The sequence below is a fragment of the Phocaeicola sp. RTP21359st1_B8_RTP21360_211022 genome, from assembly GCF_040911965.1.
Taxonomy (GTDB): domain Bacteria; phylum Bacteroidota; class Bacteroidia; order Bacteroidales; family Bacteroidaceae; genus Phocaeicola; species Phocaeicola vulgatus.
In genome coordinates, this window is the sequence record NZ_JBDFXP010000008.1 from 1 (window position 1) to 57,671 (window position 57,671).

At 40.6% G+C, this 57,671-nt stretch carries 55 protein-coding genes (1 of these 55 running past the window's edge); 19 read left to right on the forward strand and 36 right to left on the reverse strand.

Features of this window, described 5'->3' with window-relative positions; all coding sequences use genetic code 11:
* Positions 1–144: 144 nt before the first annotated feature.
* Positions 145–441, forward strand: a complete 297-nt coding sequence (gene trxA, locus AB5062_RS05650) for a thioredoxin (RefSeq protein WP_005848508.1) — start codon at positions 145–147, stop codon at positions 439–441.
* Between the two features lie 3 nt (positions 442–444).
* Positions 445–903: a thioredoxin gene (gene trxA, locus AB5062_RS05655; protein ID WP_005848510.1), complete on the forward strand. Its 459-nt coding sequence runs from the start codon at positions 445–447 to the stop codon at positions 901–903.
* 103 nt (positions 904–1,006) lie between these two features.
* On the opposite strand, the gene AB5062_RS05660 is transcribed toward trxA (AB5062_RS05655), so the two are convergent.
* On the reverse strand, positions 1,007–1,558 hold the full coding sequence (locus AB5062_RS05660; protein WP_005846285.1) for an NADH peroxidase: 552 nt from the start codon (positions 1,556–1,558) through the stop codon (positions 1,007–1,009).
* A 77-nt stretch (positions 1,559–1,635) separates the two neighbouring features.
* Positions 1,636–2,046, reverse strand: coding sequence for a Fur family transcriptional regulator (locus tag AB5062_RS05665; protein WP_005846283.1), 411 nt, complete (start codon positions 2,044–2,046; stop codon positions 1,636–1,638).
* A 164-nt stretch (positions 2,047–2,210) separates the two neighbouring features.
* Here AB5062_RS05665 and AB5062_RS05670 point away from each other — a divergent pair, with 164 nt between their 5' ends.
* Entirely contained in the window at positions 2,211–4,136 is a 1,926-nt protein-coding gene (locus tag AB5062_RS05670) for an NAD(+) synthase (protein WP_011965572.1), read from the forward strand.
* Positions 4,137–4,225: 89 nt separating this feature from the next.
* Here the strand turns inward: AB5062_RS05670 and hisB are convergent, their stop codons facing one another.
* The 6 genes from hisB to AB5062_RS05700 all read right to left on the reverse strand — a co-directional run bounded on the left by hisB (position 4,226) and on the right by AB5062_RS05700 (position 9,602).
* On the reverse strand, positions 4,226–5,344 hold the full coding sequence (gene hisB / locus AB5062_RS05675) for a bifunctional histidinol-phosphatase/imidazoleglycerol-phosphate dehydratase HisB (protein ID WP_022508461.1): 1,119 nt from the start codon (positions 5,342–5,344) through the stop codon (positions 4,226–4,228).
* A 3-nt stretch (positions 5,345–5,347) separates the two neighbouring features.
* Positions 5,348–6,388 carry a histidinol-phosphate transaminase gene (hisC, locus tag AB5062_RS05680; protein ID WP_032952506.1) on the reverse strand — a complete coding sequence of 347 codons (1,041 nt, stop codon included), beginning with the start codon at positions 6,386–6,388 and terminating at the stop codon, positions 5,348–5,350.
* Positions 6,389–6,390: 2 nt separating this feature from the next.
* Positions 6,391–7,671 (reverse strand): histidinol dehydrogenase, encoded by a 1,281-nt coding sequence (gene hisD / locus AB5062_RS05685; RefSeq protein WP_005846275.1) that lies wholly within the window; start codon positions 7,669–7,671, stop codon positions 6,391–6,393.
* 49 nt (positions 7,672–7,720) lie between these two features.
* Positions 7,721–8,572, reverse strand: coding sequence for an ATP phosphoribosyltransferase (hisG, locus tag AB5062_RS05690; RefSeq protein ID WP_005846273.1), 852 nt, complete (start codon positions 8,570–8,572; stop codon positions 7,721–7,723).
* A 228-nt stretch (positions 8,573–8,800) separates the two neighbouring features.
* Positions 8,801–9,292 carry a PaaI family thioesterase gene (locus tag AB5062_RS05695; RefSeq protein WP_005846271.1) on the reverse strand — a complete coding sequence of 164 codons (492 nt, stop codon included), beginning with the start codon at positions 9,290–9,292 and terminating at the stop codon, positions 8,801–8,803.
* 10 nt (positions 9,293–9,302) lie between these two features.
* Complete coding sequence (locus AB5062_RS05700) at positions 9,303–9,602, reverse strand: Dabb family protein (protein WP_005848519.1); 300 nt, start codon at positions 9,600–9,602, stop codon at positions 9,303–9,305.
* 105 nt (positions 9,603–9,707) lie between these two features.
* On the opposite strand from AB5062_RS05700, the gene udk reads away from it, so the two are divergent.
* Together udk and AB5062_RS05710 are read left to right on the forward strand one after the other, a co-directional pair.
* Positions 9,708–10,319, forward strand: a complete 612-nt coding sequence (gene udk / locus AB5062_RS05705) for a uridine kinase (RefSeq protein ID WP_008671116.1) — start codon at positions 9,708–9,710, stop codon at positions 10,317–10,319.
* Positions 10,316–11,695: a transglycosylase SLT domain-containing protein gene (locus AB5062_RS05710; protein WP_005848522.1), complete on the forward strand. Its 1,380-nt coding sequence runs from the start codon at positions 10,316–10,318 to the stop codon at positions 11,693–11,695. Before udk ends, AB5062_RS05710 begins: the two co-directional genes overlap by 4 nt.
* 15 nt (positions 11,696–11,710) lie before the next feature.
* On the opposite strand, the gene AB5062_RS05715 is transcribed toward AB5062_RS05710, so the two are convergent.
* The 25 genes from AB5062_RS05715 to AB5062_RS05835 all read right to left on the reverse strand — a co-directional run bounded on the left by AB5062_RS05715 (position 11,711) and on the right by AB5062_RS05835 (position 39,069).
* Complete coding sequence (locus AB5062_RS05715) at positions 11,711–12,520, reverse strand: YjbH domain-containing protein (RefSeq protein WP_117870329.1); 810 nt, start codon at positions 12,518–12,520, stop codon at positions 11,711–11,713.
* On the reverse strand, positions 12,517–13,605 hold the full coding sequence (locus AB5062_RS05720) for a glycosyltransferase family 4 protein (RefSeq protein ID WP_005848526.1): 1,089 nt from the start codon (positions 13,603–13,605) through the stop codon (positions 12,517–12,519). Before AB5062_RS05720 ends, AB5062_RS05715 begins: the two co-directional genes overlap by 4 nt.
* A gap of 178 nt (positions 13,606–13,783) precedes the next feature.
* Entirely contained in the window at positions 13,784–14,854 is a 1,071-nt protein-coding gene (locus AB5062_RS05725) for a radical SAM protein (protein WP_005848530.1), read from the reverse strand.
* A 23-nt stretch (positions 14,855–14,877) separates the two neighbouring features.
* On the reverse strand, positions 14,878–15,375 hold the full coding sequence (locus tag AB5062_RS05730) for a DUF6169 family protein (protein ID WP_224205310.1): 498 nt from the start codon (positions 15,373–15,375) through the stop codon (positions 14,878–14,880).
* A 1-nt stretch (position 15,376) separates the two neighbouring features.
* Complete coding sequence (locus tag AB5062_RS05735) at positions 15,377–15,529, reverse strand: hypothetical protein (protein ID WP_005848534.1); 153 nt, start codon at positions 15,527–15,529, stop codon at positions 15,377–15,379.
* Between the two features lie 95 nt (positions 15,530–15,624).
* A complete protein-coding gene (locus AB5062_RS05740; protein WP_032952508.1) occupies positions 15,625–16,803 on the reverse strand; it encodes a glycosyltransferase in 1,179 nt (392 codons plus the stop codon).
* Between the two features lie 52 nt (positions 16,804–16,855).
* Positions 16,856–17,944, reverse strand: coding sequence for a glycosyltransferase (locus tag AB5062_RS05745; protein WP_032952509.1), 1,089 nt, complete (start codon positions 17,942–17,944; stop codon positions 16,856–16,858).
* Between the two features lie 6 nt (positions 17,945–17,950).
* The gene (locus AB5062_RS05750; protein WP_229096938.1) at positions 17,951–18,655 is read right to left on the reverse strand and encodes a hypothetical protein; all 705 of its coding nucleotides are present in this window, start codon (positions 18,653–18,655) and stop codon (positions 17,951–17,953) included.
* Positions 18,656–19,393: 738 nt separating this feature from the next.
* The gene (locus AB5062_RS05755; protein ID WP_005848543.1) at positions 19,394–20,956 is read right to left on the reverse strand and encodes an ATP-binding protein; all 1,563 of its coding nucleotides are present in this window, start codon (positions 20,954–20,956) and stop codon (positions 19,394–19,396) included.
* Positions 20,957–21,203: 247 nt separating this feature from the next.
* Positions 21,204–22,499 (reverse strand): PAS domain-containing sensor histidine kinase, encoded by a 1,296-nt coding sequence (locus AB5062_RS05760; protein ID WP_005846258.1) that lies wholly within the window; start codon positions 22,497–22,499, stop codon positions 21,204–21,206.
* Positions 22,500–22,521: 22 nt separating this feature from the next.
* A complete protein-coding gene (locus tag AB5062_RS05765) occupies positions 22,522–23,877 on the reverse strand; it encodes a sigma-54 dependent transcriptional regulator (RefSeq protein ID WP_005846256.1) in 1,356 nt (451 codons plus the stop codon).
* 85 nt (positions 23,878–23,962) lie between these two features.
* Positions 23,963–25,447, reverse strand: a complete 1,485-nt coding sequence (locus AB5062_RS05770) for a TolC family protein (protein ID WP_005846254.1) — start codon at positions 25,445–25,447, stop codon at positions 23,963–23,965.
* A gap of 153 nt (positions 25,448–25,600) precedes the next feature.
* Positions 25,601–26,845, reverse strand: coding sequence for an ABC transporter permease (locus AB5062_RS05775; protein ID WP_008671092.1), 1,245 nt, complete (start codon positions 26,843–26,845; stop codon positions 25,601–25,603).
* 13 nt (positions 26,846–26,858) lie between these two features.
* Positions 26,859–28,115 carry an ABC transporter permease gene (locus AB5062_RS05780; RefSeq protein ID WP_005846250.1) on the reverse strand — a complete coding sequence of 419 codons (1,257 nt, stop codon included), beginning with the start codon at positions 28,113–28,115 and terminating at the stop codon, positions 26,859–26,861.
* Positions 28,116–28,137: 22 nt separating this feature from the next.
* Entirely contained in the window at positions 28,138–29,409 is a 1,272-nt protein-coding gene (locus tag AB5062_RS05785) for an ABC transporter permease (protein ID WP_005846248.1), read from the reverse strand.
* A gap of 3 nt (positions 29,410–29,412) precedes the next feature.
* Positions 29,413–30,693, reverse strand: coding sequence for an ABC transporter permease (locus AB5062_RS05790; protein WP_005846246.1), 1,281 nt, complete (start codon positions 30,691–30,693; stop codon positions 29,413–29,415).
* Positions 30,694–30,732: 39 nt separating this feature from the next.
* On the reverse strand, positions 30,733–31,983 hold the full coding sequence (locus tag AB5062_RS05795; RefSeq protein WP_008671090.1) for an ABC transporter permease: 1,251 nt from the start codon (positions 31,981–31,983) through the stop codon (positions 30,733–30,735).
* A gap of 31 nt (positions 31,984–32,014) precedes the next feature.
* Positions 32,015–33,307 carry an ABC transporter permease gene (locus AB5062_RS05800; protein WP_032945204.1) on the reverse strand — a complete coding sequence of 431 codons (1,293 nt, stop codon included), beginning with the start codon at positions 33,305–33,307 and terminating at the stop codon, positions 32,015–32,017.
* 43 nt (positions 33,308–33,350) lie between these two features.
* On the reverse strand, positions 33,351–34,016 hold the full coding sequence (locus AB5062_RS05805) for an ABC transporter ATP-binding protein (protein WP_032934722.1): 666 nt from the start codon (positions 34,014–34,016) through the stop codon (positions 33,351–33,353).
* 368 nt (positions 34,017–34,384) lie between these two features.
* On the reverse strand, positions 34,385–35,632 hold the full coding sequence (locus AB5062_RS05810; protein ID WP_005848555.1) for an efflux RND transporter periplasmic adaptor subunit: 1,248 nt from the start codon (positions 35,630–35,632) through the stop codon (positions 34,385–34,387).
* Between the two features lie 161 nt (positions 35,633–35,793).
* On the reverse strand, positions 35,794–36,690 hold the full coding sequence (locus AB5062_RS05815) for a glucosaminidase domain-containing protein (RefSeq protein ID WP_005846232.1): 897 nt from the start codon (positions 36,688–36,690) through the stop codon (positions 35,794–35,796).
* 105 nt (positions 36,691–36,795) lie between these two features.
* Positions 36,796–37,437 carry a carbohydrate-binding family 9-like protein gene (locus AB5062_RS05820; RefSeq protein ID WP_005846231.1) on the reverse strand — a complete coding sequence of 214 codons (642 nt, stop codon included), beginning with the start codon at positions 37,435–37,437 and terminating at the stop codon, positions 36,796–36,798.
* A 155-nt stretch (positions 37,438–37,592) separates the two neighbouring features.
* Positions 37,593–38,141 (reverse strand): hypothetical protein, encoded by a 549-nt coding sequence (locus AB5062_RS05825; RefSeq protein WP_005846229.1) that lies wholly within the window; start codon positions 38,139–38,141, stop codon positions 37,593–37,595.
* A 21-nt stretch (positions 38,142–38,162) separates the two neighbouring features.
* The gene (locus AB5062_RS05830) at positions 38,163–38,525 is read right to left on the reverse strand and encodes a hypothetical protein (protein WP_005846227.1); all 363 of its coding nucleotides are present in this window, start codon (positions 38,523–38,525) and stop codon (positions 38,163–38,165) included.
* Between the two features lie 7 nt (positions 38,526–38,532).
* Positions 38,533–39,069, reverse strand: coding sequence for an RNA polymerase sigma factor (locus AB5062_RS05835; RefSeq protein ID WP_005848563.1), 537 nt, complete (start codon positions 39,067–39,069; stop codon positions 38,533–38,535).
* 307 nt (positions 39,070–39,376) lie between these two features.
* Here AB5062_RS05835 and AB5062_RS05840 point away from each other — a divergent pair, with 307 nt between their 5' ends.
* Together AB5062_RS05840 and AB5062_RS05845 are read left to right on the forward strand one after the other, a co-directional pair.
* Entirely contained in the window at positions 39,377–40,048 is a 672-nt protein-coding gene (locus AB5062_RS05840; RefSeq protein WP_217753315.1) for a DUF4476 domain-containing protein, read from the forward strand.
* A 33-nt stretch (positions 40,049–40,081) separates the two neighbouring features.
* Positions 40,082–40,693, forward strand: coding sequence for a DUF4476 domain-containing protein (locus AB5062_RS05845; RefSeq protein ID WP_016270092.1), 612 nt, complete (start codon positions 40,082–40,084; stop codon positions 40,691–40,693).
* Positions 40,694–40,762: 69 nt separating this feature from the next.
* Here AB5062_RS05845 and AB5062_RS05850 read toward each other — a convergent pair whose 3' ends face one another.
* Positions 40,763–41,086: a heavy metal-binding domain-containing protein gene (locus tag AB5062_RS05850; protein WP_005846220.1), complete on the reverse strand. Its 324-nt coding sequence runs from the start codon at positions 41,084–41,086 to the stop codon at positions 40,763–40,765.
* Between the two features lie 219 nt (positions 41,087–41,305).
* Here AB5062_RS05850 and AB5062_RS05855 point away from each other — a divergent pair, with 219 nt between their 5' ends.
* Together AB5062_RS05855 and AB5062_RS05860 are read left to right on the forward strand one after the other, a co-directional pair.
* A complete protein-coding gene (locus tag AB5062_RS05855) occupies positions 41,306–41,785 on the forward strand; it encodes a cytidine deaminase (RefSeq protein ID WP_008781946.1) in 480 nt (159 codons plus the stop codon).
* Positions 41,782–42,834 (forward strand): winged helix DNA-binding domain-containing protein, encoded by a 1,053-nt coding sequence (locus AB5062_RS05860; protein WP_172778499.1) that lies wholly within the window; start codon positions 41,782–41,784, stop codon positions 42,832–42,834. Before AB5062_RS05855 ends, AB5062_RS05860 begins: the two co-directional genes overlap by 4 nt.
* 66 nt (positions 42,835–42,900) lie before the next feature.
* Here AB5062_RS05860 and AB5062_RS05865 read toward each other — a convergent pair whose 3' ends face one another.
* Together AB5062_RS05865 and AB5062_RS05870 are read right to left on the reverse strand one after the other, a co-directional pair.
* Positions 42,901–44,412, reverse strand: coding sequence for an SGNH/GDSL hydrolase family protein (locus AB5062_RS05865; protein WP_005846214.1), 1,512 nt, complete (start codon positions 44,410–44,412; stop codon positions 42,901–42,903).
* A 188-nt stretch (positions 44,413–44,600) separates the two neighbouring features.
* The gene (locus AB5062_RS05870; protein ID WP_117852983.1) at positions 44,601–46,220 is read right to left on the reverse strand and encodes an ABC-F family ATP-binding cassette domain-containing protein; all 1,620 of its coding nucleotides are present in this window, start codon (positions 46,218–46,220) and stop codon (positions 44,601–44,603) included.
* A 177-nt stretch (positions 46,221–46,397) separates the two neighbouring features.
* Here AB5062_RS05870 and grpE point away from each other — a divergent pair, with 177 nt between their 5' ends.
* The 10 genes from grpE to AB5062_RS05920 form a co-directional block, all read left to right on the forward strand.
* Positions 46,398–47,018 carry a nucleotide exchange factor GrpE gene (gene grpE / locus AB5062_RS05875; RefSeq protein ID WP_005846211.1) on the forward strand — a complete coding sequence of 207 codons (621 nt, stop codon included), beginning with the start codon at positions 46,398–46,400 and terminating at the stop codon, positions 47,016–47,018.
* An 18-nt stretch (positions 47,019–47,036) separates the two neighbouring features.
* On the forward strand, positions 47,037–48,212 hold the full coding sequence (gene dnaJ, locus AB5062_RS05880; RefSeq protein WP_368326845.1) for a molecular chaperone DnaJ: 1,176 nt from the start codon (positions 47,037–47,039) through the stop codon (positions 48,210–48,212).
* 94 nt (positions 48,213–48,306) lie between these two features.
* Positions 48,307–49,593: a folylpolyglutamate synthase/dihydrofolate synthase family protein gene (locus AB5062_RS05885; RefSeq protein WP_138286493.1), complete on the forward strand. Its 1,287-nt coding sequence runs from the start codon at positions 48,307–48,309 to the stop codon at positions 49,591–49,593.
* Between the two features lie 94 nt (positions 49,594–49,687).
* Positions 49,688–50,782, forward strand: coding sequence for an aldose epimerase family protein (locus AB5062_RS05890; RefSeq protein ID WP_005848579.1), 1,095 nt, complete (start codon positions 49,688–49,690; stop codon positions 50,780–50,782).
* 46 nt (positions 50,783–50,828) lie between these two features.
* Complete coding sequence (locus AB5062_RS05895) at positions 50,829–52,169, forward strand: MFS transporter (RefSeq protein WP_005846203.1); 1,341 nt, start codon at positions 50,829–50,831, stop codon at positions 52,167–52,169.
* 40 nt (positions 52,170–52,209) lie between these two features.
* On the forward strand, positions 52,210–53,364 hold the full coding sequence (gene galK / locus AB5062_RS05900; RefSeq protein WP_005846201.1) for a galactokinase: 1,155 nt from the start codon (positions 52,210–52,212) through the stop codon (positions 53,362–53,364).
* A 196-nt stretch (positions 53,365–53,560) separates the two neighbouring features.
* Positions 53,561–54,715, forward strand: a complete 1,155-nt coding sequence (locus AB5062_RS05905; protein WP_032952512.1) for an aldose epimerase family protein — start codon at positions 53,561–53,563, stop codon at positions 54,713–54,715.
* Between the two features lie 26 nt (positions 54,716–54,741).
* Complete coding sequence (locus tag AB5062_RS05910; protein ID WP_368326844.1) at positions 54,742–56,484, forward strand: sodium:solute symporter; 1,743 nt, start codon at positions 54,742–54,744, stop codon at positions 56,482–56,484.
* Positions 56,485–56,559: 75 nt separating this feature from the next.
* Positions 56,560–57,237, forward strand: coding sequence for an NUDIX domain-containing protein (locus tag AB5062_RS05915; protein ID WP_005846195.1), 678 nt, complete (start codon positions 56,560–56,562; stop codon positions 57,235–57,237).
* A 70-nt stretch (positions 57,238–57,307) separates the two neighbouring features.
* Positions 57,308–57,671: the 5' portion of an L-ribulose-5-phosphate 4-epimerase gene (locus AB5062_RS05920; protein WP_005846193.1), read on the forward strand. It continues 323 nt past the right edge of the window; the window shows 364 of its 687 coding nt (coding positions 1–364); the start codon lies at positions 57,308–57,310; its stop codon lies beyond the right edge, outside the window.

Sequence of the window (57,671 nt, forward strand, 5' to 3'; positions counted from 1 at the left end):
CGCAGCTTAAAAAAATGAGTCGATTTTTATAGTCAATGAAAAAAAAGAAGGCGCATCGTGTATTACGACACACCTTCTTACTTTTAAACAAAAAGCACCCTATAAACGTTTTTATTATAATAAAAATAACGAAAGGAGAACATTATGGAAAGATTTGAAGATTTAATCACCTCAAACATCCCTGTATTAGTTGATTTTTTTGCTGAATGGTGCGGACCTTGCAAAGCCATGAAACCTATTTTAGAAGAATTAAAAGGAATAAAAGGGGAAAAAGTAAGAATTGTCAAGGTAGATGTAGACAAACATAAAGAAATTGCTGCATACTATCAGATTCAATCAGTTCCCACACTAATGATTTTTAAAGACGGTAAGCAATTGTGGCGACAAAGCGGTGTAATGCGTGCCAATGATTTAAGCACTATTCTAGCCCAATATGAGTAAAATATGAAGAAAACAATCACATGTATTCTATTAACTGCCGGATTAACGGGATATCTCAGTGCCCAAACTCCTGTCCAGGATAAGTCAGATAAAAATTCAGGAAAAGTCATACGTATGGACAAACAAATGTTCTTGGATAATATATTTGACTACACTTCCGGTTCCACTAACTGGAAATACAAAGGAGAGAAACCGGCAGTTATTGATTTTTACGCCACATGGTGTGGTCCCTGCCGTATGGTTGCCCCTCTGCTAAAAAGTCTGGCCAAAGAATACAAAGATCAAATTGCAGTTTACAAAGTAGATACAGACAAACAAAAAGAATTATCTGCCGTTATGGGAATACAGTCACTGCCCACCATCATCTTTATCCCCAAAACGGGACAGCCACAAATCATTATAGGAGCAGCCAATAAAGCTACTTTCAGGAAAGCCATTGAAGAAGTGTTACTGAAAGAATGAGAAACAAGCCCTACACATCTCTAATCTAAATATAACCAATAAAAGAGAGGGGGCAATAATAATTGCTCCCTCTCTCTCCATTTATACTATAGCAAATTGTATATTATTTCTTGAAATATCTGTTGTACAAACCTTCAAAACCTTTGCCGTGACGAGCTTCGTCCTTAGCCATTTCGTGAACTGTATCGTGAATAGCATCCAAGTTCAAAGCTTTTGCACGAGTAGCAATGCGTTTCTTGTCAGCACAAGCACCTGACTCAGCATTCATTCTCTTTTCCAAGTTAGTCTTTGTATCCCATACACAGTCACCCAGCAACTCAGCAAACTTAGCAGCATGTTCTGCTTCTTCCCAAGCATAACGTTTGAAAGCTTCAGCAACTTCAGGATAACCTTCGCGGTCTGCCTGACGGCTCATTGCCAAATACATACCAACTTCTGTACATTCACCCATGAAATGGTTGTTCAAATCCTTAATCATTTCTTCATCACAACCTTTTGCTACGCCGATAACGTGTTGGTCTGCAAATTCCAATCCACCTTCTGTTTCTACCATTTCGTTAAACTTAGAAGCAGGCGCTTTACACAACGGACATTTTTCAGGAGCTGCATCACCTTCATGAATATAACCACAAACTGTACAAATAAACTTTTTCATAATTTCTTTTTTTATTAGTTAGTCAATATTTTATTTATTAGTTAGTCATTTACTCTCTATCCTTTTTAACTTCTTTCTTAATCTTCTTTAGAACAAGCAGGGCATATACCTTTATAATATTGGTGAATTTCATCCACTTTGAATCCATTCATATCAATTTGCTCTACTTTTTTCACTTCATTACTATAGGGTAAATCGAATATTTTACCACATTTCTTGCAAAGGAAATGAGCATGTAGGGAAGTATCGCCGTCAAAACACGCATTCTTTTCATCAATTGTAAGCATTAAAGCTGCTCCATGCTCGACAAAGAGTTTCAGTGTATTATACACTGTAGTCTTGGACAAGGTTGGAATATCCTTACATAGCGCCAAATAAATCTCATCGATAGAAGGATGAGTTTTATGAGCCAACAAATAATCCATAATAGCTATGCGCTGTACGGACGGCTTAATGTTATAACTGATAAGATAATCGTAACTCTTCATATATTCCTTTTTTGTAACTATTACAATTTTATTTCATGTGCAAAGATAGATAGTTATTCGCAACAAACAAATAAATCACGCACTTTTTTTTATTTTTTTTATTTAGAGGTATAAATCGGGAAAGAATGATTAATTTTGCAGGTATATATAATAATAGGTATAATATGAAATACGGTTTTGTAAGAGTGGCGGCTGCCATTCCGATAGTGAAAGTGGCTGACTGCAAATTTAATGCACAACAGATTGAAACTCAAATTGCCATAGCAGACGGGAAAGGAGTACAAATTATCATTTTCCCCGAACTAAGTATTACAGGGTATACTTGCGCCGACTTGTTCGGTCAGTCTTTACTGTTGGAAGAAGCAGAAATGGCTTTAATGCAAATTATGAATAATACCCGACAAATGGATATCATCTCTATTATAGGGATGCCTGTGGTTATGAATTCCACGCTGCTGAACAGTGCTGTTGTTTTCCAAAAAGGGAAAATACTGGGTATTGTTCCTAAAACATATTTACCTAATTATAAAGAGTTCTATGAACAACGCTGGTTTACCTCTGCTCTGAACCACCCGGATGCCAATGTACGCCTCTGCGGACAAAATGTACCGGTCAGCGCCAACCTGCTTTTCGACACTCCGGAAACTTGCTTTGGCATTGAAATCTGCGAAGACATGTGGGCCCCCATTCCGCCCAGTTCCGCATTAGCACTGAAAGGAGCGGAAATCATTTTCAACATGTCTGCCGACAATGAAGGAATAAGCAAGCATAATTATGTCCGTTCATTAGTCAGTCAACAATCAGCACGCTGTCTGGCAGGATATGTATTCAGTTCATCCGGTTTCGGCGAATCAACCACAGACGTTGTTTTTGCAGGCAACGGACTGATATATGAAAACGGCACGTTACTTGCCGAGTCTGAACGTTTCTCATTCAAGGAACAATTGGTCATCAGTGAAATAGACGTGGAGCGTCTTCGTGGTGAACGGTTGACCAATACCACTTTTGCCGCCAATATCGGCAACTGCCCGGGGCGTCCCGCCATCCACATCAGTACAGAATTTGTCAACACACGCGATCTTAGTCTGACGCGCAGTATAGAAGCTCATCCTTTTGTTCCTCAAGGCAAAGAATTGGATGAACGCTGTGAAGAAATCTTCGCTATCCAAATAGCAGGACTAGCCAAACGTCTGGTACACACTCACTGCAAGACTGTAGTAGTCGGTATTTCCGGTGGTCTGGATTCCACCTTGGCACTTTTGGTCTGTGCCAAGACTTTCGATAAATTGGATCTGCCACGAAAAGGTATCATCGGCATCACCATGCCTGGTTTCGGTACTACCGACCGTACTTATAACAATGCTCTCCATCTGATGGCTTCACTAGGTGTTACCATTAAAGAAATCAGCATAAAGGAATCCTGCATCCAACACTTTAACGATATTAACCACGACATGACCGTACACGATGTAACCTACGAAAACAGCCAGGCACGCGAACGGACTCAAATTCTGATGGATGTTGCCAACCAATTGGGCGGTCTTGTCATTGGTACGGGAGACCTTTCAGAACTTGCCCTAGGCTGGGCCACCTACAATGGCGACCATATGTCTATGTACGGAGTCAATGGAAGCATTCCCAAAACACTGGTCAAATACCTGGTAAATTGGGTGGCTTTGAATGGCATGGATAATGAATCACGTATTACCCTGCTCGATATTGTAGACACTCCTATCAGTCCCGAACTGATTCCTGCTGATGAAAACGGCAATATAAAACAAAAGACAGAAGATTTGGTAGGACCATACGAACTGCATGATTTCTTCCTTTATCAATTCCTACGTTTCGGTTTTCGTCCCGCCAAGATATTCTTCCTGGCAAGTATCGCTTTTCGTGATACATACGATGAGGAAACAATCAAAAAATGGCTTACTATATTCTGCCGCCGTTTCTTTCAACAACAATTCAAACGCTCTTGCCTGCCCGATGGTCCCAAAGTGGGATCTGTATCACTCAGTCCCCGAGGTGACTGGCGTATGCCGAGCGATGCCAGTGCAGCTTCATGGCTGAAAGAATGCGAAGAGCTATAAACCACATAAAAAAGTAAGTCGGCTTCAAAGACAAAGTAACTTAACTTAGTTGGGCGAGTAAGTTAAGTTACTTTGTCTTTGAAGCCGACTTAAATACATCCCTTGCTTGAGGGTACTTCAAAATGGTAAATATCTCTTCGCACAGCCATCTTTATGGCACGAGCCAAAGCTTTGAAAATACCTTCTATTTTATGATGCTCATTCTGCCCCTCGGCTTTGATATTTAAATTCATACGAGCTGCATCACTCAATGATTTAAAAAAATGAAGAAACATCTCGGTAGGCATCTCCCCTATTTTCTCCCGATGAAACTCAGCATCCCATACCAACCATGCTCTACCGCCAAAATCCAAAGCTACCCGACAAAGACAATCATCCATGGGCAAGCAATATCCGTAACGCTCAATGCCACGCTTGCTGCCCAATGCCCGATAAATACATTCACCCAAAGCAATGGCGGTATCTTCAATAGTATGATGTTCGTCCACTTCCAAATCACCTTTTACTTTAATGGTCAGGTCAATACCACCATGCTTTCCAATCTGTTCCAACATGTGATCAAAAAAACCAATACCTGTAGAAATATCACATTTTCCGCTGCCATCTAAATTTAAACTGATATAAATATCCGTTTCCTTCGTAGTACGACGGACCTCCGCTATACGTTCTCCGGCAAAAAGGAATTCAGCGACCTTATCCCAATCCGTAGTCGCCAATACACAGTAGGATTCCAAATTCTTTTCCTTCAGAATATCCATATTTTCTTGCAACAAAATAGCCTTACAGCCCATATTTTTAGCCAGTTCCACATCTGTAGCACGATCACCAATAACAAAACTGTTTGCCAAATCATAATCACCGGTAAGATATTTTCCCATCATTCCTGTTCCAGGCTTACGGGTAGACACATGGTCTTCCGGAAAACTGCGGTCTATCAAGATATCATCAAAAATGATGCCTTCCCCCTCCAATGTCTTCAACACCAGGTTGTGCACCGGCCAAAAGGTATCCTCAGGAAAAGAAGAAGTACCGAGGCCGTCTTGATTGGTAACCATCACAAATTCAAAGTCGAGTTTGCTGCGGATAAATCCCAAATTACGAAATACCTTAGGATAAAACTCCAATTTATGGAAAGAATCCAATTGGTAGTCAACCGGTGGCTCTATAACCAACGTACCGTCACGATCTATAAACAACGCTTTCTTCATACTTCAACATTCATAATTCTTCAATGCTTCCAACAACATATCATTCTCCGGACGTGTACCAATGGTCACACGCAAACAATCACGACATAAAGAAATACTGGTACGGTTACGCACTATGATACCTTTACCTACCAAATAATTATATATTTTCTTGGCATCTGTCACTTTAGCTAGAAAGAAATTGGCATCCGTAGGATAGATTTTCTCACAACAAGGCAGTTCTACAAATTCATTGACCAAACGCGTCCGTTCTTCCAATAACGACTTTACCCAACGTTCTACCTCATAATGCCGGTGCAACATCATAACAGCCTCTTTCTGTGTCAGCAGATTCACATTATACGGATATTTAATCTTACTGAAAATAGAGATGATTTCTTTAGACGCAAAGGCCATGCCCAAACGAATGGCAGCACATCCCCATGCCTTAGAAAAAGTCTGAAAGACAATCAAATTAGGATATTTATCTAAATCGGCAAGGAAAGACGGCGCATCAGAAAAATCGGAATAGGCCTCGTCTATAATCACCAATCCCTGAAAAGTATCCAGTAATTTTTCCATTTCCCTACGATCCAGGTTATTACCGGTAGGATTATTGGGCGAGCAAAGAAAAACCAGTTTGGTGTGATCGTCTGTTGCCGCCAATAGTTTATCGGCACTGAACTGATAGTTTTCATCCAATAACACCTTGCGATATTCTACATCGTTGACATCGGCACACACCTGATACATACCATAAGTAGGGTCAATAGCCACTACATTATCCACCCCCGGAATACAGAACGCGCGATACACCAAGTCAATAGCCTCATCACTGCCGTTTCCCAAAAAGATCGTATCGGGGTCTACCTTTTTAATAGGAGCTATCATATTCTTCAATTCCCACTGCATAGGATCAGGATAACGGTTATTAGGTGTATTGTACGGGTTCTCATTGGCATCCAGAAAAACAGATGCCTCCGCTCCATTATATTCGTCACGTGCCGATGAATAGGGTTTCAAAGCCCAAATATTCGGGCGCGTCAATTCTTTCAAATCTTTCATCTTTATACTGTTTTTAATCTTACGGTTACTGCATTCTTATGCGCACCCAGTTGTTCATTAGCCGCCATCACCTCAATAGCAGGACCGATATTCTGAATACCCTCGCCATTAATCTCCTGAAAAGTGATTTTACGGATAAAACTATCCAGACTCACCCCACTATACGCTTTGGCATAACCATTGGTAGGTAAAGTATGATTGGTTCCGGATGCATAATCACCGGCACTCTCCGGAGTAAGTGAACCTAGAAATACAGATCCGGCATTGACAATACGCTCTGCCTGTTCCATATAATCCCTGGTCTCGATAATCAAATGCTCGGGAGCATATTCATTCGTCAGAGCAATTGCCTCATCCATATCCCTCACCAAAATCAATTTGCTGCTTGCCAACGACTTTTCGGCTATTTCCCATCTGGGAAGCAAAGCCAACTGGCGTTGTACCTCATACTCCACCTCCTTCATTAATTTCTCAGAAGTAGTTATCAGCATGGCCTGACTATCAACTCCATGTTCCGCCTGTGAAAGCAAATCGGCTGCCACAAATACAGGATTAGCCGTCTCGTCGGCCAGCACTTCGACTTCAGAAGGACCGGCAGGCATATCTATCGCAACATCCCGCAAAGAAACCTGCTGCTTGGCAGCCGTTACATATTGGTTACCCGGACCGAAAATTTTATAAACCTTAGGCACACTTTCCGTTCCGTATGCCATAGCAGCGATGGCCTGCACCCCTCCTGCTTTGAATATTTTATTTACCCCGGCCAATTTTGCCGCATACAAGATAGCAGGATGAACCTTTCCTTCTTTATCAGGAGGAGTACAAAGTACGATTTCCTTGCAACCTGCAATCTGTGCCGGAGTAGCCAACATCAATACGGTAGAAAATAAAGGCGCCGTGCCTCCGGGAATATACAAGCCCACCTTTTCAATAGCAACCGCCTTCTGCCAACAAGTTACCCCGGGTACGGTCTGCACCTTTTTCCCTTCAAACCGCTGAGAACTATGAAAAGTATGAATATTTTTCTGTGCCAGCATGATAGCTGCCTTCAATTCAATGGGTACCTCCTTTTCCGCTTCAGCAATTTCCGTTTCAGTAACCCCCAGTGAGTCCAGTTTCACCTTATCAAAACGTTCTTCATATTCCCTCACCGCTTTATCTCCTTCCGTCTTCACTTTATCCAGCACTTCTTTAACCGTATTGCGCAGCGTGTCTGTATTCAATGCCGGACGACGGAGAATTTCCATCCAGTCTTTCTTTTCAGGATATATTATTTTCTTCATACATGTATTCTTTTATAAGTTTACAAATCTCGCCTGACGTATGGACCGGCTATAATATCATTTTCTCAATGGGCAATACCAAAATACCTTCCGCGCCCAATGCTTTCAGTTTTCCGATGATCTCCCAAAAACGCTTCTCGTCAAGCACTGTATGTACCGAACTCCATCCTTCTTGTGCCAATGGCATCACAGTAGGACTCTTCATACCCGGCAGCACTTCGATAATTTCTTTCAAACGCTCTGTCGGAGCATTCATCAAGACATATTTCTTGTCTTCGGCAGCTTTCACCGCTTCAATACGGAACAAGAGTTCGTTCAGAATCTCTTTCTTCTCCTCAGACATATTCTTATTGCCTATCAGCAACGCCTCACTTTTCATAACCACTTCCACTTCCTTCAAGCTATTGCTTACCAAAGTAGATCCCGAACTGACAATATCAAAAATAGCATCAGCCAAACTGATTCCCGGAGCAATCTCTACCGAACCGGTAATGACATGAATATCAGAATGAATGCCATTCCGATCCATGAAATCTTTCAAAATGCCGGGATAAGAAGTCGCAATTTTACGTCCTTCAAACCAAGACAAACCCGGATAGTCCACATCTTTAGGTATAGCCAATGACAAACGGCACTTGCTGAACCCCAAACGTTTAATCACCTCAGCGTCCTCTTTTCTCTCTACAAACTCATTCTCGCCTACGATCCCTAAATCAGCCACTCCACCAGCCACCGACTGAGGAATATCATCATCGCGAAGAAAAAGAACTTCGATCGGAAAATTAGACGACTGTACTAAAAGAATTCTTTTAGAAGTGGAGATTTTAATATCTGCCTCTTGTAATAATGCCATTGTCTCTTCAAACAAACGGCCTTTTGACTGTACTGCAATTCTAAGCATGATTCTATCTGTTTTTAATTATTAACCGGCAATAAAAAGGGCTTACCGTTTTCGGCAAGCCCTATATCATTATACTACAATATCACCTTAGCCCACCGAATTATTCGTTAGGAAAATGATGATGATGTGTAGCAGTTCTAACCATAGTCTTTTCTTTTTACTTGCGACAAAAATAAAGTTTATATTTAATATCAGCAAATAATTATCGCAAAAACTTTATTTTTTCTTTCAAATTAAAGGTATTATCTCATCTTGCTCCACCTCGCAGTTCAAGAAATGCATTTCTTCCTTTGCCTTCTCTTGAGAAAAAGTGAAATAAGTGCACAGCGCCTTGGTGCAAAGTTCCTCCTTATTATTATAAATAGCCGCTTCTACAAATACGATATTGCGCTTCCTCTCCTTTATGGAAGCCTTCAATACGATATGCGAATCGTTGGTATTAACAGGTTTCATATAGCGGGTTTCCATTTTGGACGTAACACCGGTAGTCTGTAGTTTACGCAAAACCACCCATGCACAAATCTCATCCAGCAGCACCGCCTGAATACCGCCATGCAACGTATCAATCCATCCCTGAAACTGTGGCTGAGGTTTCCATATACTAATTACCTCATCCCCATCCTCATAAAATTCCATCTTCACTCCGGCTTCATTATTGGGAGCACAGCCAAAGCAATTATATCCTTCCATCCCTTTCCAGGGATTGATTATCTTTTTCATAGGCTATCTTTTAGAATTCATAATCCACACAAGCACGATCAGCCTTAACCTCCTTCAAAAGGCCGGCTGCAGCTACATGATCCGGATGAACGGCATAGGCATTGACATCTGCCAGCGTATCGAATTCACTATCCAGACAAATATCCCATTTTTCAGCAGAATTGGCATTCAGTCCCACAAATATATGACGGATAAAACCTATCTTGGCCGGCAAAGCTTCAATAGCCGCTTTAAAATCATTCATCACTTTCAATTTTTCTTCCTGTGAAAGAGTTTCTTTCAATTTAAATAAAACAATGTGCTTAACCATACTTGATATTTTAATTAATTATCCTACTTTTGTAATCGACACAGGGCTAAAGTATTTAACCTGATGCAAAAGTAACAGTTTTGTTTTAAAATACATTCTATTATTATGATAATTATTGGTATAGCCGGCGGAACCGGTTCAGGAAAGACCACTGTAGTTAGAAAAATCATAGAGAGCCTGCCCCCAGGTTCCGTTGCAGTCATTCCACAAGATTCATATTATAACGATCAGTCATCCATTCCCTTGGAAATACGTAAACAAACCAATTTCGACCATCCCGATGCTTTTGACTGGCCGCTCTTTGAACAACAGATTGCCGACCTGCGCAAAGGGCATCCCATTGAGCAGCCCACCTATTCTTATCTAGTATGTACACGCCTGCCCGAAACAGTTCGTGTAGAGCCAAAGGAAGTCATCATTGTGGAAGGTATCATGAGTCTCTATGATAAAGAGTTACGAGACTTGATGGACTTAAAGATTTTTGTGGATGCCGAACCCGACGAACGTTTGCTGCGTGTGATTACCCGCGACATGGTGGAACGCGGCCATCCCTTGGAAATGCTGATAGACAAATACCGGAACATTCTGAAACCGATGCATGACGAATTCATAGAGCCTACCAAGCAATATGCCGATATTATTATCCCCAATGGAGGCAACAACCAAAAGGCCATTGAAATCCTTAAACTATATATTGAAAAGATTTTAGGAAGATGAAAAATGTCTGGCTATTAGTTCTTGCCTGTATATGCATGACAGCGTGCCGTAACCGGCAACAATCTGCCGAAGTGACAAATTATGATTTGCCGCAAATAAAAGACAGCGGAGAATTAGTAGTCCTGACACTGAACAGTTCCACTTCTTATTTCGACTATCGGGGCGAGCCTATGGGATTCCAGTATGAGCTGGCCGATCAGTTTGCCCGTTCATTGGACGTAAAACTGAAAATAAAAGTAGCACAGAATGCACGTGACCTGGTTCATAAACTATTACAAGGAGAAGGAGACCTGATAGCCTATAATCTGCCTGTCACCAAAGAGTTCAAAGACAGTGTAGAGTTTTGCGGGGAAGATATCATCACCCATCAGGTATTGGTACAACGTAATACTCAAAAAAAGAAGAAAGCACTGAATAATGTAACAGAATTAATCGGGAAAGAGGTCTATGTAAAACCAGGAAAGTATCTGGAACGTCTCATCAATCTGGATAAAGAACTGGGTGGCGGTATATTGATACACGAAGTCGATAATGACAGCATCACCACCGAGGATTTAATCATGCAGGTTTCCAATGGTGAGATAGATTATGCCATCTGTGATAACGACCTTGCCAAATTAAACAAGACTTATTACCCCAATCTGAATATTGACCTGGCTGTCAGTTTTGACCAACGTGCCTCATGGGCCGTACGTAAGACCTCACCGCTACTAGGTGAAGCTGCTACTAAATGGCATCAGGAAAATATGACTTCTCCTGCCTATCAGGCCAGTAGCAAGCGTTATTTTGAAATAAGCAAACGGACACCTCACGGTTCCATCTTGTCCATCAAAGACGGAAAGATTTCACACTTCGACACTCTATTCAAGAAATATGCCAAAGATATAGATTGGGATTGGCGTATTTTAGCTTCCCTGGCCTATACGGAATCAAACTTTGATACAACAGCCGTATCATGGGCAGGCGCGAAAGGATTAATGCAGCTCATGCCCCGGACGGCGCGTGCTATGGGAGTTCCTCCCGGTAAAGAACAGAATCCGGAAGAGAGTATAAAGGCCGCCGTGAAATATATTGCTGCCACTTCCCGTTCTTTCAACGCAATAAAAGATGAAAACGAACGGATGAAATTTGTCTTGGCGGCTTATAACGCCGGAATAGGACACGTACTGGATGCCATGGCACTGGCTGAAAAATACGGCAAGAATAAATATGTATGGGACAACAGCGTAGATAACTATATTCTGCTTAAAAGTAATGAAGAATATTTCAATGATCCGGTTTGTAAAAATGGATACTTCCGAGGGGTGGAGACCTACAATTTCGTTAAGGAAGTAATGAGCAGAGGGGAAGTGTATAAAAAGAAAATCAAAGACTGACAGCCACTCCTTTTATTATTTCAGGTGGACTTTAAAAAACACTCCGCCGGAAAAGTAACGGCAGCGGTTGAACTCTATCACGACATTGATATAATCTTTCCAAAAGCTGTATTCAGCACCTATATTCATTGTACGGGCGTCATATTCAGCCATAAGGTTCAGTTTATTAACGGCTTTCATCAAAGGCTGATTGCCGAGTAATTGAAAGCGGAAATTAGCACCTATGGCAGGACCATTCAAATGATAATCTGTCCGTTTGTTATAGACGTATGCCAAATGGATACCTAACTCTCCTGTATTTCTAATAGACAGATGTTTTGTAACAGCCAGATAATACCGCTGCCAATGACCGTTTCCGGATGCACTACCAGTCATACCGATACCATAATCCTTTTCAAAAGTCCTGTCATTGGTACCGGGATCGTTCGCTCCTAACACAATCTGAGGAGTCCATTCCTTCCACCAGCCTTCTTTCCAAAGGCGCAACCTGCCCGAGAATTGACGATCCTGATTGCAATATTTGCCCCAGACTGATTCCGGATAATACGTACTGCCATAAGGAGCCTTATGCAAAGTACAGGTATATCCTACTTCCAACCAAGGAAAAATGGTTATATTAATAAAATAATTACCCGTATCATAACTCCAATGCCCCGGTGTCGCTTCCGTATCCAGAAAAGCGCAGCCAAACATAAAAGTCTTGTCACGCTGCATCTCCCCTGTCGGCATGTGAAGCAAACCTGTCGTTCCATACACAAACTGGGCTCTCAAAGCAGACGGACACAACAGAAGCACCATCAGCCCGACCAATGAAAGTGTTCTCATTTTTTCAGATTTTCATAAACATCAGCCACCCGGAGAGCTATTCCATCCCATCCATACTTTTCCATATCGTAATGTACCTGTTTAAAATCCCCATCTATTATTTCCTGTAATCTATCAGCCAACTGCTCTATATTACCGGTTTCAAAATAACAGCTGGCATCCAGCCCCATTTCTTTATTGGCGGGAATATCACTCACAATGACAGGCAACCGGTAACTCATGGCTTCCAACAGAGCGATAGGAAGCCCCTCATGCGACGAAGGCAACACATAACAACGGGCGTTTGTCAAAAGTGAATGTAGTTTTTTCCCTTTCACGAATCCGGTCAGTATCACCCCGTTTTCCCTCGCTTCCCTTTTCAATGCACGCGAATATTCATCCTCAAAATCCGTATCTCCGGCTAACACCAGCCGACATCCTTTTTTATCCACCCTCCGAAAAGCCTCCACCAAATGATGAAGATTCTTTTCGGGTACAAAACGGCACATACCCAATATGTAGTTTCTTTCAGTTATCCCCAATTCCCTAAAATACTCAGGACAGTTCGTATAATCGGGACAAGGCACACCATTATAAATCAGATGAACCTGCTCGGTTCTACCATATTTCCGTCTGATCAGATTGCGGATCACCTCACTGATGACTATTACCTCATCCGCAAACAGGCATCCCATCCGCTCTCCCCATTTCAAAACCATTTTGGCCATAATCCCCCATTTGTCACGATCATAGTCCGGCCCATGGTGGGTAAACACCACTTTCAGTCCCAACATTTTAGCATACGGTACAAGCAATGCCGGTCCGATGGCATGGATATGCAATACATCCGCCCCCAACTGTTTTGCCTTATTCACCGCCTTGAACGTATGAACAATCGCTTCAAACGATTTCTGTTTAGGAGATTCTATATCTATCAGTTTCACACCGTTCCATTCCGTCAACCCGTCATGCACATAATTCTTCCGGCGGATAACCGTCACATCCTCCCCCCTCCTTGCGATACGCGGAAAAAGCTCCTCACAATGCGTTTCCACACCACCCATCACATCGGGAATGCCACGGGTACCGGTCACAATAATCTTCATAAAGAATAAAGCAGTTTAAAATAAAAACAGTAGATTTGCGACATTAAATGTCAATCAGCCAATGAAAATATTCAATTTCATAAAAGAAGTACTGCAATATGCCGGAATCATCATTCTGTCATGCCTTTCGGCACTTTGGCTGATGATTACAGGAAAAAAGAAAAAGTAAGTTAGAATACTAGAACTTTTCCCTTAAATCTCCCTGGCAGGGATCTTGCCCTACATCGCACCATTTTTTATCCAGACAGACTGTTTTTCCCTGCATGGAACGAAGTTTATTCTGCAACGCCCACTTCAACGGATATTTTATATATTTATGCATCACCGGAGAGGCTGTGCCCACCATCCAGCAATTTTTCGGGCATTTACGCACCATGGCACGTACTTCCTCCGCCTTTTTGCTTGTCCAAATAGTCATAAAGTCCGGAGTTTCATGAATATTCCCCATCGACTTCTTCCAATATTTCTCTTCCAGACCGTTACAGGGAAACACATCACCAAACGGGTCTATAAAGAAATTAGCACTTCCCGCCTCACAAGGCAGCATGCGCCTTCCCCCTTCAATATAATTTATCAGTCCCATATTGAACCAAGCACGAAACCAACTCTTCGGGTGATTCTCCTTCAACTGCCATTCTATCAGTTGCTCAAAGTCACCGCACACCTCGTTCTTGTTGGTGATGACATTGTCGTCCTTATGAAAGTAGTACGAGTTATGAAAGGCGGCTGTAGCAAATTCCATTCCCAGTGACTTGCTGAGCTGATACAATGAAAGCATATCCTTTGAATTATTATTCGACACGGTACAGCCGAAACCGATATCCTTCAAGCCCATCTCTTTCAATGCCAACAATGTACGGAGTCCTTTATCAAACCCTCCGGCATGTCCGCGTAGTTCGTCGTTTTTACAACTCAAACCCTCAATACTGATTCGAATTCCGATGATAGGGAACTGTTTCGCCAAGGCAATCACCCTGTCCTCAAACCATCCGCTTGTAGAAATCACAATCCGGTCTGTATGCTTGTAACATTCCTCCACTATTTCCGGCAAATCTTCACGAATGAAAGGCTCACCTCCCGTCAGATTGATGAATTTCAACTTAGGCAATGACTTCAGGTCACTTGCTTTTATTTCTTCACTCTTGTTAGTGGGGTTAAACCATATATTACACATCTTGCACTTCATAGGGCAACGATATGTAAGGATTATGCTTGCATCGGTGGGATGCAAGGAACATTTGTTAACCATAAGTTGTTTGATTTAATTATTCACTATTCCAATTTTTCTTTCATATTTTCAATGAAAGAGTTAAAAGCAACCTTTATATCTTCCAATTGAGGATTGGAATTTTTAACGAGAACAGATGCATAGTAATCAGTAGATTCTACTTCCACTTTAGTGGACAAAAAAGTAAAACTTTCCCGTTGTTCATATTCATAATACCACATGGAAAACAAACGGTTACGAATAGCCTGTTTACCATCCGACATATCACAAATATATAATATAACAGGATTGTTTTCTAAAAAGAATGTTTCAAGAATTACCCAAATAGTTTCCCTGACCAACGGATCTTTTACAGAATGCTTACCTTGTGATTCCAAAATAAAAAACTGAAACGCATTCTCATCCATAAAAGTATAGTCCTCAACAAACCCTACCTCATAGACAGAACCATATTGGGTTTCAAATCCTAAACTACCATTATTATTTATATAAACTTTATAGGGAGATAAAGCATTGACACGTTCTATTGGCAAATCTATCACATCATGCAAATTTTGCCATTTTAAATCCCATTTTTTCCAATTCTTCTAAGGAATACCCCTTTTTGAGATATTCTATCAACGTGCGTTTGCGGTCTGTCGCCTTCTTCATAGCAGCCAACGCCTCTTCCTTGGTTTTAAAATTCTTAATAGCCATCCGATATTTCTTGATGATACAAAAATACTAGTAATAAATGAATTATCCAATATTTCCCTGTCTTTTCTTTCCATTATATACTATAAAGCAACAAATCAACCCTGATACAAATTCATAATCTGTTGATAATACATTTCTGCACCATACAGTTCCTGTCCCTTTCCTGCTATCATTTCATAATTGAGAGGATGTTGCATCATACTTTCAATCTTCATTCTCAGATCCTCTTTATTACGACTCTCAAATGTCATGCCGGTAACACCCTCTTCTATCAGTTCAGGGATTCCTCCGATGCGTGCTCCCAGTACAGGTGTACCCAAACATTGCGCCTCTATCACAGACAAAGGATTATTCTCATACCACTCCGAAGGTATCACTGAAAAACGTGCTCTTCCCACTAACTCCTTTATATCATTCCATTGTTTAAAGCCAACAAATTCCACGTTATTCCCAGCTACGATCTTTAACTCCTCCAGCAAGGGCCCCCCTCCAATCACCACCAATTTATATGGTAGAGCATTTGCCGCCTCTATCAAGGTCCTTACTCCTTTTTCAGGACTCAATCTCCCTATGAAACAGTAATAATTTCCCCTTTTGGTATAATCCTTACCATAACATTTCTCAGTATCAATAAAATTACATACTGTTTTTATTTTTTTACTATCGAATCCCCCTTGTCGCATCTTCTCTGCCATAAACCGACTAGGGCAAATAAAGATATCCGTGCAAACTTCCAATCGTTCACGATTCCACTTCATAGACTCCCAATACGATAAATAACTTGCCAAGCGTGAATGCTTCATACATTTATATTCCAAGACTTTACGCTTATCCGAAAAACATTCTTCGCATATAGTATCTCCATTACGCAAACAGTCATAACGCGGACAAAGCAGCTTGTAATCATGCAATGTCCATATTACTTTTATTCCTTTTTGATGCGCAATTTCTGCAATAACCGGAGATAGTTGAGAATGAATATTATTCAGATGAACAATATCAGGACAAAAGTCATCCAATAATGCCGTAAATTTACGTTTTACTTCATTCGTACCAAAGGGGCGTAACAACGCCTCAAGCATACCTAATCCCGGCTTGAACTTTACTTCACCAGGAAAGTACTTGCTCCATGGTGTTTCTATATTATCAGGATACTGCATGGCGAAGATTGCCACTTCATGACCTTTCCGCTTCAACAATTCCTCAAGGTTTATGGTACAGACACAGTCGCCGCCACGGCGGTAATAGAATTTATTCGAGAGTAAGATTTTCATTATCACAGAAGAATCAATATTTTATCATTATGTATAAATTATTTTAACATTTTCAATCTTCATATAACCCCCAATAACTATTTATTAATGTACCTTCACCATATATATTAAGATAGCTTGTTGGATCTACACTCAAATTTTTACCAAATATTAAAGATTTCATCTTTCTTTCCAAATCATCTATATCATTAACTTTAAATAACACAACATTTAAAGTTGCATTATCTTCAAAGAAAGGAATTGTAGAGGCTAATACTTTTTTATTAAAGTAATATGCTAAAGACAATACCCCTGACATTGTTGCAGAACGATAAGGATAAACAATAAATTTTGCCTTTTTAAAAAGATATGCGACTTCTTCATCTTCTATAAAACGATTTATTCGAATAATGTTTTCATTATGAGTTTCAATATCAAAGCCTCTACCTGCAATCACTAATTTTAGTGACTTACATGTTAAATTGCAATACGCATCAACCAGCAAATCAACCCCTTTATATTTATCTACTGTTCCAAAAAACAAAATATATTCTTTTAAGCCACTTACTTCTAATGGCATTTTTTTACCATTTATTATCAATGATGTAATTAGAGAAGGAAATGAAGTGTATTTCACTTTCTTACATGGATATATTTCTTTCAGTTCCTTCAATTGGAAATAAGAGGAAGTCGTAAGATTAGGAATTATATTCCTACATAATTTATATCCCCATATAATATATTTTTGCATCAAATAACCCAATAAAGTTTTTCTTACCACCTCATGTGGATGCAAATCATGCACTGTGTAGTAAAATGTTCTTTTATTATTCAAACAAATATACAAAGCTAATGTAAAATCACCTGTCAAAAAATGAACAGCATCCGGATTAATACTTTTTTCCAATTGCGATAAATGTTTTATTATCTCTAGAGGCCATAGTTTATAAAACAATTTCATCATTTTACTCTTTGGGTATTCCAAGAAAACAGGGTTCGCTTCTTGTAAAATTATATTCCTATAAGAATAAATACCTGAATTAACACAAAGACAGTGTACTTCAAATCTATCATCCTTAGCTAAAGCATTTATAGCAGTAGCAGCAAAAGGAATCATTCCCGAGGCAAATTCAGAAGCAACAAATAATATTTTCTTCTTCATTACAATCTATAATGTTTTCACTCTTGAATAATATAATATTAAGAACAAGAGAAATAATAGTAAGATTTCACAAGAGCCAATAGTAGATGCAATCCCCCCCATAAGTATGATGAATAAAGCTATAATACGGCTATAATAGAACCTTTTATCATCCATTACCATTCCATATAAATAATGAATAAATAATAGCCACAAGATATAGAAGATAAAATAGTAATATCCAAAATTTATATATAAATCATTACATAAAGTCGTATAAATTCCCCCACCTTCAAAATCATAGTTTGCTAATTCTTTTAATTTATAATCAAATGACAAAGGCTTATCCGGCCACAAAAAACGAGGTATGAATTTTACAAGACCAGTATAATATTCCTCTCCCCAAAAGAAGTTCTCCGTACCAACCGCATTCATGATAGGAATAGAATTAGCTTGATAAAGAATTACTGGATAAGAAAAGAATACTGCAATTTGGGATGCTATAAGAGTTAAGTCTCCACCTCTAATGCCTTGTAATGTACCGGCTGCTAATGGCATAGCTAAATAATATGAGACATATTCATACCACTTAAAACCTCTTTTCTTCAAATGAAAAAACAGTAAAAATAATGTAACCCCAACAAGAACCCCTCCTTTATTTCCTGTTGTCAAAAATAAGAAAACGCTCAAACAAAAAGAATAAAAAGCAACGACTTTATAATAAAAGATCAAGAGCTTTTCAGAAAAGATAACGGCCTTTTAGGGAAAGAACAGGAGCTTTTTTTAGTAGGGAGTAACAAAGAAGTTTTTCTATAAAAGTCTGTCACATCTGTCACAGCAAGCTTAAACTTATTAATAAACAGGAACTTACAGGTGTGACGGATAGTGTGACAGATAGGTGACGGACTTTTTATCTGTCACAACATACAGATAAAAAGGTACTCTGCCAATCATCCTTAGAAGTAAGGTTAAAGAGTAGTCAACAGACAGTGTCAAACTACATCCCGAAGTCTCAGGCTTACAGTGGAATAGAAAGTTCCACCGGTTGGAACAGCTTGTTTCATCAATATGGAATAATTTATTCCACAGTGAGGAACTATTTATTCCAACCGGACAAAACCATTTGTTCCGCCCTTATGGAACAAGTTATTCCACTGCGGAAAGCCATTTGTTCCTAATGGTGGAACACACTATTCCACAGTGAATTATGCAGCAAAGTCCAATGACTGTATAGCTTTGAAAACCGGACATACTACTGAGATTCCATACACATTGACATGATTCAGACATCGTGTGACAGATAAAAGTCCGTCACACATCTGTCACACTATCCGTCACACTAGTAAGCATCTGTTTATCAACAAGTTGAAAACAACTGTGACGGATGTGACGGACTTTTATGAAAAAAACTTTTTTTGTCGCTCCCAACTTTGTTGTGGATCTTGGCTGATAACGATGACTAAAATAAAATTACCTCACCTCTTTCCACTCGGAAATGGTTCGCGTCTGTGAAGAAAATACCACTCCTATACAAACTATTTTTCGCTTATCCGCCAGATAAGGTTGGGCATATCCTTTTTCTTCTATCTGACGCAAGGCTTCATCGGCGCTGCCGTCCAGTTTGAATTCAAAAATATAAATATATTGCGGAGTCTCGAGTATGCAGTCCACCCGTCCCCGGCTTTGTGTCTGTTCAATGCGGAGGCAATATACCCCTATAAGACGGAGAATGAGATAGAATGTGTACTGGAAATGCTTCTCGGTCAGTTCCGGAGTCTTGGTACTGTCATGCGAATCGTATGGGATACCGGACAAGAAAGCTGTGAGGGAATCGCGGAAAGCAGCTGTCTTGCCCGCATTCAGCAGACGGACAGAACTGATCAGCCAGCTGGAAACGGAAACTCCCTGTACTTTGAAATAATCACTGGCCAACAAGCTAAGGAAACCTCTGCGTACTTCATCATTGGGGAAATCCAGCAGATAGGAATGGGTATATTTATCGTAATCCTTGATAGTAAGATATCCACTCTGGTAAATCATGGGAAGAGGGCGTTCCACATCAGCTTTGTAATCGGCAAACAAGGATGCGTCATAATATTGCCCCACCAATTCATTGATCTGCTCGTTGCTATGCTGCAACAGCCGGACCAGATAGGTAGGCGTGCCCGAGGCGAACCAGTAGTCACGGATTTGTAAAGAATCAAAAGCGTTCAGAATACTGAAAGGGTTATAAATATCAAGCATATTTTCACTGAAGTGATAACCGTCATATTGTGCTTTCAGACGTTCTTTCATTTCCTCATACGTGCATTCGTCTTTTTCGGCCAACTCGGAAATAGGTTCATGGAAATAACGCTCCATTTCCTCCTGGGTGATTCCGCACAGTGATTCATAACGCGGGTCCATACTGATATCTTTAGGCTGGTTGAAACCGCTGAAGACACTGACTTGCGAAAATTTGGTGACTCCCGTCAGCATCACGAACTGCAAATATTTATCAGCTCCCTTGAAGGTAGAATAAAAAGCTTTCAGCGTATTCCGGTTCTCTTCTTCCAAGGGGGTATCAAGCACATCGAGAATGGGTTTGTCATATTCGTCAACGAGCACCACGGCACGCCGTCCTGTCTTTTCGCTGGCGCGACGCAGTAATTCGATAAAACGGGTTCCCGGTGTTGTGTAATTGGGATTCTTGCCATACATATCTTCCCAATTTCCCAAATAGCCTTCAATAGCAGCTTCCAGCACTCCTTCTTTGGCAAAGTTATCACCGTTGAAATCTATATGAAATACCGGATATTGAAACCAGTCTTTTTCCAGTCCGGCAATGGCAAGTCCTTCAAACAACTCTTTTCGCCCTTCATAATAGGCTTCAAGGGTACTGATCATCAAACTTTTGCCGAAACGGCGCGGACGGCTGAGAAAATAGATACTTCCTCTGCTCACTAACTGATGGATGAGGGCAGTCTTGTCTATATAAACATATCCGTTTTCGCGGATGCGGCTGAAAGTTTGTATGCCGATAGGGTATTTCATATTTTGATGTATTTAGTGCATGATATTGCAAAGATAACCAAAACCAACCGATTTCACCCAATCTTGGTTGAATATTTTCATTTTTCCCCGCTAATTGAGAATAAATTTCTCATTCCAGCTATTTATGTTCCTGTAAAAAAACAGCAGAATGCAATATACTCGAAAGGTAACCGGTGAAATACATACAGATTCATCGTCATCCGGTTGAATTTGCTAATACCGGTTAGAAACAGGAACGTCATACTTTTCAGAAACGGATACGGAAACGGGTCAGTTTATCCGGATAGGTACGAAGAGAGAAAGTACACCCATGTTTTATCAAAACTTCACGAATAAAAATAAGACCGATACCCTGTCCGTTAGGCTTGGTGGAGAAGAAAGGACTGAACAGCTTGGTTTCCACCTCTTTACTGATACCGGCACCGGTATCAGCAATTTCCAACATCGTAGGTGATACGGAAGTACGGATAAAGATATCTCCTGTTTCCCCGATACTTTCAGCCGCATTCTTGATAATGTTGACCAATACTTGCTCAAACAAGGAAGTATCCATCATCACTTCGGGATTCTCTTTACATAAATTAAGATGCAGCGTAATCTTGCGGTTACGGCAAACCGTTTCCATAAATGTCTTGCAAGCGGCCACGCGGTCATTCAAGTCCACTGATTGTAATTGAGGCTCGGGAATCTTCACCACATTGGCGAAATTCGTGATAAAACGGCTCATGCTGTAGCAACGCTCTATGCAGACTTTCATCACTTCGCGCAAGTCTTCCGTATCCTCCATACATTCCAAGGCACCATCCACCGTATCAAGAGTAGAGGTAATGCCCGCAGTCGTATTATTCACCTCATGTGCTATCATACGGATCACTTTTTCGTATGCCTTTTTCTCTGCTTTCACCACCTCGGAAGTCAGACTTTCCACCAGAATAAACGGATGAGAAAAGCCTCTGTCAACAAAAGAAAGCCGGGAACAGCGGTAAATCATGGAGTCGCTCAGACGAATTGTTTCCGTAGTATCTTTGGGAATACGTTCTATTTCTTCGGCCAAAGGGGAAGCCAACTCGCACAGCAATCGGCCTCTGACTTCCTCTGACGAAGAATAATCCAAAAAACGAAGAGCTGCCGCATTCAGCATGGAAATATGTCCGTCCAGAGTCAGTATGACAACTCCCATAGGAGAAGCACTGACCAGCAAGTCAAGAAAATGATTCTGCTCACGCAACCGGAGACGCTCGTCTTTCAACTGCTCCATCATGCGGTTGAAAACCAACACAATGCGGTCGGCTTCCTTTTGTCCGACAGGAGTCAGCCTACTGCTGAAATCCTGCTCACGAAGAAGTTCCATACCGTTGCCGATGATATCAAGCGGTTTCACGACTTTGCGATAGAAATAAACCAGAAACACAAGACTGAATGTAATGACTCCCTCTCCTATATAAAACAGCGCACCGCGTTCCTTCAATGTAAGAACGAGCAGGATAGTCCATACTGCTGTCAACAGTAATGCTAAAAAGAAGAACAAGAATTTCAGTTTCATATTTTATCCGGTTCCGTTTTTGCTAATCATTCACTTGTATATTGTATTTCTCCAAACGGCGATAAAGAGCGGCCCGGCTGATTCCTAAGGCTATGGCAACCTGTGACATATTATTGTTATACTTTTCAAGCGTTTGCAGAATAGTCTGCTTTTCTATCTCCTCCAAGGTCATGCCTTGCAGATTCGTTGTCATCTTCTGTTCTATAGGATGCTGGTATTGTGATTTAAAATCATCCGCAGTCAATATTTCCTTTCCACTGACCAGCAAGGTACGTTCCACCAAATTCTTTAATTCACGGATATTACCCGGATAAGGCAAACGGCTCAAATAATCCATCGCTTCAGAAGTAAATTCCACTTTGGGAAGACCGTTCGATTCACATTGTTTGTCGGCGAAATGACGGACCAATAACGGAATATCCTCACGGCGTTCGCGTAATGCCGGAAGATGCACCGTAATTAAATTAATACGATAGAACAAATCCTCGCGGAAGGTGTGTTCCTGCACCATCTGCCGTAAATCGGCATTCGTCGCACTGACCACACGGATATCGACTTTACGGGGACGGCTGTCGCCCAAAACTTCAAAAGTCTGCTCTTGTAACACGCGAAGCAGTTTCACCTGACAGCTTAAATCCAAATCGCCAATCTCATCCAAGAAAATCGTACCCTTATCAGCCAGTTCAAAACGTCCTACCCTGTCGGCTGTGGCATCCGTAAACGCACCTTTCTTATGACCGAACATTTCACTCTCGAACAAAGTATGAGAAATACCTCCCAAATTCACTTTCACAAAAGGTTTCTTGCTACGGGAACTGTTCAAATGCACCGCTTCGGCTATCAACTCCTTACCTGTACCACTTTCACCGGTAATCAAGACCGATGCGTTGGTACGCGCTATCCGCTTGATCGTGGCCAGCACATCCATCAGTGCCTTACTCTTTCCAATGATATGGCTACGGTTGAAGCCGTCATTATCTTCCACCGGAACCGCTGCTTTCTTATCTTGTGAAGTCAGCTCCAAAGCAGTTTCTATCCTTTGCATCAACGCTACGTTGTTCCAAGGTTTGGTAATAAAGTCGAATGCACCTGCCTGCATCCCTTGCACGGCAAGCTGGATACTTCCCCATGCCGTCATCAATATAACGGGAACATCGGGCCGGAACACTTTGACCTGTTTCAAAAGCGTCAATCCTTCTTCACCACTGGTGGACAGGGTGAAGTTCATATCCATCAAGATTAACTGGGGTGCAACCGAACGGACTATTTCAATAGCCTCTTTGGGACCCGGTACGGCCTGCACATCATATTTCGCCCTTTTCAGCATAAAGCTCAGAGAAGAACGAATGGCACTGTCATCGTCTATAATTAATATCATACTGCTGCAAATGTAGAAATTATTATTTTAATAAGTACAAAGACAACCCCATTTTATATTCAAACAGAATTGAATAGTAAAAATCCTATTGTTTGATAATCTTTTCGAAATCGGCATCAATATTAGTATTGGTATTGAAATCCCACAATGTCAAGCTGCGCAACTGGTAATAATAGTACCAATAATAGAACAACTCATTGATATGCTTCTGACGAGCCTCATCTTTCTTTGTCTGGGAGTCATTCAAATCCAATGTCGAGATTTTACCAACCATGAAGGTTTCCACATTGGTACTGTAACGTTTCTGGGCAATCTTGTCCGCATCGTCTGCTATCTGCAACTGGGCCTGCTGATTATTGAACTGTTCTACAAGGATAAACAGATTCTGATTGAAATTCATGGTTTCCTGACGTAACTTGCTTTCGGTCACATCGCGGTTACTTTGAGCTATCTTTACCTGACCACGACGTTTTCCCCAGTCAAGAATAGGAATCTTAAAACCGACTTCCACAATCTGGTTGTCTTTCAAACGGCGGTATGCACTATTAAATTCATTGTCTGTTCCTGTAAAACCTACCTGTGCATAGAGCTTGATTTCACGTAAATTACCTTTCGCCTTAGCCACTTCAAAATCTGCTTCCAACTGGCGGCGACGAATATTATGTGCAAATGAATTATTGGCAAGTGCTTTGTCCAAAACATCCGGATAGTTCAGCAAAACAGTCGGAATCGTTTCGGGAACAACCGGCTCCAGTTCCTCATCCTCTCCTAATGCCAGAAATGAACGGAGTTTGAACATATTACTTTTCAAGTTGCTTTCATTTTCAGTCAACGTAGAACGGGCATTCAATACATTCAGTTCCAATTGCAACAAATCATTTTCACTGATCTGCCCCATGCTACGCTTTGCCTTAGCCACTTCATACAGTTTATCTGCATTCTTCAGATTCTGTCGGGCAATGCCTACATTTTCCTTGGCCAGCAACAAATTGAAAAAATAATTGATAGTAGTCATGGTTACCTCTTCGGTTGCAGTAAGAAATGCGGCTTTAGCTTCAGCGTATCTCACCGGTTCGATGCGGCGGTTCCATTTAATTGTATTCACTCCGAAAATAGGTTGTTCCAAAGTCAATGCCACAGGAACAGACATATATCGTTTTGATTTATCTCCATCCAGTTGTTTCAAGAAATCAAGAGAGGTATTCAATGAGAGTTTACCACCGGTCAACCAAATATTCTGATCGATAGAAACTTCACCATTCATTTCCATATAATTATTACGTACAAATGTATAAGCACCGTTATCCTGCTGATAAGAATTATACTTCTTATTATAGCTGGGAATAGTGGCTTCAAAATTCATTTCCGGAAGCAAATCCGCACGGAAAGTACGATATTCCCAATAAGCGGTTTTCAGCTCGTTTAAAGCTACGGCCGCATCTACACTTTGCACACGGGCAATAGTAATGGCTTCCTCCAAAGTGATGGCACGTCGCTTTTCTTGTGGCTGCGCTCCGGCAACCAACGATATGCCAAAGGCTAAAAATAGAGATATTACTTGTTTTTTCATTGCGTTATTATTCTTTTTATCAAAGGTAAGGCAAATGGTATGCCAAAAAACTATTTCACTGTTTTATAACACCTTACAACAAAAATGGAGTGTCCGAAATCGGACACTCCATTCATATACGAACACTGCTGATCATGTGACAATGAAATAACATTATTCATTATGCAACGCGTCTGCAGGCTCAATCCTCATCGCTTTCCGGGCGGGGAAATAAATGCCGAGCAAAATTATTATCCCCAACAACAGCATGGCCGACACAAAACAAAGCAAAAAACGTCCCCAAGCAGGTTCCATTAATGTATGCACAGTAAGATCCGCCATCTGCATATTCGCACAAACAAAAACAGCGGGAATGGCAGCCGAAACCAAGAGAAGGATGCCCTCAAGTACATAATAACCAAATACATTCATCCTACTGCAACCTAGTGCCATACGCAAAGCTATCTCACTTCGGTTTTTACGAGTCCGAAACCAGAAAGTACCCAGCATCCCTAAAAATATATTGAAAACAAAGAAAAGGATAACGGCATAGGTAGTATTCAGATAATTCACCGTTCCTTGCTCTATATCGAAAGCTTCCTTCATATCGCCATACGAATTTATATCGTATAAGTAATAAGGGCCGATAGATAATTTCCCTTGCATATCCTGCATAAAACGTTCGGTAAATCCCGGTATGGAATTAGAAGCCACACGCACCGCAATGTGATGCCAATAAGTCAGCGGCGAACTGGGAAGATAAATAAAAGGTTCGTAACGCTCGTACTCATCGGTCTTATGAGCAGGAAGTACCGCCATTACCTTATAATTAGTTTCCGGCTGCACACTATTCAGGAAATAAGGATTGAAACAAGTTTCCCCTACTCCATTGCGTCCGCTAAACAAGGAATCGCTTAACGTTTCACTCATCAACACCGGCATGGGGTATTCATTCTTGTCCCAACGCTCCGCCTCAAATGAACCTGATAATGGCTGCAAGCGAAATACCTTGAAATAAGTAGGGCTGACATAACGGATGAAACAGCCTACCACATGAGTCGAATCCGAATGCGGAGCATATCCCTCATACATATTATTTCCCGTATAAGGTATTGTCCCATAATAAAAACAAGCTTCCTCCACCCCTTGATATTGTTGGATCAAATGATAGATTTGCTCCAAATATTCAGCAGAATGACTCATTAATACAGAATCATTTTGCAAAGCCGGCTTAATATTCAGTTGAATATCAAAAACATTCTCCGTGTCATATCCTTTAGACTGACGGGCAGCAACCTCATAATTATAAACCAGATCGATGCTGTACCATAGCAAGACAAGAACAACAACCAATTCAACCCACACCCATACATTAGCGTGCCTTTGGTTCCACATTTGTCTGAATAAACTCTTTATCATTTTTCCTTTCCTCCTATTCTCCTTTAATGGTAGTTGCAATATTACGATGTGTGACCATCCATACCGGAATCAATACCGACAATAAATTAAAAACAACACATACGCCGAAAACCAACACAAATAAAGCAGGATGCAACAACAAACCTCCATCCAGACTGATACCTGATAATTCTACCTCGCCGCTACCAAACAACCATACACGTCCCAGCCAAACCAAAACACACGAAAACAGATATCCTAAAATTCCACCCAAAAAGACCGTAAGCAGATTCTCTAAAAACAACCTCACCATAATGGAAATACGTGATGCGCCATACGCCTTGCGAACTGCAATTTCTGTCACACGCTCCTGCATTCGGGCATTGGTCATACCTGAGATATTAATAGCAGGAACAATCAGCAAGACCATCAATAACATACTGTAAACCAACGGTGCACTAATATCTTTTCCACGAAAAAAGGTGTATTCCGTATGAGTATAGAGTTCGTTCATCTCGAAAGCATATTCTGCCGTTGAACTATTCAAACGATCCTGCCGATGCTGTACTTCAGTCCGTACCTCTGCAGGACGAGTATCCGGCAGCAGTTTGAGCAATCCCAGACGGATTCCTCCCAAGCCCCCTGTCCAAGTAGCATAATAGTCTTCATTTTCCAATGAGAAAGGAACAAAAGCATCAGCGTATGCTGTCTGGAAAATAGCATTGACATCTTTCACCACGCCTACCACTTTAGTAGGAAAAAAATTACTTTGATATTCTTTTCCTACCACATCCGTCGTGCCGAAAAGCTGCAAGGCCATACGCTCGGTTATCACACTGACCCACCGACGGGCATCATACTCCTCTTGTGTGAAAGAACGTCCCGCTATAAATTCATAATCAAAGAACTTAAACCAGTTATCAGCCACAGGCCGCACATAATAGTTGAATATCTCATTCGAAGCGGACAAGTTACAAGGGGTCTTGGAAACGCCACGATACCAAGTAACCTCTTTTACACCAGGAAGCTCTGAAAACAATGCTTCAAAAGCCTTGCGTCCCATACCGCTGTTCTGGTTGGTATGATCCAGCTTACGATAGGTCATTCCCGAACCTGTATACATCATATCGCTCCGATCACTTTCCGGAGCCATATCCATTGTACGGAAGTCATAAATCATCACTACTACCATAACAAAAGCGATAGTGACAGCTGTTCCTATAATACTGATTGTAGCATAAAAAGGATTCTGCCGTATCAGATTAAATGCTTGTAATAATAGCTGTTTCATTCGTTTTATCTCTTCATTTTATTTATTCTTCATGTAATGCCTCAGCCGGTTCGATACTCATGGCACGACGGGCAGGGTATCCTATTCCAATGACAATCATTCCAGCAATCAGAATAAAAGTGCCCAGAACCGTAATCGCAAAACGACCTGCCGTAAAAGGCATACGTGTAACTTCCACCAGTTCGGCATATCCCAAATTCCACGCCACAACCAATGCAGGAATAGCAGATATCAGCAATAACAAGACTCCTTCCCCCATCAGACGACCGCAGATTCCCCAACGGGTAGATCCTAAAGCCATACGCAACGCTATTTCGGCACGCCGATGCTGTGTCCGGAACCAGAAAGTTCCGATAATGCCTAGAAAGATATTCAGCAATAAGAAAAATATGATACAAAATTGCGTATTCAACTCATTCACCGAATCCGTTTCATAAGCTGTGCGTACATCACTCAAAGGAGTTATATCCAAAAGATATAGATTGCCCACCTGATATTGACGGTCGGCATCCACTATCAAACGGTCTATGAATCCATCATTCTGTCCCTCACGAACACGCAGGCAAACTTCTATATAAACCGTCTCACCTAAGGATTCCAACGCCTCATCTGTCAGGTACACAGCAGCATAACGGGAGCCGTAATCATCCGGAGCTGTAAAATGGTCATAACGGACCGGCTCGGTAAGAGCAGCTATAGAAAGATGCTCCGCCTCCGGCTCATTCCGCCAAACAGGCACCCTACGCCCTAAAAGTTCCTTACCATGCCAAGGTGCATCCTGATAAACATCGGCAATATTCACAGATAAGACCATGCCGGACGGTGTCAGTGCCTCAGCAAGGCTTTCACTACCCGAACCGTCTATATTGCGGTAACGGAATACATTAAAATACTCCGGAGTTATCCATCGTTTCAAACTACGTACCGGGACTGTATCCAGATAAAATGAAAAACTGTTTGCACCGTCATTATAAGGTATACAGTTTTGCGAGAGGCTGACTGCTTCCACATCCGGACGATGCGCAAGCCTGTTTACAATTTCATGCAAATCGGCAACATCTTCTTTCATAGTACGGCCAGGCTGATAAGCAGCCGCCTTCGAAGTCATCCGCTCAAAACGAAGAACATACGTATTTTCTATATCAAAGCCCATCGGCAAATTATAGATGCTCAACGTGACATATACCACATCCACAATATACCATAATATGACAAACACCACAAAAAGTTCCATCCACAGAAACGCATTGCTGCGGCGCTCGTTCCATATCTGTTTCAATAAATTCCTGTTCATGATCTAACGTTGGTTTAAAGCGTCCGTAATATTCATGCGCGATGCCCTCCAGGCAGGGATGCACGCTGACAGCAAATTCAAGAGCAGGCAGAAAATGAATGCGGCCAAGAATATCCAGGGACTGAACAACATATCTGCCGAAAGACTGGTTTCTCCTATTTGGGCACGGTTCTCGCTATTGGAAAATAAGAAATCATTCAATAAAAAAGTACATGCATAACTGAAAAGCATTCCTACTGCTCCGGCTATGAGCGTCAATAATAAATTTTCATAAAACACTTGCCTCAACAAGACATTGGCAGTAGCACCAAATGCCTTCCTCACCCCTATTTCCGACATGCGCTTCCGCATACGGGACAAAGTCATGCTACTCAAATTTATAGCCGGTACCAGCAATAAAATAACAATCACCAACAGGTAGTGCAAATAAGCTTCCTTCGCCTGTAACTCTCTTCCCCAGTGACGAAAGATAAAAGAGAAACGATCATCGGGTTGTCCACGATAAAAAATTTCGGAATCCTGCAATCCGTCATTGAATTTCTGACGCAGGCGTTCCGCCTCTTCTCTGATGGCAGGAAAATCTTTCTCCGAATGTGCCAGAATGACCACACGAAAAGTTCCCATCGCATTGTCATACCAGCACTTCCTGGCTATTTCTGTTGAATTGAAAGGTATCCAAATCTGCGCATAAGAAGAAACAGCCAGTTTGGATACATCTTTCACAACACCCACTACCGTATAATCGGCCAAGTTGAGTTGGACCGTACGTCCTACCGCTTCTACCGTACCAAACAAATTCCGGGCCACAGAAGCACTAAGTACAACCTTAGGAAGTCCGCTTTCACTATCGGCAGCCGTAAACGGCTTTCCGGCAATAAAATCAAAAGAGAACACTTTCCAAAAGGTATCGTCAGTTTCAAGGTTATCCACTGTCATCATTTTTCCAGCAGGTACAGAAATACGCATCCTGCCTCCTGTAGACACTATAGTTACCGCCTCAGGAACAGTAAGTGCCTTAAAACACTCTTTAGCCACTGTGAGTGACATACAGCCGTTTGATGAATTATCACTGGTATCTCCTTTCTGATGAATAGACATCGCTTTCATATAAAGAGAACGTGAACGGTTCACCTCGGGCACACAATCCGTAATGCGTACTTCCAACACCAGGACAATGACCATGATCATACAAATAGCCAATGCCGTTCCTATGATAGAAACCAAGCTGATGAGCCTATTCTCACGAAGTTGGTAAAAAGCCTGTTTAATATATAGTTTTATCATGTTTGTGCTATGCTCTAAAACCTTTTAACAAAAAAGAGATTACTCATTATGCAATGCTTCCGCCGGCTGAACTTTCATAGCCTTACGTGCGGGAATCCAAATGCCTACTACAATCATCAATGCAATCAAAATAAAGGAAATAAGAACTGTTATTATGAAACGTCCACCTTCAATAGTAGTGCCATTCATCCAAGCATTCAATTCACTATTTGCCAGATTCCAATCAATAAAAATCGCAGGAATTGTGGCCACCGCCAATAATATCAATCCCTCTGCCAACTGACGGACAAAGATACTATGATCTGTTCCACCCAATGATTTCATCAATGCAATCTCACCACGTCGTTGCTGAGTACGGAACCAGAAAGTACCTAGCAATCCCAAGAATATATTCAACAACAAGAAACCCATTCCGAAAAGGTAACTGTTCCAGGCATTCGTATGTGACTGCTGAAAGTTACGACGGATATCGGTAAAAGAACGCACATCCGCGATAAACACATTGCCCACGCGATACAGTTTCTCACTATCCGCTTTCAAACGGGCTATAAAATCGCGATCTTGATCCTCTTTTACGCGTACACAAAGCTCCGTGCCCAAATCATACCATTCTTCCGGCATAGGAGCCACCATGCAGTAACTGTTCCATGCCTCAAAATAATCCCCATAACGCACAACCTGCAAAGAAGCCGCTAAATTATATGTATTTGTTGTATCCCCGAACAAATAAAATTGTTTGTCTACCAATGAAGTCAAATCACATCCATAGCGCCGTTTATAAAGATTATCTGAAGCTAAGAAATTCTTCGGATGTTTCAGCATCTCAGCCAGTTGTTCAGGGGTCTCCCCACGGGTGCCACGATAACGGAACACACGGACAAAATCGGGAGACACCAATCTGCGTATAGTCCATCCCGGCGAACGTAACGTATCATACACCACTGACGCACTGCTGTTACTGCCATTATACGGGTAAGAATTTTGTCCTAATCCGGCTGCCTCTATATCCGGTCTATGCTGAAGACGACTTAGAAGTTCCTTGATATCCTGCCGCTTTTCCTCGTCTGTCTGATTGGGAATAAAGTCTGGACTTTTGTCCGTAAGACGTCCCATTTGCACCAAATAGCAATGAGAAATATCAAATCCCCGTGGTTCATTATAAATTGAGGTCTGCACATACATATAGTCCACAATATACCATAAAACGACACTTACCAACAATAATTCGGTGACAAGCCAAAGATTAGACCGCCATTCATTTTTTATCTGAGTAAATAGTTTCTTATTCATCTTGATTCTTTACTTTTAATTCGTTATCACCTTAGTGAATCCTTCCTCCCAGTGCATTGACAATGCTAGTCCTTGAAGCCCTCCAAGCAGGAATGCCGCTACTCAGCAAATTCAAAACAAAGCAAAACAACAACGCATAAAGGAAAGTGGAAGGGTGCAATAAAATACTGGAATCAACTGTAGGGGCATTCAATGTCGCACTATAAGGCTGTGCAAACAGGATATCGGTACCTAAATAAGCCATAACAATACTGATAAACAAACCTACGGCACCAGCCAACAAAGTCACGACCAGGTTTTCCATAATTATTTGTCCAACCATTTCCATGCGGGTGCTCCCAAAAGCACGGCGTACTCCTATTTCCGCCACACGTTGGCGCAACCGGCTTTGCGTCATACTGCTCAGATTTATAGCAGGTACTAACAACAGAATGATAAAAATGATAGCACGTTCACGACGAGCCGACTTCAAATCCGGCTCCAAGTTAGCTGCAAATGAAATAGACTGAGTTTCCTGATCGTATGGCCGGTTACGGTCTATCAACGTATACCCCTGATCGGCAAGAATAGAATTATACTCACTCATACGCCGCTTGGCTTCAGCACGGATTTCTCCAAAATCATCATGGCTTCGAGCCAAAATAGTGACACTCATCATCCCCATGTGCTGGTCACTCCACGTATCACTAGGCAAATCCGTCGAAGTAAAGGGAATCCATACTTGGCCATAAGAAGCATCGGCAAGAGTAGATACATCTTTCACTACCCCTACCACACGATAGGGAGCATGATTCAACAAAAACTCTTTGCCCGCAGATTCTGTGGAACCAAACAAAGCCCGCGATATGCTCTCAGTAATCACAGCCACAGGAGTGCCCGCATTGAAAGTAGCTTCATCGTATGGTTTTCCATTCACAAAACGAAAATCGAACACTTTAAAAAAAGTATCATCCGTTTCCCGCACATCCGCTCCAATAGCCGGCATAGCGGGTAATGAAACAGGAGTCGATACCGGCATACTGCAATAAATAGTGACAGCTTCAGGGGTTTTCAATGATTTATATACCTCACGCGCCGTCCGCACGCTCATCGGTCCGTTACTTGTTCCGTCCCCCCAATCCTTATGACTTATGCTCATATAATGCACATGCAGAAAACGATTCCGGTTTGACTCGGGAGAAAAAGGAGCGACCTTCACTTGTTGTAGCATCACTACCAACATAATAAGGAAAATGCTAAGAGCAGTTCCTGCAATGCTGATGACACTGATAAGCGGATGCTGGCGAAGTTGCGCCAAAGCTTGCTTAAAATACTGTTTAATCATCTCTGTTATTTCTTAATAAATTCCTTTTCATAGTAATCAGTAGTTATTGCACCTGACGCCCATCAAAGAAACGAATGGTTCTGGAAGTCTGTTTGGCTTGTTCTTCATTATGGGTTACCATCACAATGGTCCGTCCATCCTCTTTATTTAATTTATGCAACAATTCCATGACCTCTGCACCCATCTTTGAGTCCAGATTACCGGTAGGCTCATCCGCAAGAATAATTTCAGGATTACCCACAATAGCACGGGCTATCGCTACACGCTGGCACTGTCCTCCGGAAAGCTGTGTGGGCATGTGCCGCATACGATGACTTAAACCGACACGATCCAACACTTCTTTTGCCAGACGGGTACGCTCCTTGGCAGCCATCTTTCTATAGAGCAAAGGCAACTCCACATTGTCAATCACATTCAGCGAATTAATCAGGTGGAACGACTGGAATACAAAGCCCAAGGTCTTGTTACGGAAAGCAGCCAGTTCCTTGTCCTTCATGCTTTCTACAGACGTGCCGTTTATTTCAATCTTTCCACTGCTGGGAGCGTCCAGCAGCCCCATAATATTCAGCAAGGTAGACTTGCCGCAACCGGAAGGACCCATAATGCTGACAAACTCCCCTTTAGCCACATCCAAATTTACATTTTCCAGCGCTAATGTTTCAATCTCATTCGTACGGTAGATTTTATTGATACCGGTTAATTTAATCATTGCCATATTTTTTTCTTATTTAAATTGTTAATCTTATACACTTTCTATTTTCATGAATCAAAAGACATTCCAAAGCTATAATCATTTAATATTCAACGAATTTTAATTCTACATACTGTCCGATAACAGACGGTGTGACCGTTTTTACCGGACTAATACGACTGATGCTGTATGCCGGAAAAAAAATGTCAACAAGCACTATGAATAATATAAAAAGGTAAACGATCAAAAAACGACATAGCCTAAGAACAAATTAAATTATGTTCGGGAAATGAGTGAAAAGGATGAAAAAACACTTCATTTCCCGTAACAATCAATGTATTAATTAAGAGAGAGTTTTATCTTGTTGTTTATGTCATAGCTGCTTCTTATTTCAACTTCAGCTTATTCTTGTTTTTGTAACTGCTCATATCGCTGACAACCACCTTGTCACCCGGTTTCAACCCCGATATGACTTCCACATATTCAAAATTACTATCACCCAATTGAACCTTACGCTTTACTATTTCATCCTTACTATCCTGAACAAATAATTCATACTCACCGCGACCGACATAGTAAGAAGCATTCGCCAATCTTAAAACCCCTTCTTTCACGGCATTCATTACATATACATCCGTCTTCAAGCCGGAACGCAATCGCTTGTTATTATCTTCATTCAATTGTACAATAAACGAAATCACCCCATTCTTACTCAACGGTGTCACACTACTTACCGTTCCTTCCAGTTTCTCATTGCCAATCTTGACTATGGCACGTCCACCTGCTGCCACACGGTCACCGTATGTATCAGCTATTTCACCTTCCACTTTAAAATGGCTCAAATCAGAAATGATAGCTACCTGGCTGCCTTCCGCTACCTGCGCACCTACCTGATTATTTATATAGGTAAGAATCGCTTTACGCGGTGAACGAATTTGAGCGTCATCCAATGTACGTTTCATTTCAGCAAGACTCTTTGAGAAAATATTGAATTCCAACTCCTTCACTTTCAAATCAGCCTCTTTTACTTTCGATTCATTCGCGTATTGCTGACGGAGCTGTTCCAATTCCAATTTTCCGGTATTAAAGTTCAGTTCAGCCTGACGAACCTTGTCCGTTGTTCCAGAGCCCAAACTATCCAAATAACGTTCGTTACGAAGTTCCACCTCCATACGGTTCAATTTCATGGCGGAAATTTTCACTTGCATCGATAAATCACTCAGATACGTATTATTATTCACTTTCAACTGCTCTAACTGATAACGTTTCATCTGTTCTTCATCCAGTAATTTCTTGTATTCGGTTTCCGTACTCTGCAAATCAAGTTTCAAAATCGGCGTACCTACATCCACACTGTCTCCTCCCTTACGGTAAACTTCCACGATACGAGTATTAATAGGTGAGTTGATAATCTCTTCAAAAGCCGGAACAACCTTACCGGAAGCACTGACACTTACTTCAATAGTTCCATTGTCTACTTCTGAAAACACCAAATCTTTCCTATTGACGCTGCTTCGCATAAACGAAATCAATACAGCTATACATACCACTGCCGCCACACCTATTGCACCATATTTAATGAACTTCTTTTTGCGCTCCTTATCACGCACTTCTTTAGGAATTTCTCTGTCCATAACTTATTGTAATTTTATTATTATCATTTTTGTGCTAAAGAATAAACAACATCCGTGCCAAGGAAACAACTTATTGATAATCAATAACAAATAAAGCGTACAGGGTGTCCGATATCGGACACCCTGTACGCTTTTAAACATCAGTTACCGTACAATAATGATTAACGCAAACGCAATATATCACCTACTTTAGGAGAAGGGTCTTCCGGTTTCATCTTATTCATCTTATATAAATTTTTCAGACGAATACCATATTTTTGGGAAATGGAATACATAGATTCTCCCCCACGGACAACATGAACTATGTGTTCCTTATCCGCACGACGATGCTTTTTATCCAAATAAATAATATCACCTGGCTTCAATACATATCCCTTATAAAGATCATTGTATTTCCTCAACTTGCGTTGACTGATATCAAATTCTTTAGAAAGTTTTTTAAATGTATCCCCCGGACGTACCACAATATAGAGTAAATCATTAGCCAAATAAGGCTGATGCGGGTTTGGGAATTCCTTCATCCACTTTATACCATCCTTGGTATCATACTTATGTAATTCATATAATTCAATGATATCAATTAAACGATATGCATAGCGAGGGTCAGTAGCATATCCCGCTTTCTTCAGCCCATGCGCCCATCCTTTATAATCGGTGATTTTTAATTTAAAAAGAGATGCATAACGTGAACGTCCTTTTAAAAATTTAGAATGATCTTCATATGAATCACGAGGGTGCTTATAGGCACGAAAACATTCATTACGGGCATCATCATCATGCCGTACAGTACGACCAGTCCAGTCACCACCACATTTTATACCGAAATGATTATTGGATTTACGAGCCAGTGTACTTTTTCCCGCTCCTGATTCCAATAATCCTTGAGCCAGAGTGATGCTGGCAGGAATACGATACCGTTTCATCTCATCGATAGCGAGATCTTTATACTTATGAATATATTCCTCATACTGCCGGTTACGGGTTTGCGCTTGCACTGTAAAATTACATAGACAACAAAACAACCCGATTAATATAAATTTCAACGTATGTTTCATCATATAAAACTGTTTCAAAATCGCGACTATACTTTTTCCGCTATATATAGTTGCAAACTTACCATTTTTATCCGGCTGTATGCAATCTTTTTAAATTAATTACGAATTTCATTCGAATTCCAAAAGTCCAAAGAAATCCGGACGATGAAAATCCGGCTTCTCTATTTTAATAGGATTCCATGATAAGAAATGAGGCTTTTGCAATTCATCTCCACATTTATAAAAATTAGCCCGTATGCTCATTCCATCCAGCCCGGTAATGGCATGCTTAAAAAATACCTTATACGGAATCAGCAAAGCCACCTCCCAAGTACATTCTCCTATCTTTTCTTCAAAAGTTTCTCTGCCCAAGCTAGCCCAACGCTTCACCTGATCCGTTATTTCAGAAGGAGCCATTTCACGATTATTACGCTCCGAACCTGCTGCTAAAAGAATCGTAGCGATACAGTTACATTCCAAATTATAATAAATGCCATCTCCCGCAGGAATAGAGAAAAATTCCACACAGGAATCTGTCCAAACACTACCGTTATCTTCACCGTATTTGGCACGAACACTGTCTTCTACTACTTTATAATGGACTAATATAGCATCATTTGTATAGGCTATACGAAAAGAGACTTGAGGTTGATAAGGATATTCTTTCCAGTTCACTATATCAATAGGATGATACGTAATGTTCTCATTATCAAACAAGGTCGGTATTTGTTGTGCATCTTGAACTTTACCACTTAATTTCTTTACTTTCATCGTATTGTTTTTATTAGTTAAATAGCTACTATTAGCTTCACAAAAATATATACTTCCACTGAGAAAACAAAATAGTGGCTACCATAAACAGCAGCCACTAAAAGAATAAAGCTATAAAGACAATGAAAGCACAATTTTTACATTTTCATCCATATTTATTTCTTCACATCGCCCTGTGGCATATGTCTTCTCCCATCATGCTGTTTTTTCATTCCTTGTCTTTTTCTCATCTCTTTACGGAATTTATCGCCATTGTGTTTCTCCATATTATACATTTTCTGAATTTGTTTAGGAGAAAGAAATTTCCGGAACTCATTATAATACTTCTCACGAACATCCAGTATCTTTCTACTCTGCGCGAAACGTGCCTTGATAGCCTGCTCCACTTCAGCATCTGTAGGAAGCGGTTTGGGGGTCTGTTTATCTGCAGCCGTTCTATTTGCAATATTTCGACAGGCTCCCATATGACGAGTAGCCCGCATTTCTTCCATGTATTGTTTATACACCGGAATAAATTTAGCAGTCGTTGCGTCATCCAATGCCAATCCTTTTATAATTTGATTGCACTGTATTTCCAGCATCTGCTCTTTATTAAACTGCCTTCTTTCAGATTTAGCTCCTTTCTTTTCTTGTGCAAAAAGTGTTACCTGACTTCCCATAACAATGGCTGCCAGCATCATTAAAAAAAATTTTGTTCTCATCATTTTTTTGTTTTTAGTGATTAATCAATTTATAAATATATCATTTTCAGATAATTCCACCCATCCTGCTAATTCCTCATCAGACATAGATTCTATATAACGATCCAAAGTATCTGAATAAGAAGAGTCTAAATCCGTAGAAACAATAAGTGAAGGAGAAGGCAACTCCTCTGCCACAGGTTGGGATATCGGAAAGAAAAGAACTCCCAACATGACAGCCGCAATAGCTAAAGCAGCCCCAATAATCAATTTTATTCTATGCTGCCTATTAAACCTCTCAGCCTGGGTACGCTCCAATACTTGCTTCTGCATTTTTCCGAAAAAGCCATCAGGGGTACGATAAGGCATCCGCTTCCCAATATTCTTAAAATCAAACTCCTTTTCCATCCTGTCTTTAATTATTTATCATGTACTCTTTTATCTTCTCTTTTGCATAATGATAATTCACTTTCAACGTATCCACTTTCGTGTCCGTAATCCTGCTAATTTCCTCATATTCCAGTTCATCATAATAACGAAGATTGAAAACTACCCGCTGCTTTTCAGGAAGCATCAAAATAGCCTGCTGAAATTTCACCGCCATTTCGTTCTCATAATCCACATAATCTGACGCCATCAACTTATTCATTAACTCTTCCTGAACTTCTTCCGCCGAAACAGCTTGTTCCTTACGCATATTCAGAAAACGGAAACACTCATTGGTCGCTATCCGGTAAATCCATGTTCCCAATGAACTTTCCTCCCTAAACTGAGGAAGATGGCGAAAGACGCGAATAAAGACTTCCTGCAGAATATCCTCTGCATCCTCATGTGATACAACCAATCTCCGGATATGCCAATATATGGGCTGTTGAAAAAAATCTATCAACAATTTAAATCCCCGTTCCGGGTTGGAAGCCCATACTTCCCTAATTTTATCTTCGTTTATCATCTATTCGTCAAAAGTTTATAGGTTAGAACCACCCGAGAACAAGAAGTTAAAAGTGAAAATGAAGTTTTTACATTAATTATAGATGAAGTTAAAATAATCAATCACATTTCCTACAAGAGAAAAATACAACCAATCTTCCGGAATATGAATTTAAAGAATTCAAACTCAATCTTCCTATCAATAAATTTCAGTTCTTAGAAGAATTACCATATAAACAATAGGGAAATCCCTAAAAATAAATAGGGGAAAAGATAGAAGAATATACCTTTTCCCAACTTATCTTTGTTACAAACAAAAAAACAAAAAAATGAGAAGATTGAAACAAACATTATTAGCGTTAACCATTTGTACTTTAGTCATCAGTTGCAGTTTGACTACTAGTAGCACTATTATGAAAGTACAGAGAGGGATGTCCCAAGAAAAAGTCAGCCATTTACTTGGGAAACCCGATTTCCGTAGATTCGACAACGGCTCGGAACAATGGGAATATACCAAGACCAATGTGTCCACAGCTGCAAACACGGTAATTATTATCGATTTTGTAGACGGAATGGTAACAAACATGGATTCTTTTGAGTCCAACATTACTCCGCCTCCAGTTGCAGTGTGTCCGCCAAATGAAATCATTACGGTAGTTCCACCCAACCACCCTGATCATTCTGGCCCGCACAGACCAAAACACAAAGCCATGAATCCACATGATTTTGAAAACCTCTATAAAAAAGTAAAAAACAAAGCATTTAAGGACGACCAAATGGAATTATTATCTGTAGGAGTTGTAAACAACTACTTCACCTGTAAACAAACTGCCCGACTCATGTCCATATTTACATGGGACGATGAAAAAATGAAAGTATTAAGAATGGTTTCCAACCGCATTGTAGACCGTGAAAATGGAAAAGAAATCATCAAGACACTGGATTCTTTATTTAAACAAGATGATGCACGTAAAATATTGGGAATCACTAACCAATGGTAATTCAACCTAAACAACACACAAAAACATAAATATATGAGAAAATTCAAACAACTATTATTGCTTGTTATCAGTATAACACTTGTCAGTTGTCATACCACAGGAAGTATCAAGCAGAAAGCATGGAAAGTACAGCAGGGAATGACAACAGAAGAAATAGGCCAACTTCTTGGAAAACCCGATTTCCGACGTTTCGATGGTTCTTTGGAACAATGGGAATATCAGAGCGGAGGAATTGCAACGTCTTGCAAATTTCTAATTATCGAATTTCGAAACGGAAAGGTAACAAGCATGGATTCCTACAATGAAATAGCTAAAGAGACTTCAGTAGGAGACCTAAATTCCAGCAAAATATCCCTCCATACCGTTGGTTCAATAGACGATAACGAATTTGAAAAGATATACAATGAAACAAAAAATTCCGTATTCAAAGATTCAACTCTGGAAAAAGCCATTATAAATAAAAAATTAAGTTGCGCACAATGCCTTAAACTTATGTCACTTTATACTTTTGATAATGACAAGTTAAAAATGTTACAAGTACTGAAAGACCATATAGCTGACACAACAAATTACGATAATATTGTCAACTCACTAGATTTCATTTCAAGTAAAAACAAGGCCAAAGAGATATTAGGAATACCCTAATACAGTAAAAGCAAACGTACCTGTTGCAATAAACCTAAAAAATATTGCAACAGGCACATCTGCTTTACCTCAATCTTCTATTCTGACAGCTGTGCCGCTTGCGGTTACCATCAGCATACTACCACTGTCCCCCACAGTTTCATAATCCAAATCCACCCCAACTACAGCATTAGCTCCCAATAAAGCAGCCTGATCCTGCATTTCTCGTAACGCAGTATCTTTAGCCTGTCGAAGTACTTCTTCATAAGAACCGGAACGACCGCCTACAATGTCACGAATACTAGCAAAAAAATCACGAAACAGATTAGCACCGATAATAGTTTCACCTGTTACAATGCCATAATATTTGGTTATACGTTTTCCTTCGATAGTAGGTGTTGTTGTTGCTAACATAATCTTTCTCTTTTTTAATTATATATTCATTAGACGCACAAATAAAAGAAAAAGTTGCAACTTTCTCCTTTTTTTATCGGTAACTATATTATTCTTCTCACATTCAACTCCGACAAGCAATAAGAAAACAAATAAATTTAAAACCAGATTTTAGAAAAGAAACATTGGGAGATTAAAAACAAAACATTACATTTGCAAGAAAACAAAGAGGAACGTATCATGAAACAAATCAAACTGGAAATAAACATAGAGGCTTGCCATTATGACGAACTAACAGAGAAGGACCGCAAACTGATAGACGCCGCGTGTGAAGCAACGAAAAGAAGCTATGCTCCTTACTCACATTTTGCTGTTGGAGCCGCCGCACTGTTGGAAAATGATATCGTCATTACCGGAACCAATCAAGAAAATGCAGCCTACCCATCTGGTCTTTGTGCAGAACGTACCACTTTGTTTTATGCCAATTCTCAATATCCGGATCAAGCAGTAAAAACACTCGCCATTGCTGCCCGCACAGAAAATGGTTTTCTTGACACACCTATTCCTCCTTGCGGAGCCTGTCGGCAAGTATTATTAGAAACTGAAAAACGATATGGAAAACCTATGCGGATACTGCTTTATAGTAAGACTGATATTTATATATTAGAAAACGTAAGCGGACTTTTACCTTTATCGTTTGATGGAAATTATCTGAAATGATACCTACCATCCGTCTGCACAGCCAACAGTTAATAAATCCGGTTTTCAATAATCCGAAAGATCTTGTATCATGGATGGGAGGCATTCAAGCGCAAGATTACACCATGTCCAAATGGGCTATTGGTATCCGGCTAAAGGCAGGAAATCTGCAAACAGTCAATGAGGCACTGGCAAAAGGAGATATATTGCGCATTCATGTCATGCGTCCTACTTGGCATTATGTAGCTGCAGAAGATATACGCTGGATGCTGAAGCTTTCATCCCGACGCATCATTACTGCCAATGACTCTTTTGCCAAGTCCAGAGGACAAGACATTTCAGTTGACATTTACAACAAAGCAAACCGATTATTGGAAAAGGCACTAGCAGGACACAATCATCTGACCAAGCAAGAAATTGACAACGTATTTAAAGAAGGAGGGCTGGAAACCAATGAAAGATTATCCAACCGTTTCCTGATTCACGCTGAAGCTGAAGGACTTATTTGCAGCGGAGCAGATAAAAATAATAAAATCACCTTCGCACTTTTGGATGAGCGTGTTCCTCCAATACAAGAATTACATAAAGAAGAGGCACTAGCTATCTTGGCACGCAAATATTTTAGAAGCCACTCTCCTGCCAGTCTGAAAGACTTTGTATGGTGGTCCGGACTTTCGGTAACGGAAGCTAGACAAGGTATAGCCGCCATTGAACAAGAATTGCTTTCTGACCATTTCCTAGCACAAAAATTATATGTTCATCAGTCTTATAAAGAAGAAAAAACAACCGACATATTGCATATTCTTCCTCCATACGATGAATACCTAATCAGCTACAAAGACCGTACTGATGTATTGAACAAAGAATACCAACACAAAGCATTCAATTCTTTCGGGATATTCCGTCCGGTTATTCTGTACAACGGGCAAATAGTTGGAAATTGGAATAAAGTCATACAAAAACAAACAACACATATAGAAATGAACTGGTTCAAGAAAAATACAAAAATCAAAAAAGAATTACTTTCCCTAGCGGAGAGAAAATACCTTACTTTTTTCTCCGAACTGTAAGAAAATTGTAAATGGATTATTTCTGCGTCATCACATTTTAAAAATAATCCATTACATTTACATTATTCAGTATTGCAATATAAAACTCTCAGCCACTTTCAAGAAACGTTCATGACCTTTTTCATTCAAATGTGCAGTATCTGTATTATTCTTGCTGTTCTGAAAATATATTTTCCTAAAATGATCATTACTTGCATAAATTCCTCCTTTTCGGGCGCTGTCAAAAATAGGAATACTATAATTTCCACAAACCTCAATCATAGCATCCACCACTTTCTCAGCATCACTTCCTGCAAAATTTTTACAGTTCCATCGGGTAAAGAAAAAAATCTTAGCTGTGGGATACTTTTCAATAAGCCCTTCACATAGCATTGCCAGCCTCTCTTTAAATACATCAATACCGCCAATTGAATCCAATTTAAAACCATCATTGTGCCCACCCACAACAATAACATAATCCAAATCATCCGGCATTTCCTTATATCTTACATACATCGCTTCCCCCCAACGCGGGCTACTATAAGCAATGCTGCTGCCGTTCTTGCCATAATTTAAATATTCCATACCATGTTTCTCGGCAAATTTATAATGCCAGGTATTCTTAACAGGTTCCTTATGATTCTTCACATAACTATCTCCAATAATTCCCAAACGTTTTCCTTTCAATTCATCAGTCCTGACGGTAACTCCTTTAATAATTTGTTCCAACTGCTTATATACCTGTTGTCCCAAATACTCTGCCGAATGAGCCGTGAAATGAAGTCTGTCATTTAACAATTCCGCGCCTGACATATCTATCAGGTGCATGTTCGGATCTTCAGCAGCCAATTGCTTCATCGCATTCTCCACTTCTCTGCTGAAATATTTATTACTTCGGGCAACAGTACCAAAAATAAAAGGCAAACGAGAATAATCCTTTCCGGTTTTTTCTGTCAGATGCATACGCACATAAGCCACCATTGTCTTCAAGTTACGGTAATAATCTTTACTTTTAGCATAATCACTTTCCCCCTGATGCCAAAGAAATGCATCTATCTGATAGCCATCCTTCAGGCGGGAAAGAGTCTTGTCTATACACATGTCTATCTCTTGAATGAAAGAAAGCAACAAGGAGTTTCCTCCATCAGAAGTTGGCTTAGCCTGTGCCAGCCATTCAGGCGCCGCAGACCAAAAACGTCCCTTGGAAGCATTATAATCAGGTGCTATGGAAGTTCCGCCAACAGCCCATTTCACCACATAAAATTTCTCCTGCAACAACTGCTCCAACCAATAATATGTCACTGCATCAAAAGCCCACATATTATTTTTTCCGCTACGTTTGGCACGAGGCCAGAAAGGAATAAATTCTCCCTTTCCGTCATTCTGAGCTATCTGACAATAACGGTAGGCACCTTCGGCATACGTCAGTGTGTCCGTAGCCAATGCTTTAATATATGCCGGCAAATCTTCATTAGGAGTTCGTCCATCGGTATTAGACTGTCCGGCAGTTATAATCACATGTACAGGATTGGAAGCCATCGTATTCAAGCCAACAGCTGCAAAAATCAAAATCAAAATTAAGTTTTTCATAAGTATCATTTCATGTTTTTAATGGACACAAAAATAATCCTAATTCTAATATAACGACATGGATTATCGTCCATTATCATAGATTTTTGAACTCATTATGGTTCATACAGAATGAGAATTGCGGCTAAACCATAAAAAAAGAGCCACAGGAACAATGGCTCTCAATGACTCTTTCTTTTTCAGCTCATATTTATAATTTAATTATCTCCATACATACGCGCACGCATTTCTTTAATATGATCAGAAGTGATGTATTCATCGTATTCCATCATCTTGTCAATGATACCATTCGGGGTCAATTCAATAATACGGTTCGCCACCGTTTCAATAAATTCGTGGTCGTGGGAAGAGAACAGCACATTTCCCTTATAAGTCTTCAGATTATTATTGAAAGCCTGAATTGATTCCAAGTCCAAATGGTTGGTTGGAGTATCCAAAATCAGACAGTTCGCATTACGCAACTGCATACGGGCAATCATACAACGCATCCTCTCACCTCCGGAAAGCACATTCACTTTCTTCAATACTTCCTCTCCGGAAAACAACATACGCCCCAAGAAACCTTTCATATAGACTTCGTTACCTTCGCCAAACTGGCTCAGCCAATCTACCAAATTCAAATCACTTTCAAAGAAATCCGTATTATCCAAAGGCAAATAAGCCGTAGTAATAGTAACGCCCCACGCGAATTTACCAGCCTGCGGAGTACGATTTCCATTGATTATTTCAAAAAAAGCAGTCATGGCACGCGGATCACGGCTCAAAAAGACAATCTTATCTCCTTTTTCTACATTAAAATTCACATCATTGAACAATACCATACCGTCTTCAGTTTCCGCACGCAAGCCGGATACTTCCAAAATCTGATTGCCCGGTTCACGATCCGGAGTAAAGATGATACCGGGATATTTACGGGACGACGGCTTAATTTCATCTACATTCAGTTTTTCCAACATCTTCTTTCGGCTGGTTGTCTGCTTGCTCTTAGCCACATTGGCACTAAAACGACGGATAAATTCTTCCAACTCTTTCTTCTTCTCTTCAGCTTTAGCCTTCTGGTTCTGTTGCTGGCGAAGTGCCAACTGACTTGATTCATACCAGAAGCTATAGTTACCGGCAAACATATTCACTTTACCGAAATCAATATCTACAGTATGAGTACAAACAGAGTCCAAAAAGTGACGGTCATGACTTACCACCAACACCGTGTGTTCGAAATTAGAAAGATATTCCTCCAACCAAGTCACCGTATCCATATCCAAATCATTGGTAGGTTCATCCAACAACAAGTTATCAGGATTACCGTAAAGTGCCTGCGCCAACATGACACGCACCTTTTCCTTACCGCTCAGTTCCCCCATCAACATATAGTGCTTGTCTTCCTTTATGCCCAATCCGCTCAACAAAGAAGCAGCATCACTCTCGGCATTCCAACCATCCAGTTCGGCAAACTTCTCTTCCAATTCAGAAACTTTCAAGCCATCTTCATCTGTAAAATCAGTTTTCGCATACAGTTCTTCACGCTGTTTCATAATGTTCCACAACACAGTATGTCCCATCATAACCGTATCCATGACTGTATATTCATCCCACTTAAAGTGATCCTGGCTCAATACAGACAGACGTTCGCCCGGTCCTAATACCACTGAGCCCTTAGTCGGTTCCAGCTCACCTGAAATTGCTTTCAAGAAAGTAGATTTTCCGGCGCCGTTCGCACCGATAACCCCGTAAATATTACCATTGGTAAACTTCATATTTACGTCATTATACAACACTCTTTTACCAAATTGAATGGCCAAGTTCGAAACTGTAATCATCCTAATATACCTTATTTATATAATTATTCTATTTTGGAATTGCAAAGGTAGGCATTTTAATTCAGAAAAGTATGCCAGTGTGGCAGAAATTCCGTACTTTTGCAAAATTATTACTCTAAGAAAACAACTAGGCACGAAATTTGTTAGCAGTAAATTAACCTAAAAGACCTGACTGTTATGAGTAAAAATAAGAAAAACAAAAAGTTTAATAAGAATATGAACCCAACAGAGAAGAACCAACCTCAAGACGAGGAAGTTTTGAAAAATCAGGAAGCGGCAGAAGCTGCCATTGATGAAGAAACTCAGAAAGAAGCAACAGAAGAACTGAACGCTGAAGAGAAGGTGAACAAGGAATTGGCGGAAGCTCAGAAAACAATAGAAGAGCAGCATGACAAATACCTGCGTCTTTCAGCCGAATTTGACAATTACCGTAAACGCACCATGAAAGAGAAGGCCGAATTGATTAAAAATGGTGGAGAAAAGGCCATTACTGCCATTCTTCCTATTTTGGATGACTTGGAGCGTGCAGTAAAGACTTCAGAAACTTCGGATGATGTAAAAGCAATGCGTGAAGGAATTGAGTTGATCTACAACAAATTCCTGAAAGTATTGAACCAGGAAGGACTTCAGAAAATAGAGACTGACGGTGAGAACTTTGATACCGATTATCACGAAGCAATTGCATTAGTTCCAGCTCCTTCCGAAGAGAAGAAAGGAAAAATATTGGACTGTGTACAAACCGGTTATAAGCTGAATGACAAAGTAATACGCCACGCCAAAGTAGTTGTGGCTCAATAAACAGTATCATAAAACGACATGGCAAAAAGAGACTATTACGAAGTTCTGGAGGTGGACAAAACAGCCACCCTTGATGTTATAAAAAAAGCATACCGCAAAAAAGCAATACAATATCATCCGGACAAGAATCCGGGAGATAAAGAAGCGGAAGAAAAATTCAAGGAAGCTGCCGAAGCTTATGATGTGTTGAGCAACCCGGATAAACGCGCCCGTTACGACCAATTCGGACATGCAGGAATGAGTGGAGCTGCCGGTGGCGGTTTTGAAGGATTCGGACAAGGTATGTCCATGGATGATATTTTCTCTATGTTCGGTGACATCTTCGGTGGACATGGAGGAGGTTTCGGAGGCTTTGGAGGTTTCGGTGGTGGCGGACGTTCCGCACAACGCAAGTTCCGTGGTTCAGACCTCCGTGTAAAAGTAAAACTGAACTTAAAAGAGATTTCTACGGGAGTAGAAAAGAAATTCAAACGGAAAAAGTACGTAACATGTGACCATTGCCATGGTTCAGGAGCCGAAGGAGAAGGAGGAACGGAAACGTGTCCCACTTGTCATGGAACAGGAAGTATCACCCGCACCCAACAAAGCATTTTTGGAATGGTGCAATCACAAAGCGTATGTCCACAATGTAACGGAGAAGGGAAAATAATTAAGAACAAATGTAAAGCTTGTGCAGGAGAAGGTATTGTATACGGAGAAGAAGTCGTGGAAGTGAAAATTCCTGCCGGTGTGGCTGAAGGAATGCAACTTTCTGTCAATGGGAAAGGAAATGCGGGCAAACATAACGGTGTTCCCGGTGATTTGCTTGTTGTCATAGAAGAAGAATCCCATCCAGACCTAATACGCGATGAAAATGATTTGATTTACAATCTGTTACTAAGCGTTCCGACTGCTGCTTTAGGAGGCACTGTAGAAATACCAACTATTGATAGCAAAGTAAAAGTAAAAATTGAACCAGGCACCCAACCAGGTAAGGTCTTACGCCTAAGAGGTAAAGGATTGCCCAATGTCAATAGTTATGGTTACAGTAACGGTACAGGTGATTTATTAGTCAATGTAAGCGTATATATTCCAGAAACGTTGAATAAAGATGAAAAACAAGCACTAGAGAAAATGCAAGAATCGGATAACTTCAAACCGAATACAAGCATTAAAGAAAAAATATTCAAGAAGTTCAAAAACTTCTTCGATTAATTTTTATACTACAAAGTGTCACAGAAAGAATACCAGGTTTTATATCTGCCTGGCATTCTTTTGTGACACTTTGCGGTAAATAAAAACATTTGCCATGAATTACGAAGAAACATTGGATTATTTATATAATAGTGCCCCATTATTCCAACATATAGGAAAAGATGCATACAAGGCAGGATTAGAAAACACTTATCTTTTAGACAAGTATTTCAACCATCCCCATCGCCAATTCCGAACCATTCATATAGCCGGGACCAATGGAAAAGGCTCTTGTTCACATACTTTAGCCGCCATTTTACAATCAGCCGGATACAAGACAGGACTTTACACTTCTCCACATCTGATAGATTTCCGTGAACGAATCCGCGTCAACGGAATTCCTGTATCCAAAGAATATGTCATAGACTTTGTAGAAAAACACCGTGCCTTTTTTGAACCTCTGCATCCTTCTTTCTTTGAACTGACTACCGCAATGGCTTTCCACTATTTTGCCCAAAGCCAAGTAGATGTAGCCATTATAGAAGTCGGCCTGGGAGGACGAATAGATTGTACAAACATCATCCGTCCGGATCTATGTGTCATAACCAATATCAGTTTCGACCATATACAATTCTTAGGTAACACATTAGCCAAAATAGCCACAGAGAAGGCCGGAATCATCAAAGAAAAGACCCCGGTAGTTATCGGTGAAACCACACCCGAAACCAAACCTATATTTACAACCCGTGCTAAAGAAGTAAACGCTCCTATCTACTTTGCAGAAGAAGAACAGTTATTACACTCCTCCAGCATAAATGAAAAAGGTAAACGAATATATCACACAACCGACTACCTCAATCTGGAAGGCGAACTGGAAGGGCTTTGCCAACTTAAAAACACCAATACACTTTTATCTGCCATCCGCCTATTAAAACAAGCAGGTTATCAACTTACCGAAAGCAATATACGCAAAGGATTCTCACAAGTATGTGAACTCACCGGCCTGATGGGAAGATGGCAAAAATTAGAAAGTGAACCGACTTTAATATGCGATACAGGACATAATGTAGGAGGTATTTCGTATATCATAGAACAATTAAAACATCAGAAATATGAACGATTACACATTGTAATAGGTATGGTAAACGACAAGGATATCAGTGGAGTATTGTCCATGCTTCCTAAAAATGCCACCTATTATTTTACCAAAGCCAGCGTAAAGCGTGCTTTATCCGAAAAAGAATTACAAAGTTTAGCGATGCAATCCGGGCTGCACGGAGATACTTATCCTGATGTAGAAACAGCTGTAACAGCCGCTAAAGAAAAGGCTAACAAAAATGACTTTATTTTTGTTGGAGGAAGCAGCTTTATCGTTGCGGATTTATTAAAATTTCACGTTTAGTCCGTTCACTTTTATAGAAAAAGTTTGGGAATACCGAAGAAAATCTTTTTATTTGCATTAGTTTTATACATAAAATAAAAAGATTTTCAATAACATGATAAACACATCTACTTCCGATGAGAATTTATGCGGCCTGAAACGGGCCGATTTTCAGACAACAGTGAACGGGAAACAAACAGACCTCTTCATTCTGAAAAATGAAAACGGAGCTGAAATAGCTGTCACCAACTATGGTGGAGCAGTATTAGCTATTATGGTTCCGGACAAAAACGGTAAATATGCCAATGTCATTCAAGGACATGATAGTATAACCCATGTTATCAATAGCCACGAACCTTTCCTCAGTACTCTTATCGGTCGTTACGGGAACCGTATAGCAGGAGGCAAATTCATTTTAGAAGGGAAAGAATATTCACTGACTATCAACAATGGTCCCAACTCGCTGCATGGCGGTCCTACCGGATTTCATACCCGCATTTGGGATGCAGAACAGGAAACTCCCCAAAGTTTGAAATTGCATTATTTATCTGCTGATGGCGAAGAAGGATTTCCGGGAAATTTGGATATTCACGTAACGTACACTTTAAGTAATCAAAATGAATTCATCATTACTTACCACGCTACAACAGACAAAACAACATTGGTAAATCTTACTCACCACGGTTTTTTCAGCCTATCAGGCATTGCCAATCCTACGGCAACCGTTGATAACAACATCGTAACCATTAATGCTGATTTTTATACTCCGATAGATAATGTATCCATCCCTACAGGCGAAATTGCCAAAGTAGAAGGTACTCCTATGGATTTTCGTACTCCTCAAAGAGTAGACAGTAGAATCAATGACCCATTCGAACAGCTAGAATTCGGTGCCGGCTATGACCACTGCTATGTATTAAACAAACGTGAAGCAGGCACACTGAGTTTTGCAGCAAAATGTGTGGAGCCCGAAAGCGGTCGTAGCATGGAAGTATACACTACAGAGCCCGGTGTACAAGTTTATACTTCAAACTGGCACAATGGTTTCGAAGGTGCTCATGGAGCAACTTTCCCAGCAAGAAGTGCCATCTGTTTTGAAGCACAACATTTTCCTGATACGCCCAATAAAGGCCATTTCCCTTCTTGTGTTCTACATCCGGGGGAAACTTACAATCAAGTAACCATCTACAAATTCGGTGTAGAAAAATAATTTTATGAAATAACCTAATTAATAAACTTATAATTTTTTCAAAACCATGAATCAACAAAAACAGAACGGTAATATCATCGCTATCATTACAATGTTCTTCCTTTTCGCGATGATTTCCTTCGTTACTAATCTTGCTGCGCCTTTCGGCACAATATGGAAAAACCAATATGCAGGTGCCAATACCTTGGGTATGATGGGAAATATGATGAATTTCCTCGCATATCTGTTTATGGGGATTCCTTCAGGTAATATGCTTGTAAAAATCGGATATAAAAAAACAGCCCTCATTGCCATGGCAGTAGGTTTCATCGGTTTGTTTATCCAATATATTTCCAGTTTGTTCGGTGCAGATATAGACGTATTCAATTTAGGAGAATATGCCATTAAAATGAATTTTATCATCTACCTGCTTGGTGCCTTCGTCTGTGGTTTTTGTGTATGTATGCTGAACACTGTAGTTAACCCGATGCTAAATCTTTTAGGTGGTGGTGGTAACAAAGGTAACCAATTAATCCAAGCCGGTGGTGCTCTAAACTCATTGTCAGGTACTTTGACTCCGCTTTTCGTAGGTGCCTTGATTGGTTCTGTTACCCCTCAAACAGCTATGTCAGATGTAGCTCCTCTGCTTTTTATAGCAATGGGTGTATTCGTATCAGCGTTTATCGCTCTTTCATTCATCGCCATTCCAGAGCCTCATCTAAGAAAAGCAGGTCATGAAAAAGAGAAATTCTCTCATAGCCCTTGGAATTTCCGCCATACTGTATTAGGTGTAATCGGTATCTTTGTGTATGTAGGTATTGAAATCGGTATTCCAGGCACATTAAATTTCTATCTTGCCGACCCAACGGAAAAAGGTGCGGGCCTGCTTGCCAACGGTGCCGCTATCGGTGGTGCTATTGCTGCCATCTATTGGTTGCTCATGTTAGTGGGACGTTCTGCAAGTAGTGTCATCAGCGGTAAAGTAGCTACACGCACACAATTGATTGTTGTTTCCGCAACAGCTATCTGTTTTATATTAATCGCAATCTTCACTCCAAAAGAAATCACTGTCTCTATGCCGGGATATAGTGTAGAAAATGGATTCGAAATGGCCTCTGTACCTGTCAGTGCCCTATTTTTGGTACTTTGTGGTTTATGTACGTCCATTATGTGGGGAGGTATCTTCAACCTCGCTGTAGAAGGTTTAGGCAAATATACCGCACAAGCTTCAGGTATTTTTATGATGATGGTTGTCGGTGGCGGTATTTTCCCATTATTGCAGCAATTCATTTCTGACGCTGTGGGATATATGGCCAGCTATTGGTTAATTATCGCTTTGCTTGCTTATCTGTTGTTCTATGGTTTGGTAGGATGCAAGAACGTAAACAAAGACATTCCTGTAGAATAATTATAAAAACATATAGTATTAACTTTAAACTATTAATATCATGGATATAGAATACGTAAGAAGTCGCTTCATCAAACATTTTGATGGCACAACAGGTTCAGTATATGCATCACCCGGACGTATTAACCTTATTGGAGAACATACCGACTATAACGGTGGTTTTGTCTTTCCCGGAGCAGTAGATAAAGGTATGATTGCTGAAATCAAACCTAATGGTACTGATAAGGTACGTGCTTATTCTATTGATCTAAAAGACTATGTAGAATTCGGCTTGAACGAAGAAGATGCCCCTAAAGCCAGTTGGGCAAGATATATTTTCGGCGTTTGCCGTGAAATGATCAAACGTGGTGTAGATGTGAAAGGTTTTGACACTGCTTTTGCGGGTGACGTACCTTTGGGTGCAGGTATGTCTTCATCTGCTGCATTGGAAAGTACGTATGCTTTCGCTATCAACGAACTTTTCGGTGACAACAAAATAGATAAATTTGAATTAGCCAAGGTAGGTCAGGCAACAGAACATAATTATTGTGGTGTAAATTGCGGTATTATGGATCAATTTGCATCTGTATTCGGAAAAGAAGGTAGTTTGATCCGTTTGGACTGTCGCTCATTGGAATATCAATACTTCCCGTTCAAACCGGAAGGTTACCGATTGGTATTGGTTGACTCGGTAGTCAAACACGAATTGGCTTCTTCTGCTTATAATAAACGTCGCCAAAGCTGCGAAGCTGCTGTAGCCGCCATCCAGAAAAAACATCCTCATGTAGAATTTTTACGTGATTGTACAATGGAAATGTTGCAGGAAGCAAAAGCCGAGATCAGTGAAGAAGACTATATGCGTGCAGAATACGTCATTGAAGAAATCCAACGTGTACTTGATGTTTGCGATGCTTTGGAAAGAGGTGATTACGAAACCGTAGGACAGAAGATGTATGAAACTCACTATGGCATGAGTAAATTGTATGAAGTAAGCTGTGAAGAACTTGACTTCTTGAATGATGTTGCTTTCGACTGCGGTGTCACCGGTTCACGTGTCATGGGTGGAGGTTTCGGTGGATGTACAATCAACCTAGTTAAAAATGAACTATACGAAACATTCATCACCACTGCCAAAGAAAGATTCAAAGAGAAGTTCGGAAGAAGTCCCAAAGTTTACGATGTAGTCATCAGTGACGGTTCTCGCAAGCTGGTATAAAAAAGATCTCAAATTCGCTAACATATGAAAAAACCGCTTTGGATTCAAAGCGGTTTTTTCTTCTTTATGCTATAAAAGTGTAGGAAATACACTTTTATGTTGCACAACATACTCTTTTCATATCCAATGTATTAGTAATAGTGTTACTTTTACACCCAAAATCATATACTCTATTACTAATTAGTACTTTTATATCATGAAAAGCATGAAAAAAACCTTTCTGGGAACCGGTATCGCACTGACCTTGTTAAGTGCTTGCGCTCCCAAACAATCTCAAGAAACACTTACAAAGTCCGGATTAAACCCCACTAATTATGAAACAATAGTGGATGGCGTAAAACCTGTTAAACTGTATACGCTAAAGAATGCAGCCGGAATGGAAGTATGCGTAACTAATTTTGGCGGACGTATTGTATCTATCATGGTCCCCGACAAAAATGGAAATCTAAAAGATGTAGTGCTGGGTTTTGACAGCATTGCTGACTACCAAAATATACCAAGCGACTTCGGTGCTTCTATCGGACGCTATGCCAACCGCATTAATAAAGGAGTCATCGTAATGGATGGAGAAACCATTCAATTACCCCAAAATAATTTTGGTCACTGCCTGCATGGAGGTCCTAAAGGATGGCAATACCAAGTTTATGAAGCAAACCAATTAAACGACAGTACTATGACACTGACTATGAAGTCACCGGATGGAGATGCCAATTTTCCGGGAAATGTAACCGCTACTGTTACTTATGCACTGACAAGAAACAATGCCATCGACATAAATTACGAAGCGACAACTGACAAAAAGACTGTTATCAATATGACCAACCACTCTTATTTCAACTTGAGTGGAAACCCTGCCAATCCGGCCACCGACCATATTCTTTATGTAAATGCAGACAGCATCACTCCCGTTGACAGCACATTCATGACCACTGGAGAAATGATGGCAGTAACAGAAACTCCGTTTGATTTCAATACTCCTAAAACCATTGCCCCCGATGTGACTAACTTTGAAAACGAACAAATAAAATTCGGTAACGGATTCGACCATAATTGGGTACTTAACACGAAAGGCGATATCAACCAGCTGGCTGCCAAACTGACCAGCCCCACTAGTGGTATCACTTTGGAAGTATATACTAATGAACCGGGAATACAAGTTTATACAGGCAACTTTTTGGATGGAACCGTAAAAGGGAAAAAGGGAATTACTTATCCGCAACGCGCGTCTGTTTGTCTGGAAACACAGCACTATCCCGACAGCCCCAACAAATCACAATGGCCTTCTGTAATTCTGGAACCGGGACAGACCTATCACAGCCAATGTATCTTTAAATTCGGTGTTGAAAAATAATTGTTAAACTTTAAATATTTAATATCATGAATTGGAATTCACATGAATTCATCTGGCTGGACTGGACAATACTGGCAGTCGGCATTGTAGCTGTGATATGGGCGGTATGGCGCTCTGTACAAAAAGACAAACGCTCGCAACAAGGAGCAAGCAGTGAAGATTATCTATTTGGCAAAGGTGAGCCATGGTACATCATTGGTGCTGCTATCTTTGCAGCCAATATCGGTTCGGAACATCTGGTAGGTTTGGCAGGAACCGGTGCCAAATCCGGAGTAGGTATGGCACACTGGGAAATGCAAGGTTGGATGATTCTTCTTCTAGGATGGCTTTTTGTTCCATTCTACCAACTATTAAACAATAAAATGGGCAAAATCATTACCATGCCCGATTTCCTTAAATACCGTTATACCCCGCGTACCGGTTCATGGCTTTCTATCATCACACTGATAGCCTATATTCTTACTAAAGTGAGTGTAACCGCCTATACCGGAGGTATCTTTTTGGAGTTCTTACTTGGACTTCCTTTTTGGTATGGGGCAATCGGACTTATTGTCCTGACCGGCATCTTCACCGTACTGAGTGGAATGAAAGGAGTAATGACCCTCTCAGCTATTCAAACTCCTATTTTAATCATCGGTTCTTTCTTGGTTCTTTTCCTGGGACTGTCAGCCTTGGGAGACGGTAATATTGCTACAGGATGGACAGAAATGATGGATCATGCGCGTAGCGCCATGAATGTAGGAGCAGACGGACACGCTTATGGTGCCAACCATATGTTTCACTGGACCGAAGCAGACCCGATGTATCAAGATTATCCTGGATTCTGGGTATTTATCGGAGCTTCCATCATCGGTTTCTGGTATTGGTGTACCGACCAGCATATCGTACAGCGTGTACTTGGACAGCGTAAAGGCGAAGATAATGATGTGGTAATGAAGCGTGCCCGCAGAGGTACTATTGCAGCCGGTTATTTTAAAATCCTGCCTGTCTTCATGTTTCTTATTCCGGGGATGGTAGCTGCCGCCTTGGCTGCAAAAGGTGAATTTGATATGTCAAATACAGATGCGGCTTTTGCTGTAATGGTAAAGGATGTTCTGCCTGCCGGTGTAAAAGGTATTGTAACTATCGGATTCATCTGCGCATTGGTTGCTTCACTGGCTGCTTTCTTTAATTCATGCGCCACACTTTTTACAGAAGACTTTTACAAGCCCATGTTTAAAAACAAAAGCGAAGCTACTTATGTTATGGTAGGACGTATCGCCACCGTAGTTGTAGTTATCCTCGGCATGGCATGGATTCCTGTAATGATGAGCCTCGGCAGCCTTTACGACTACCTGCAAGGTATACAGTCCCTCCTTGCACCTGCAATGGTAGCCGTATTTGCACTTGGTATATTCTCCAAGAAAATCACTCCGAAAGCCGGTGAAACAGCCATGATTGTAGGTTTCCTAATTGGTATGCTCCGTTTGCTGACTAATATCCTCACCAATACCGGAAAAGATGTGATGACCGGCTGGTTTTGGGAAAATACAACTTGGTTTTGGCAGACAAACTGGCTTATTTTTGAAATATGGCTACTTGTATTCCTCTTGTTGTTAATGGTTGTTGTATCATGCTTCACTCCGGCTCCAACCGCCAAACAAGTGGAAGCCATCACCTTTACCAGCAGTTACAAGGAACTTATCAGAAAGAGTTGGAACAAATGGGATGTTATTACCTCTTTAGGTGTAGTTCTGCTTTGTGCACTATTCTATGCTTATTTCTGGTAAACCATAAATTAAAGGCTGTATGCTTTGAATTATCTTGAAGAATACAGCCTGTTAATTTTAAACCGACGCTAAACCATGACCACCTATTATAACATAAACCCTAAATTCTATGTATCTGTAGACTGTATCATTTTCGGTTTTGACGAAGGAGAATTAAAACTGCTTCTACTAAAACGAAATTTTGAACCGGCTATGGGAAAATGGTCTTTGATGGGAGGATTCGTACAAGAAGACGAAAGTGTAGACGCTGCCGCCAAACGGGTATTGGCAGAACTGACCGGATTGGAAAATGTATATATGGAACAAGTAGGCACATTTGGCGACTTAGAGCGCGATCCGGGAGAACGAGTCATATCAGTAGCCTATTATGCTTTAGTCAATGTAAATGAATATGACAGGGAACTAGTGCAGCAGCACAATGCCCATTGGACAAAAATAGACGAACTGCCACAGCTCATTTTCGACCATCCGATCATGATTTCCAAAGCACGTGAACTGATGAAGCACAAAGCATCATACAATCCAATTGGTTTTAACCTGCTGCCCGAACTGTTTACCCTGACACAGTTGCAAAATCTATATGAGGCAATCTATGGCGAACCGATGGACAAGCGGAATTTCCGCAAGCGGGTAGCCGAAATGGATTTCATTGAAAAAACAGATTTGATAGACAAATCAGGTTCCCGACGAGGTGCTTATCTTTATAAATTTAATGATAAGGCCTACAGAAAAGATCCGAAATTTAAACTTTAAAATAATGTGCCGATGCAATAATTTGCCAATTGACAAATTAGCAGATTGCCACATTACCCAATTATTCATTATGTTAGAAAAATTAAAAGAAAAAGTATTCCGTGCCAATCTGGATTTGGTGAAACACGGACTAGTTATTTTTACATGGGGAAATGTTTCTGCCATCGATCGTGAAACAGGTCTGGTAGTAATCAAACCCAGTGGCGTATCATACGATGATATGAAAGCTGAAGACATGGTTGTAGTAGATCTGGACGGCAACGTGGTAGAAGGTTCTCTTCGTCCGTCTTCAGATACTCCCACCCATGTAGTTCTATATAAAGCATTCCCCGAAATAGGTGGAGTGGTACATACCCACTCCACCTATGCTACCGCCTGGGCACAAGCCGGAATGGATATCCCCAATATCGGAACGACTCATGCCGATTATTTCC

Excerpts from the sequence above, each read along its gene's own strand:
- trxA (WP_005848508.1), top strand. The coding sequence starts at position 145 with ATGGAAAGATTTGAAGATTTAATCACCTCAAACATCCCTGTATTAGTT.
- trxA (WP_005848510.1), top strand. The coding sequence starts at position 445 with ATGAAGAAAACAATCACATGTATTCTATTAACTGCCGGATTAACGGGA.
- AB5062_RS05660 (WP_005846285.1), bottom strand. The coding sequence starts at position 1,558 with ATGAAAAAGTTTATTTGTACAGTTTGTGGTTATATTCATGAAGGTGAT.
- AB5062_RS05665 (WP_005846283.1), bottom strand. The coding sequence starts at position 2,046 with ATGAAGAGTTACGATTATCTTATCAGTTATAACATTAAGCCGTCCGTA.
- AB5062_RS05670 (WP_011965572.1), top strand. The coding sequence starts at position 2,211 with ATGAAATACGGTTTTGTAAGAGTGGCGGCTGCCATTCCGATAGTGAAA.
- hisB (WP_022508461.1), bottom strand. The coding sequence starts at position 5,344 with ATGAAGAAAGCGTTGTTTATAGATCGTGACGGTACGTTGGTTATAGAG.
- hisC (WP_032952506.1), bottom strand. The coding sequence starts at position 6,388 with ATGAAAGATTTGAAAGAATTGACGCGCCCGAATATTTGGGCTTTGAAA.
- hisD (WP_005846275.1), bottom strand. The coding sequence starts at position 7,671 with ATGAAGAAAATAATATATCCTGAAAAGAAAGACTGGATGGAAATTCTC.
- hisG (WP_005846273.1), bottom strand. The coding sequence starts at position 8,572 with ATGCTTAGAATTGCAGTACAGTCAAAAGGCCGTTTGTTTGAAGAGACA.
- AB5062_RS05695 (WP_005846271.1), bottom strand. The coding sequence starts at position 9,292 with ATGAAAAAGATAATCAATCCCTGGAAAGGGATGGAAGGATATAATTGC.
- AB5062_RS05700 (WP_005848519.1), bottom strand. The coding sequence starts at position 9,602 with ATGGTTAAGCACATTGTTTTATTTAAATTGAAAGAAACTCTTTCACAG.
- udk (WP_008671116.1), top strand. The coding sequence starts at position 9,708 with ATGATAATTATTGGTATAGCCGGCGGAACCGGTTCAGGAAAGACCACT.
- AB5062_RS05710 (WP_005848522.1), top strand. The coding sequence starts at position 10,316 with ATGAAAAATGTCTGGCTATTAGTTCTTGCCTGTATATGCATGACAGCG.
- AB5062_RS05715 (WP_117870329.1), bottom strand. The coding sequence starts at position 12,520 with ATGAGAACACTTTCATTGGTCGGGCTGATGGTGCTTCTGTTGTGTCCG.
- AB5062_RS05720 (WP_005848526.1), bottom strand. The coding sequence starts at position 13,605 with ATGAAGATTATTGTGACCGGTACCCGTGGCATTCCCGATGTGATGGGT.
- AB5062_RS05725 (WP_005848530.1), bottom strand. The coding sequence starts at position 14,854 with ATGGTTAACAAATGTTCCTTGCATCCCACCGATGCAAGCATAATCCTT.
- AB5062_RS05735 (WP_005848534.1), bottom strand. The coding sequence starts at position 15,529 with ATGGCTATTAAGAATTTTAAAACCAAGGAAGAGGCGTTGGCTGCTATG.
- AB5062_RS05740 (WP_032952508.1), bottom strand. The coding sequence starts at position 16,803 with ATGAAAATCTTACTCTCGAATAAATTCTATTACCGCCGTGGCGGCGAC.
- AB5062_RS05745 (WP_032952509.1), bottom strand. The coding sequence starts at position 17,944 with ATGAAGAAGAAAATATTATTTGTTGCTTCTGAATTTGCCTCGGGAATG.
- AB5062_RS05755 (WP_005848543.1), bottom strand. The coding sequence starts at position 20,956 with ATGAAATACCCTATCGGCATACAAACTTTCAGCCGCATCCGCGAAAAC.
- AB5062_RS05760 (WP_005846258.1), bottom strand. The coding sequence starts at position 22,499 with ATGAAACTGAAATTCTTGTTCTTCTTTTTAGCATTACTGTTGACAGCA.
- AB5062_RS05765 (WP_005846256.1), bottom strand. The coding sequence starts at position 23,877 with ATGATATTAATTATAGACGATGACAGTGCCATTCGTTCTTCTCTGAGC.
- AB5062_RS05770 (WP_005846254.1), bottom strand. The coding sequence starts at position 25,447 with ATGAAAAAACAAGTAATATCTCTATTTTTAGCCTTTGGCATATCGTTG.
- AB5062_RS05775 (WP_008671092.1), bottom strand. The coding sequence starts at position 26,845 with ATGATAAAGAGTTTATTCAGACAAATGTGGAACCAAAGGCACGCTAAT.
- AB5062_RS05780 (WP_005846250.1), bottom strand. The coding sequence starts at position 28,115 with ATGAAACAGCTATTATTACAAGCATTTAATCTGATACGGCAGAATCCT.
- AB5062_RS05785 (WP_005846248.1), bottom strand. The coding sequence starts at position 29,409 with ATGAACAGGAATTTATTGAAACAGATATGGAACGAGCGCCGCAGCAAT.
- AB5062_RS05790 (WP_005846246.1), bottom strand. The coding sequence starts at position 30,693 with ATGATAAAACTATATATTAAACAGGCTTTTTACCAACTTCGTGAGAAT.
- AB5062_RS05795 (WP_008671090.1), bottom strand. The coding sequence starts at position 31,983 with ATGAATAAGAAACTATTTACTCAGATAAAAAATGAATGGCGGTCTAAT.
- AB5062_RS05800 (WP_032945204.1), bottom strand. The coding sequence starts at position 33,307 with ATGATTAAACAGTATTTTAAGCAAGCTTTGGCGCAACTTCGCCAGCAT.
- AB5062_RS05805 (WP_032934722.1), bottom strand. The coding sequence starts at position 34,016 with ATGATTAAATTAACCGGTATCAATAAAATCTACCGTACGAATGAGATT.
- AB5062_RS05810 (WP_005848555.1), bottom strand. The coding sequence starts at position 35,632 with ATGGACAGAGAAATTCCTAAAGAAGTGCGTGATAAGGAGCGCAAAAAG.
- AB5062_RS05815 (WP_005846232.1), bottom strand. The coding sequence starts at position 36,690 with ATGATGAAACATACGTTGAAATTTATATTAATCGGGTTGTTTTGTTGT.
- AB5062_RS05820 (WP_005846231.1), bottom strand. The coding sequence starts at position 37,437 with ATGAAAGTAAAGAAATTAAGTGGTAAAGTTCAAGATGCACAACAAATA.
- AB5062_RS05825 (WP_005846229.1), bottom strand. The coding sequence starts at position 38,141 with ATGATGAGAACAAAATTTTTTTTAATGATGCTGGCAGCCATTGTTATG.
- AB5062_RS05830 (WP_005846227.1), bottom strand. The coding sequence starts at position 38,525 with ATGGAAAAGGAGTTTGATTTTAAGAATATTGGGAAGCGGATGCCTTAT.
- AB5062_RS05835 (WP_005848563.1), bottom strand. The coding sequence starts at position 39,069 with ATGATAAACGAAGATAAAATTAGGGAAGTATGGGCTTCCAACCCGGAA.
- AB5062_RS05840 (WP_217753315.1), top strand. The coding sequence starts at position 39,377 with ATGAGAAGATTGAAACAAACATTATTAGCGTTAACCATTTGTACTTTA.
- AB5062_RS05845 (WP_016270092.1), top strand. The coding sequence starts at position 40,082 with ATGAGAAAATTCAAACAACTATTATTGCTTGTTATCAGTATAACACTT.
- AB5062_RS05850 (WP_005846220.1), bottom strand. The coding sequence starts at position 41,086 with ATGTTAGCAACAACAACACCTACTATCGAAGGAAAACGTATAACCAAA.
- AB5062_RS05855 (WP_008781946.1), top strand. The coding sequence starts at position 41,306 with ATGAAACAAATCAAACTGGAAATAAACATAGAGGCTTGCCATTATGAC.
- AB5062_RS05860 (WP_172778499.1), top strand. The coding sequence starts at position 41,782 with ATGATACCTACCATCCGTCTGCACAGCCAACAGTTAATAAATCCGGTT.
- AB5062_RS05865 (WP_005846214.1), bottom strand. The coding sequence starts at position 44,412 with ATGATACTTATGAAAAACTTAATTTTGATTTTGATTTTTGCAGCTGTT.
- AB5062_RS05870 (WP_117852983.1), bottom strand. The coding sequence starts at position 46,220 with ATGATTACAGTTTCGAACTTGGCCATTCAATTTGGTAAAAGAGTGTTG.
- grpE (WP_005846211.1), top strand. The coding sequence starts at position 46,398 with ATGAGTAAAAATAAGAAAAACAAAAAGTTTAATAAGAATATGAACCCA.
- dnaJ (WP_368326845.1), top strand. The coding sequence starts at position 47,037 with ATGGCAAAAAGAGACTATTACGAAGTTCTGGAGGTGGACAAAACAGCC.
- AB5062_RS05885 (WP_138286493.1), top strand. The coding sequence starts at position 48,307 with ATGAATTACGAAGAAACATTGGATTATTTATATAATAGTGCCCCATTA.
- AB5062_RS05890 (WP_005848579.1), top strand. The coding sequence starts at position 49,688 with ATGATAAACACATCTACTTCCGATGAGAATTTATGCGGCCTGAAACGG.
- AB5062_RS05895 (WP_005846203.1), top strand. The coding sequence starts at position 50,829 with ATGAATCAACAAAAACAGAACGGTAATATCATCGCTATCATTACAATG.
- galK (WP_005846201.1), top strand. The coding sequence starts at position 52,210 with ATGGATATAGAATACGTAAGAAGTCGCTTCATCAAACATTTTGATGGC.
- AB5062_RS05905 (WP_032952512.1), top strand. The coding sequence starts at position 53,561 with ATGAAAAGCATGAAAAAAACCTTTCTGGGAACCGGTATCGCACTGACC.
- AB5062_RS05910 (WP_368326844.1), top strand. The coding sequence starts at position 54,742 with ATGAATTGGAATTCACATGAATTCATCTGGCTGGACTGGACAATACTG.
- AB5062_RS05915 (WP_005846195.1), top strand. The coding sequence starts at position 56,560 with ATGACCACCTATTATAACATAAACCCTAAATTCTATGTATCTGTAGAC.